50 protein-coding genes, 1 pseudogene and 1 riboswitch (1 of these 52 running past the window's edge) are annotated in these 55,862 nt (G+C 74.0%); of the genes and pseudogenes, 25 read left to right on the forward strand and 26 right to left on the reverse strand.

Annotated features, from left to right (window positions below):
• The first annotated feature begins 56 nt into the window (after positions 1-56).
• The 4 genes from ACIRPX_RS28185 to ACIRPX_RS28200 all read left to right on the forward strand — a co-directional run bounded on the left by ACIRPX_RS28185 (position 57) and on the right by ACIRPX_RS28200 (position 4,451).
• A complete protein-coding gene (locus ACIRPX_RS28185; RefSeq protein WP_404200227.1) occupies positions 57-1,262 on the forward strand; it encodes a cysteine desulfurase-like protein in 1,206 nt (401 codons plus the stop codon).
• Positions 1,263-1,315: 53 nt separating this feature from the next.
• Positions 1,316-2,290, forward strand: a complete 975-nt coding sequence (locus ACIRPX_RS28190) for a helix-turn-helix domain-containing protein (RefSeq protein WP_404200230.1) — start codon at positions 1,316-1,318, stop codon at positions 2,288-2,290.
• Positions 2,291-2,485: 195 nt separating this feature from the next.
• On the forward strand, positions 2,486-3,388 hold the full coding sequence (locus tag ACIRPX_RS28195) for a TIGR01777 family oxidoreductase (protein ID WP_404200233.1): 903 nt from the start codon (positions 2,486-2,488) through the stop codon (positions 3,386-3,388).
• A 109-nt stretch (positions 3,389-3,497) separates the two neighbouring features.
• Entirely contained in the window at positions 3,498-4,451 is a 954-nt protein-coding gene (locus ACIRPX_RS28200; RefSeq protein ID WP_404200236.1) for a trypsin-like serine peptidase, read from the forward strand.
• 43 nt (positions 4,452-4,494) lie between these two features.
• Here ACIRPX_RS28200 and ACIRPX_RS28205 read toward each other — a convergent pair.
• Positions 4,495-4,602, reverse strand: a pseudogene (locus tag ACIRPX_RS28205) (SDR family oxidoreductase); the annotation flags it as partial.
• Between the two features lie 264 nt (positions 4,603-4,866).
• Here ACIRPX_RS28205 and ACIRPX_RS28210 point away from each other — a divergent pair.
• Positions 4,867-5,973, forward strand: coding sequence for an NAD(P)/FAD-dependent oxidoreductase (locus ACIRPX_RS28210; RefSeq protein WP_404200451.1), 1,107 nt, complete (start codon positions 4,867-4,869; stop codon positions 5,971-5,973).
• Between the two features lie 40 nt (positions 5,974-6,013).
• Here ACIRPX_RS28210 and ACIRPX_RS28215 read toward each other — a convergent pair whose 3' ends face one another.
• Positions 6,014-6,655, reverse strand: a complete 642-nt coding sequence (locus ACIRPX_RS28215; protein WP_404200239.1) for a TetR family transcriptional regulator — start codon at positions 6,653-6,655, stop codon at positions 6,014-6,016.
• 58 nt (positions 6,656-6,713) lie between these two features.
• Between ACIRPX_RS28215 and ACIRPX_RS28220 the strand changes: the two genes are divergently transcribed.
• The 3 genes from ACIRPX_RS28220 to ACIRPX_RS28230 all read left to right on the forward strand — a co-directional run bounded on the left by ACIRPX_RS28220 (position 6,714) and on the right by ACIRPX_RS28230 (position 10,028).
• Positions 6,714-7,400 carry a class II aldolase/adducin family protein gene (locus tag ACIRPX_RS28220; protein WP_404200241.1) on the forward strand — a complete coding sequence of 229 codons (687 nt, stop codon included), beginning with the start codon at positions 6,714-6,716 and terminating at the stop codon, positions 7,398-7,400.
• Positions 7,397-8,335: a carbohydrate kinase family protein gene (locus tag ACIRPX_RS28225; RefSeq protein WP_404200244.1), complete on the forward strand. Its 939-nt coding sequence runs from the start codon at positions 7,397-7,399 to the stop codon at positions 8,333-8,335. Before ACIRPX_RS28220 ends, ACIRPX_RS28225 begins: the two co-directional genes overlap by 4 nt.
• A 133-nt stretch (positions 8,336-8,468) precedes the next feature.
• Complete coding sequence (locus ACIRPX_RS28230; RefSeq protein WP_404200246.1) at positions 8,469-10,028, forward strand: MFS transporter; 1,560 nt, start codon at positions 8,469-8,471, stop codon at positions 10,026-10,028.
• Positions 10,029-10,087: 59 nt separating this feature from the next.
• Here ACIRPX_RS28230 and ACIRPX_RS28235 read toward each other — a convergent pair whose 3' ends face one another.
• Positions 10,088-10,486: a VOC family protein gene (locus ACIRPX_RS28235; RefSeq protein ID WP_404200249.1), complete on the reverse strand. Its 399-nt coding sequence runs from the start codon at positions 10,484-10,486 to the stop codon at positions 10,088-10,090.
• Positions 10,487-10,599: 113 nt separating this feature from the next.
• On the opposite strand from ACIRPX_RS28235, the gene ACIRPX_RS28240 reads away from it, so the two are divergent.
• Positions 10,600-11,589: a helix-turn-helix transcriptional regulator gene (locus ACIRPX_RS28240; RefSeq protein ID WP_404200252.1), complete on the forward strand. Its 990-nt coding sequence runs from the start codon at positions 10,600-10,602 to the stop codon at positions 11,587-11,589.
• A gap of 5 nt (positions 11,590-11,594) precedes the next feature.
• Here the strand turns inward: ACIRPX_RS28240 and ACIRPX_RS28245 are convergent, their stop codons facing one another.
• The 4 genes from ACIRPX_RS28245 to ACIRPX_RS28260 all read right to left on the reverse strand — a co-directional run bounded on the left by ACIRPX_RS28245 (position 11,595) and on the right by ACIRPX_RS28260 (position 15,237).
• Positions 11,595-12,032, reverse strand: coding sequence for a VOC family protein (locus tag ACIRPX_RS28245; RefSeq protein ID WP_404200254.1), 438 nt, complete (start codon positions 12,030-12,032; stop codon positions 11,595-11,597).
• 92 nt (positions 12,033-12,124) lie between these two features.
• On the reverse strand, positions 12,125-12,874 hold the full coding sequence (locus tag ACIRPX_RS28250) for a LuxR C-terminal-related transcriptional regulator (RefSeq protein ID WP_404200454.1): 750 nt from the start codon (positions 12,872-12,874) through the stop codon (positions 12,125-12,127).
• A 182-nt stretch (positions 12,875-13,056) separates the two neighbouring features.
• The gene (locus ACIRPX_RS28255; RefSeq protein WP_404200257.1) at positions 13,057-14,394 is read right to left on the reverse strand and encodes a C40 family peptidase; all 1,338 of its coding nucleotides are present in this window, start codon (positions 14,392-14,394) and stop codon (positions 13,057-13,059) included.
• Between the two features lie 53 nt (positions 14,395-14,447).
• Positions 14,448-14,620, reverse strand: a riboswitch (cyclic di-AMP (ydaO/yuaA leader).
• A gap of 212 nt (positions 14,621-14,832) precedes the next feature.
• Positions 14,833-15,237: a DUF5997 family protein gene (locus tag ACIRPX_RS28260; RefSeq protein ID WP_404200260.1), complete on the reverse strand. Its 405-nt coding sequence runs from the start codon at positions 15,235-15,237 to the stop codon at positions 14,833-14,835.
• Positions 15,238-15,319: 82 nt separating this feature from the next.
• Between ACIRPX_RS28260 and ACIRPX_RS28265 the strand changes: the two genes are divergently transcribed.
• The 6 genes from ACIRPX_RS28265 (at position 15,320) to ACIRPX_RS28290 (ending at position 23,111) form a co-directional block, all read left to right on the forward strand.
• Positions 15,320-16,093 (forward strand): LysR family substrate-binding domain-containing protein, encoded by a 774-nt coding sequence (locus ACIRPX_RS28265; protein ID WP_404200262.1) that lies wholly within the window; start codon positions 15,320-15,322, stop codon positions 16,091-16,093.
• Between the two features lie 72 nt (positions 16,094-16,165).
• On the forward strand, positions 16,166-17,005 hold the full coding sequence (locus tag ACIRPX_RS28270; RefSeq protein WP_404200264.1) for a hypothetical protein: 840 nt from the start codon (positions 16,166-16,168) through the stop codon (positions 17,003-17,005).
• 47 nt (positions 17,006-17,052) lie between these two features.
• Entirely contained in the window at positions 17,053-18,087 is a 1,035-nt protein-coding gene (locus tag ACIRPX_RS28275) for a permease (protein WP_404200266.1), read from the forward strand.
• A complete protein-coding gene (locus ACIRPX_RS28280; RefSeq protein ID WP_404200269.1) occupies positions 18,084-18,812 on the forward strand; it encodes a TIGR03943 family putative permease subunit in 729 nt (242 codons plus the stop codon). Before ACIRPX_RS28275 ends, ACIRPX_RS28280 begins: the two co-directional genes overlap by 4 nt.
• Positions 18,813-19,016: 204 nt before the next feature.
• The gene (locus tag ACIRPX_RS28285; RefSeq protein ID WP_404200271.1) at positions 19,017-21,617 is read left to right on the forward strand and encodes an ATP-binding protein; all 2,601 of its coding nucleotides are present in this window, start codon (positions 19,017-19,019) and stop codon (positions 21,615-21,617) included.
• A gap of 105 nt (positions 21,618-21,722) precedes the next feature.
• Positions 21,723-23,111 carry an FAD-binding oxidoreductase gene (locus tag ACIRPX_RS28290; protein WP_404200274.1) on the forward strand — a complete coding sequence of 463 codons (1,389 nt, stop codon included), beginning with the start codon at positions 21,723-21,725 and terminating at the stop codon, positions 23,109-23,111.
• A gap of 52 nt (positions 23,112-23,163) precedes the next feature.
• Here ACIRPX_RS28290 and ACIRPX_RS28295 read toward each other — a convergent pair whose 3' ends face one another.
• Positions 23,164-26,250 carry a carboxyl transferase domain-containing protein gene (locus ACIRPX_RS28295; RefSeq protein ID WP_404200277.1) on the reverse strand — a complete coding sequence of 1,029 codons (3,087 nt, stop codon included), beginning with the start codon at positions 26,248-26,250 and terminating at the stop codon, positions 23,164-23,166.
• A 79-nt stretch (positions 26,251-26,329) separates the two neighbouring features.
• Between ACIRPX_RS28295 and ACIRPX_RS28300 the strand changes: the two genes are divergently transcribed.
• Positions 26,330-27,001 carry a TetR/AcrR family transcriptional regulator gene (locus tag ACIRPX_RS28300; protein WP_404200280.1) on the forward strand — a complete coding sequence of 224 codons (672 nt, stop codon included), beginning with the start codon at positions 26,330-26,332 and terminating at the stop codon, positions 26,999-27,001.
• A 109-nt stretch (positions 27,002-27,110) separates the two neighbouring features.
• On the opposite strand, the gene ACIRPX_RS28305 is transcribed toward ACIRPX_RS28300, so the two are convergent.
• Complete coding sequence (locus ACIRPX_RS28305) at positions 27,111-27,587, reverse strand: Lrp/AsnC family transcriptional regulator (protein ID WP_404200283.1); 477 nt, start codon at positions 27,585-27,587, stop codon at positions 27,111-27,113.
• 211 nt (positions 27,588-27,798) lie between these two features.
• On the opposite strand from ACIRPX_RS28305, the gene ACIRPX_RS28310 reads away from it, so the two are divergent.
• The gene (locus tag ACIRPX_RS28310) at positions 27,799-29,289 is read left to right on the forward strand and encodes an FUSC family protein (protein ID WP_404200286.1); all 1,491 of its coding nucleotides are present in this window, start codon (positions 27,799-27,801) and stop codon (positions 29,287-29,289) included.
• Positions 29,290-29,521: 232 nt separating this feature from the next.
• Positions 29,522-30,556 carry a lactonase family protein gene (locus tag ACIRPX_RS28315; RefSeq protein ID WP_404200289.1) on the forward strand — a complete coding sequence of 345 codons (1,035 nt, stop codon included), beginning with the start codon at positions 29,522-29,524 and terminating at the stop codon, positions 30,554-30,556.
• A gap of 91 nt (positions 30,557-30,647) precedes the next feature.
• Here the strand turns inward: ACIRPX_RS28315 and ACIRPX_RS28320 are convergent, their stop codons facing one another.
• The 4 genes from ACIRPX_RS28320 to ACIRPX_RS28335 form a co-directional block, all read right to left on the reverse strand.
• A complete protein-coding gene (locus ACIRPX_RS28320; RefSeq protein ID WP_404200292.1) occupies positions 30,648-31,571 on the reverse strand; it encodes a sirohydrochlorin chelatase in 924 nt (307 codons plus the stop codon).
• 119 nt (positions 31,572-31,690) lie between these two features.
• Positions 31,691-32,671, reverse strand: coding sequence for an N-acetylglucosamine kinase (locus ACIRPX_RS28325; protein ID WP_404200295.1), 981 nt, complete (start codon positions 32,669-32,671; stop codon positions 31,691-31,693).
• Positions 32,668-33,345: a uracil-DNA glycosylase gene (locus ACIRPX_RS28330; protein WP_404200298.1), complete on the reverse strand. Its 678-nt coding sequence runs from the start codon at positions 33,343-33,345 to the stop codon at positions 32,668-32,670. Before ACIRPX_RS28330 ends, ACIRPX_RS28325 begins: the two co-directional genes overlap by 4 nt.
• Before the next feature lie 73 nt (positions 33,346-33,418).
• Complete coding sequence (locus ACIRPX_RS28335) at positions 33,419-34,504, reverse strand: WD40/YVTN/BNR-like repeat-containing protein (protein WP_404200301.1); 1,086 nt, start codon at positions 34,502-34,504, stop codon at positions 33,419-33,421.
• Between the two features lie 271 nt (positions 34,505-34,775).
• Here ACIRPX_RS28335 and ACIRPX_RS28340 point away from each other — a divergent pair, with 271 nt between their 5' ends.
• Together ACIRPX_RS28340 and ACIRPX_RS28345 are read left to right on the forward strand one after the other, a co-directional pair.
• Positions 34,776-35,360: a hypothetical protein gene (locus ACIRPX_RS28340; RefSeq protein WP_404200304.1), complete on the forward strand. Its 585-nt coding sequence runs from the start codon at positions 34,776-34,778 to the stop codon at positions 35,358-35,360.
• 502 nt (positions 35,361-35,862) lie between these two features.
• On the forward strand, positions 35,863-36,696 hold the full coding sequence (locus ACIRPX_RS28345) for an MIP/aquaporin family protein (protein ID WP_404200307.1): 834 nt from the start codon (positions 35,863-35,865) through the stop codon (positions 36,694-36,696).
• A 70-nt stretch (positions 36,697-36,766) separates the two neighbouring features.
• On the opposite strand, the gene ACIRPX_RS28350 is transcribed toward ACIRPX_RS28345, so the two are convergent.
• The 4 genes from ACIRPX_RS28350 to ACIRPX_RS28365 all read right to left on the reverse strand — a co-directional run bounded on the left by ACIRPX_RS28350 (position 36,767) and on the right by ACIRPX_RS28365 (position 43,234).
• The gene (locus tag ACIRPX_RS28350; RefSeq protein ID WP_404200311.1) at positions 36,767-38,653 is read right to left on the reverse strand and encodes a phospholipase C; all 1,887 of its coding nucleotides are present in this window, start codon (positions 38,651-38,653) and stop codon (positions 36,767-36,769) included.
• A 185-nt stretch (positions 38,654-38,838) separates the two neighbouring features.
• On the reverse strand, positions 38,839-40,062 hold the full coding sequence (efeB, locus tag ACIRPX_RS28355; protein ID WP_404200457.1) for an iron uptake transporter deferrochelatase/peroxidase subunit: 1,224 nt from the start codon (positions 40,060-40,062) through the stop codon (positions 38,839-38,841).
• 5 nt (positions 40,063-40,067) lie between these two features.
• Positions 40,068-41,324, reverse strand: a complete 1,257-nt coding sequence (locus ACIRPX_RS28360; protein ID WP_404200313.1) for an EfeM/EfeO family lipoprotein — start codon at positions 41,322-41,324, stop codon at positions 40,068-40,070.
• A gap of 242 nt (positions 41,325-41,566) precedes the next feature.
• Complete coding sequence (locus ACIRPX_RS28365) at positions 41,567-43,234, reverse strand: DNA alkylation response protein (RefSeq protein WP_404200316.1); 1,668 nt, start codon at positions 43,232-43,234, stop codon at positions 41,567-41,569.
• Positions 43,235-43,305: 71 nt separating this feature from the next.
• Here ACIRPX_RS28365 and ACIRPX_RS28370 point away from each other — a divergent pair, with 71 nt between their 5' ends.
• Positions 43,306-44,043 carry a PaaX family transcriptional regulator C-terminal domain-containing protein gene (locus ACIRPX_RS28370; RefSeq protein ID WP_404200319.1) on the forward strand — a complete coding sequence of 246 codons (738 nt, stop codon included), beginning with the start codon at positions 43,306-43,308 and terminating at the stop codon, positions 44,041-44,043.
• Between the two features lie 39 nt (positions 44,044-44,082).
• On the opposite strand, the gene ACIRPX_RS28375 is transcribed toward ACIRPX_RS28370, so the two are convergent.
• Both ACIRPX_RS28375 and ACIRPX_RS28380 read right to left on the reverse strand, forming a co-directional pair.
• Positions 44,083-44,697, reverse strand: a complete 615-nt coding sequence (locus ACIRPX_RS28375) for a hypothetical protein (RefSeq protein WP_404200322.1) — start codon at positions 44,695-44,697, stop codon at positions 44,083-44,085.
• Between the two features lie 322 nt (positions 44,698-45,019).
• Positions 45,020-46,099: an NADH:flavin oxidoreductase/NADH oxidase gene (locus tag ACIRPX_RS28380; RefSeq protein WP_404200324.1), complete on the reverse strand. Its 1,080-nt coding sequence runs from the start codon at positions 46,097-46,099 to the stop codon at positions 45,020-45,022.
• 101 nt (positions 46,100-46,200) lie between these two features.
• Here ACIRPX_RS28380 and ACIRPX_RS28385 point away from each other — a divergent pair, with 101 nt between their 5' ends.
• Positions 46,201-46,554 (forward strand): ArsR/SmtB family transcription factor, encoded by a 354-nt coding sequence (locus tag ACIRPX_RS28385; RefSeq protein ID WP_404200326.1) that lies wholly within the window; start codon positions 46,201-46,203, stop codon positions 46,552-46,554.
• Here the strand turns inward: ACIRPX_RS28385 and ACIRPX_RS28390 are convergent.
• Positions 46,477-47,862, reverse strand: coding sequence for a nucleobase:cation symporter-2 family protein (locus ACIRPX_RS28390; protein ID WP_404200329.1), 1,386 nt, complete (start codon positions 47,860-47,862; stop codon positions 46,477-46,479). The genes ACIRPX_RS28385 and ACIRPX_RS28390 overlap by 78 nt on opposite strands.
• Before the next feature lie 127 nt (positions 47,863-47,989).
• Entirely contained in the window at positions 47,990-49,348 is a 1,359-nt protein-coding gene (locus ACIRPX_RS28395) for an FAD-dependent oxidoreductase (protein ID WP_404200332.1), read from the reverse strand.
• Positions 49,349-49,538: 190 nt separating this feature from the next.
• Here ACIRPX_RS28395 and ACIRPX_RS28400 point away from each other — a divergent pair, with 190 nt between their 5' ends.
• Complete coding sequence (locus tag ACIRPX_RS28400; protein ID WP_404200335.1) at positions 49,539-50,018, forward strand: DUF6214 family protein; 480 nt, start codon at positions 49,539-49,541, stop codon at positions 50,016-50,018.
• Between the two features lie 10 nt (positions 50,019-50,028).
• On the opposite strand, the gene ACIRPX_RS28405 is transcribed toward ACIRPX_RS28400, so the two are convergent.
• The gene (locus ACIRPX_RS28405) at positions 50,029-50,751 is read right to left on the reverse strand and encodes a TetR/AcrR family transcriptional regulator (RefSeq protein WP_404200338.1); all 723 of its coding nucleotides are present in this window, start codon (positions 50,749-50,751) and stop codon (positions 50,029-50,031) included.
• Positions 50,752-51,006: 255 nt separating this feature from the next.
• Here ACIRPX_RS28405 and ACIRPX_RS28410 point away from each other — a divergent pair, with 255 nt between their 5' ends.
• Complete coding sequence (locus ACIRPX_RS28410; protein WP_404200341.1) at positions 51,007-51,255, forward strand: DUF2630 family protein; 249 nt, start codon at positions 51,007-51,009, stop codon at positions 51,253-51,255.
• A gap of 125 nt (positions 51,256-51,380) precedes the next feature.
• Here ACIRPX_RS28410 and ACIRPX_RS28415 read toward each other — a convergent pair whose 3' ends face one another.
• The 4 genes from ACIRPX_RS28415 to ACIRPX_RS28430 form a co-directional block, all read right to left on the reverse strand.
• A complete protein-coding gene (locus tag ACIRPX_RS28415) occupies positions 51,381-52,070 on the reverse strand; it encodes an HAD family hydrolase (protein WP_404200460.1) in 690 nt (229 codons plus the stop codon).
• Positions 52,071-52,134: 64 nt separating this feature from the next.
• Positions 52,135-52,806: a phosphatase PAP2 family protein gene (locus ACIRPX_RS28420; RefSeq protein ID WP_404200344.1), complete on the reverse strand. Its 672-nt coding sequence runs from the start codon at positions 52,804-52,806 to the stop codon at positions 52,135-52,137.
• Positions 52,807-53,021: 215 nt separating this feature from the next.
• A complete protein-coding gene (locus ACIRPX_RS28425; RefSeq protein WP_404200347.1) occupies positions 53,022-53,957 on the reverse strand; it encodes a M56 family metallopeptidase in 936 nt (311 codons plus the stop codon).
• 161 nt (positions 53,958-54,118) lie between these two features.
• Complete coding sequence (locus ACIRPX_RS28430; RefSeq protein WP_404200350.1) at positions 54,119-54,661, reverse strand: DUF5134 domain-containing protein; 543 nt, start codon at positions 54,659-54,661, stop codon at positions 54,119-54,121.
• Between the two features lie 177 nt (positions 54,662-54,838).
• On the opposite strand from ACIRPX_RS28430, the gene ACIRPX_RS28435 reads away from it, so the two are divergent.
• A protein-coding gene (locus ACIRPX_RS28435) for an FUSC family protein (RefSeq protein ID WP_404200353.1) crosses the window boundary here: on the forward strand, positions 54,839-55,862 show its 5' portion. 629 nt of this gene lie beyond the right edge of the window; the window shows 1,024 of its 1,653 coding nt (coding positions 1-1,024); its start codon is at positions 54,839-54,841; its stop codon lies beyond the right edge, outside the window.

Raw genomic sequence — 55,862 nt, forward strand, 5'->3', positions numbered from 1 at the left:
CCGCCGCCGATCGCGCACGATCATTGCTCCGGCCCGGCACCCACAGGAGCTCTCTCGTGACGTACGACATCACCGCCATCCGCTCCCGTTTTCCCGCTCTCGCCGCCGGAACGGCGCACTTCGACGGCCCGGGCGGCACCCAGACCCCGGACCCCGTCATCCGCGCCGTCGCAGAGGCCATGTCCCGGCCCCTGTCGAACCGCGGCCAGATCGCGCCGGGGGAGCGCAACGCGGATGCCCTCGTCACCGGCGCCCGCCGGGCCATGGCCGACCTGCTGGCAGCGGACCCGGCAGGGATCGTGTTCGGGCGCAGCGCCACCCAGCTCACCTACGACTTCTCCCGCACCCTCGCCAGGACGTGGCGGCCCGGCGACGAGGTGGTCGTCACGCGCCTGGACCACGACGCCAACATCCGCCCCTGGGTGCAGGCCGCCGAACAGGCCGGTGCGACCGTGCGCCGGGCCGACTTCGACCCCGCGACCGGGGAGCTGACCGCCGACGACATCCGTGCCGTGCTGTCGGGGCGCACCCGGCTGGTCGCCGTCACTGCGGCCTCCAACCTGATCGGTACGCGCCCCGCCGTGGCGGAGATCGCCCGCCTGGCACACGAGGCGGGAGCGCTCTGCTACGTCGACGGCGTCCACCACACCGCCCACACGCTCGTCGACCTCGAAAGCCTCGGCGCCGACTTCTTCGTCTGCTCCGCCTACAAGTTCCTCGGCCCCCACCACGGAATCCTCGCCGCCCGGCCGGAGCTGCTGGAGACCCTGCGGCCGGACAAGCTCCTGCCGTCCACCGACGTGGTCCCCGAGCGCTTCGAACTGGGCACGCTGCCCTACGAGTTCCTCGCGGGCACCGCCGCGGCGGTCGACTTCCTCGCCGGTCTCGACCCGAGCGCCACCGGCACCCGGCGGGAGCGCCTGGCCGCGGCGTTCACGGCACTCGAAGGCCACGAGGACAGCCTGCGCACCCAGATCGACAAGGGGCTGTCCGCGCTCGACGGCATCACGATCCACTCCCGGGCGGCCGACCGCACCCCCACCCTCCTGCTCACGTTCGAGGACCGCTCCACGACGGACGCGTACGCCTTCCTCGCGCAGCGCGGCGTCCACGCCCCGTCGGGTTCCTTCTACGCCCTGGAGGCATCCCGCCGTCTGGGCCTCGGCGACACCGGCGGCCTGCGCGTCGGTCTCGCGCCCTACAACGACGCGGAGGACGTCGACCGGCTCCTGGCCGGACTGGCGGAGTTCCTCACCGGCTGAGCAACGGCCACCACGTTCCCCTTCCCTCTCCGTTCGTGTGATTGACTACCGCCGTGCTGGACGAATCGTTCCTGCGGACCGTGGACCTGCCGGTGGGCGACCGGTTCGAGGCCTGGACCGAGCGCATGGGCCGCACCCACGCGCCGATGCAGCTGGCCAGTGACCGCGCGGCGGACTACCACGGTGAACAGCGCGTCCTCGGTCTCGGGGACGTGGTCGTGTGGCCGGCGACCTTCGACCACCTGGTGTTCCGGCGGACCCCCAGACTCGTCCGGCAGTCCGACCCCGAGGCGTTCCACCTCTCCCTGCTGCGTCAGGGAGAGGGGGCGGCATGCTGGGGCAGACAGCAGATCGCGTACCGCACCGACGACTTCCACACCAACAGCTCCTCACGTTCGTACGAGATCTCCACCGGCCCCGACCCGGTCACCATGATCGGGATCGAACTGCCGCGTGCCCTGGTGGCGCTGCCCGCGCAGCGCGCGGACCGGGTGATCGGGAGCCGGGTGTCGGGCCGTGCGGGCGTCGGTGCGCTGCTCGCGCAGTTCCTGATCCAGCTGGTCTCGGACACCGCGTCCTACCAGCCCTCGGACGGGCCCCGCCTGGGCACCGTCGTCGCCGATCTGGTGACCGCCGTCTTCGCGCAGGCCCTGGACGCCGAGCGGCAGCTGCCGCCCGAGACGCGCGCCCGCACCCTGACCCTGCGCGTCAAGGCGTTCATCCGCCGCCACCTCGGCGACCCGGAGCTGACCCCCGCCCGGATCGCGGCCGCGCACCACATCTCCCGCAGCTACCTCTACCGCCTCTTCCAGGCCGAGGGCACCACCGTCGGCGCCTACGTCCGCGAGCAGCGGATGAAGAACGCCTGCCGCGACCTCGCCGACCCGGCCCTGCGCACGATGCCGATCCACGCCGTCGGCGCCCGGTGGGGCTTCCCGCGTGCCGCGGAGTTCACGCGTGCCTTCCGTACCGCACGGGGCGTCCCGCCGAGCGAGTACCGCGAACGGTGTGGACTCCTCGCCAAGTAACGGTGGACCGTACGCCAACGACACAAAGGTGACCTGCTGTGCATCCTGGTGATCGCCACGCGGGGAAGTAGGAGCGGACCGTGCGGGGCCAGGACCGCCGGGGAGTCCTGGCCCCGCCGCCGCGTCAGAGCCGGTCGTCGCGTGAACAGCCGTACGCATCGACCGCTTCCCGCGTCCGGATCGAGGCCGGTTGCCATGCACGTCGTGATCAGTGGTTCCTCAGGGTTGATCGGCGGCGCGCTCGCCGCGTCGCTGCTCGCCGACGGTCACCGGGTGACCCGGCTGGTGCGGCGGGCACCGCGGGCGCGGGCCGACGGAAGCGTCGAGTCGGTGTGGGACCCGCGCGCGGGCACGGCGGATCCGGATGTGCTCGACGGGGCGGACGCGGTGGTCGGCCTGGCCGGGGCGGGGGTCGGCGACCGCCGGTGGACCGCCGCGTACAAGCGGGAGATCCGGGAGAGCCGGGTGCACGGCACCAAAGCCCTCGCCGCGGCGATCGGGGCCTGCGAGAAGCCGCCGGCGGTGTTCGTGTCGGGGTCGGCCGTCGGGTACTACGGCGAGACCGGGACGGACGAGGTGGACGAGTCGGCCGGTGCCGGGGACGACTTCCTGGCCGGTGTCTGCCGGGAGTGGGAAGCCGCCGCCGAGGACGCGCGGGCGGCCGGCACACGCGTCGTCACGCCCCGCTTCGGGATCGTCGTCTCGGCCGAGGGCGGCGCTATGGGCCGCCTGCTGCCGCTCGCCCGCGCGGGGCTCGGCGCGCGCCTCGGCAGCGGCCAGCAGTACTGGAGCTACATCTCCCTCCCCGACACGGTCCGCGCCCTGCGCCACCTCATCGGCACCGAGTCCGTCGGCGGCCCGGTCAACCTGACCACCCCCCACCCGTCGACCAACCGTGACATCACCACCACCGTCGGTGAGATCCTGCACCGCCCCACGCTGCCCGCCGTCCCCGCCTTCGCCGTCCGGCTCGCGCTCGGCGAGTTCGCGGACGGCATCCTGATGAGCCAGCGCGTGCTGCCCACCCGCCTGCTGGAGTCCGGCTTCGGCTTCCGGCACCCGACCTTCGAGGCCGCGCTGCGGGCGGCGCTCGGCTGACCGGCGGCGTGGTGGTGTGCGGTGCAGGGGTGAAGCCGGCTCCGAAGGGGCAGCACCGAGGTAGCGGAATCTCGATCATGCCCATGTGTCCTTCCGAAGGGGATCGACAGTGCGAAGAAGCAGAGTCCTCCCGCACGCCGCCGTCCTCGCGGCCGCCCTCATGCTGGGAACGGGCCTCGCACCGGCCGCCCGCGCCCAGACACCGGCCGCCGGCCGTTCGGTCGCACCCGCGCTCGACACGTACTGGACGGCGGCCCGGATGACGGCCGCGCTGCCCTTCGACGCGGACCGGGAGGGCGAGGCACGGCCCACGGCGGACGGGCCCCGGCCCGGCGAGCACATCCCGCCGAGCCACGGCTTCGACGGCATCCCGCAGGCCGGCACGTTCTTCTGGACCGACGCCACCGGCACGGGTCGCACCTGCAGCGGCTCCGTGGTGCGCAGCCCCGGCCGCGACCTGGTGCTCAGCGCGGGGCACTGCCTCAAGGGGTACTCCGGCACCTCTCCCAGGCGCCACCTGGGCTTCGTGCCGCAGTATCACGACGGCCTGAAGCCGTTCGGCATCTTCCCGGTGAAGGACGACGGGGTCTACGTCGCGCAGGAGTACTACGACCTCGGTGAGCACGCGGGAGCGGCCTACGACGTCGGCTTCGCGGTCACCGGGCCCGACGAGGACGGCAGGCGACTGGAGGACAGGACGGGCGGGGTCCGCCTCCTCACCGACACCGGGTACGGCCACCTCCCGGTCCGGATGATCGGATATCCCGCCAACGCGGCGAAGCCGCTGGAGTGCTGGAGCCGGACCACCGAGTGGCCCAGCGACGACCCGGCCGATCCGGGCACCTTCCTGCGCATCGCCTGCGACGCCTTCGTGGGCGGCACGAGCGGCGGGCCCATGCTGGTGCCGCGGCCGGGCGGCTGGGCGGTGATCGGGATCATCGGCGGCTACCACACCGGCGGTGACACCCCCCAGGTGTCGTACAGCGCCTACTTCAGCACCGCCACCCGGGCCCTCTACCGTGCCGCGGTCACCGGCGCGCCGCCCGCGGGCCCCGCCGCCTGACACGCCCCGGACGACCGCGGGCCCGGCCGCCGCGTGCCGGCGCTCAGGCCCGGATACCGCCGTCCACGCCGAGCACCGTGCCGTGGACGAAGGAGGCGCGGTCCGAAAGGAGCCGGGTGGCGGCCTCCGCGATCTCCGACGGGCCGGCGGCGGTGGTCGGCACGCAGCGGATGGACGTGCCGGGCCGAACCGGCGGAGCCGAAGGCGCCGGCCGACACGGCGGAAAGCGGGGCGGCGGAGAGCGAGATCTCCGGCGTAGGGTCACCGAGCCACTCATTCACCGCGCAGGCGCGCCCCGGGCCGCAACCGTCCGGCTCCGGCGCCGGCCTTCGGAAGGGACGGCCTCTTGTCCTCCTCATCCACCTTCCGCTCCGTACCGGCGACCGCGGACGTCGTGGTCATCGGCGGTGGCGTGATGGGTGCCAGCGCCGCGTTCCACCTTGCCGAGGCGGGGGTGAGCGACGTCGTCGTGGTCGAGCGCGGCGAACTCGCCTGCGGCAGCTCGGGCAAGCCGATCGGCGGGGTCCGCGCGCAGTTCTCCGACCCGCTCAACATCGAGCTGGGCAGCCGCAGTCTGCGCGCCTACGCGAACTTCCCGCACCGCCCCGGCGCCGACATCCGCCTCGACACCGTCGGCTACCTCTTCCTGCTGACCACCGAGCGGCAGGTCACGGAGTTCGAGGCCGGCGTCAGGACCCAGAACGCACTGGGCGTCCCCACCCGCATGATCTCCCCGGAGGAGGCCCACCGGCTGTGCCCCTATGCCGGCACCGACGGCCTGGTGGCCGCCGCCTACTCGCCGGAGGACGGGCACGCCCGCCCACGCCTGGTCGTCCAGGGCTACGCCGACGCCGCCGCCCGGGCCGGGGTCACCTTCGCCACGCACACCACCGTCACCGGCCTCGACACCGCCGGTGACCGCGTCACCGCCGTGCACACCGACCGCGGCCGGATCGGCTGCGCCACCGTCGTCTGCACCGCGGGCGCCTGGTCGGCGCAGATCGGCGACATGGCCGACCTCCACCTCCCGGTCCGGCCGGTACGGCGCCAACTCGCCTTCACCGAACCGCTGGTGCCCCCGGCACCCCGCATCCCCTTCACCATCGACTTCGCCTCGACCGCCTACTTCCACAACAGCGACGACGGCCTGCTGTTCGGCCTCGCCGACCCCCGGGAGCCCGACGGCTTCGACACGACCTGGACCCCCGAGTGGCTGGAGCTGTTCCGGGACGCGGTACGTCAACGGGCCCCGCGACTGGCCGGGATGAGGACCGTCGACGGCTGGGCCGGCCTCTACGAGGTCACCCCCGACCACAACGCCCTCATCGGCCGCTCCGGCGAACTCGTCAACTTCCTCTACGCCACCGGGTTCTCCGGCCACGGCTTCCTCCAGGGCCCCGCCGTCGGCGAGATCCTGCGCGATCTGCACCTGGAGCGCGAGCCCTTCACCGACATCTCCCCACTCAGCGCCGACCGCTTCCGCTCCGGCGCCGGGACCCGCCCCGAGGCCCACGTGGTGTGAACCGGCCTCCCTCAGCCCCCGTCGAGGATCCAGAGCGGCCTCACGCGCGCTCCGCGATCGCCGTCAAGTACCCCCGCAGCATCACCTTCGCCTCGTCCAGGAGACCCGCGTCGCCCGCCGCGTCGCGCCGGAAGGCCTCCTGGGCGAGGGCGTCCGCGGCCAGGACCGCCGCGAGGCAGGAGCGGGCGAGCCGCTCGTCGTCGCGGGTGAGGCCGAGGGCGAGGAGGACGCGGCGAAGGCCGTCGGCCATGCGGCGCTTGTGCGCGCGGTCCGCGGCCCGGGTCCGCTCGGTCGGCCCGCTGCCGAACCACAGTGCGCGGAAGCCGTGTTCGGCGCGGTAGATCGCGGCGAACTCGTCCACCAGCACGCCGACCGGATCCGCCCGGAGCCCGGCGGACGCGGCGTCCGCGGACGCCACGTCCGCGAACGCGTCCATGGCGGCTTCGAGGCCCGCGAAGTATCCCGCCGCGAGCGCGTCGATGATCGCCTCGCGATCGGGCAGGTACTGGTACAGGGAGCCGACCGAGACCTTCGCCTCCGCGGCGACGCGGGTCGTGGTGAGCGCCTCGACGCCCTCCGCGACAAGGACCCGCTCGGCGGCCGTCAGGACTCGCGCCAACCGGGCCTTGCTGCGGGCCTGTTGAGGGGTGCGGCGCAGCGGTGCGGTGGTCGGCTCGCGCACGAAGCAACCTCCGAATCCGAACGTGACTTTGTTTCACCTTTGGGTTAGGTTCCCGCACATGACCGACTCAAGCGCGGTGCTGGGTCAGGAGCGGGCCGCCGTCGCCGACGCCTGCCGCCGACTGGGCGCCGAGGGCCTGCTCATCGGCACGGCCGGGAACGTCAGCGTGCGCGTGGGCGAGCGGGTCGCCGTCAGCGCGACCGGGGCGGTGCTCGCCCGGCTCACCCCGGACCAGGTCACCGTGGTCAACCTCGACGGCACGCTCGTGGACGGAAGCCTGGAGCCCACCTCCGAACTGGACCTCCACCTCGGCGTCTACCGGCGCTACGGCACCTGCGCGGTCGTCCACACCCACGCCCCGATGGCCACCGCGCTCTCCTGCGTCCTGGACGAACTGCCCTGCATCCACTACCAGTTGCTCGCCCTGGGCGGTACCGTCCGGGTCGCACCGTACGCCACCTTCGGCACCCCCGAACTGGCCGAGTCCGTGCTCGCCGCGCTGGAGGGACGCGCCGCGGCGCTGATGGCGAACCACGGAGCGGTCACCCACGCCCCGACCCTGGACCAGGCCGTCGAGCACGCCCTGCTCCTGGAGTGGGCCTGCGGCGTCCACCAGCGCGCCGCCGCCTTCGGCCCGCCCCGGGTCCTCGACGAGACCCGGCAACGCGCGGTCGTCGAGGCCGCGATCGCCCGCCACTACGGCACCACCCACCCCGTACCACCCGCGCAGGAGGGAACCCGATGAAGGCGCAGAAGGTCGTCACGATGGGCGTGCACGTACTGGACGTGCTGGTACGGCCGGTGGAGGAGATACCCGAGGGCCAGGGCGCCACCCTCGTGGACGACATCAGGATGACCGCCGCCGGAACGGCCGCCGGCACCGCGCTCACCCTCGCCAAACTCGGCGCCTCGGTGCGCACCGCGGGCGCGATCGGCACCGATCCGACCGGCGACCTGCTCCTCCAGCTCCTCGACCGGGCGGGCGTGGACACCGAGTTGGTCGTCCGCCGCGTCGGCACCTCCACCTCGGCGACCGTCCTGCCCGTCCGCCCCAACGGCGACCGCCCCACCCTCCACCTGCTGGGCGCCAACGTCACCTACGGCCTCGACGACGTGCCCTGGGACGCCGTCGCCGAGTCCACGCATCTCCACCTCGGCGGCCCCGAACTCATCGGCGCCGACGTCGCCGCGCGCATCCTGGCGCACGCCAAGGAGCACGACGTGGTCACCTCCGTCGACCTGCTCGCCCCCGGCGCACTCGGCACCTACGACCAGATCGAGCCGCTGCTGCCGTACGTCGACTTCCTGCTGCCCAACGACGACCAGGTCCACGGCTTCAGCGAGGAGGAGGACCTCGTCACCGGCGCCAGGAAGTTCCTGGCCGCGGGGGCCGGCCTCGTCGCCGTCACCCGGGGCGGCGACGGCGCGCTCCTGGTCACGGCGGACGGCACCGAGACCGTTCCCGCCTTCGACGTGGAGGTCGTCGACACCACCGGCTGCGGCGACGCCTTCTCGGCCGGCTTCCTGCGCGGTCTCAGCCTCGGCCGCACCCCGCGCGAGGCCGCGGTCCTGGGCTGCGCGGCGGCGGCGCTGGTGGCGCAGGGCCTCGGCAGCGACCACGGTGACTTCGACCTGCCCGAGGCCGACGAGTTCGCGATGACCCACAAGACGCGCACCTGACCGGGGCACGACCGTGGTCCGCCGCGCCGCCGCGCGCGGATTCCGCGGTCGAGCGGTGGCCGAGTGGTGACGGTCACGGGGGGAGCGTACGGTCGGACAGTGGACGTGACCGTTCACTGAGAGTTCACGCACCATGAGCAGCAGCCCCCGGCCCAGCCCCGCAGCACAGGCCGCCTCCCGTGAACCGGGCGGCGGCGGAAACGGCGTGGCGCTGCTGGTCATCGCCTCGTGCCAGCTGATGGTGGTCCTCGACATCACCATCGTGAACATCGCCCTGCCGCACATCCAGAGCGCCCTGGACTTCTCGACCACGAGCCTGTCCTGGGTGGTCAACGCCTACACCCTCACCTTCGGCGGCCTGCTGCTCCTCGGCGGACGCACCGGCGACATCCTGGGCCGGCGGCGGATGTTCGTCTTCGGCGTACTGCTCTTCGCCCTGGCCTCCCTGCTGGGCGGCTTCGCGCAGAGCTCCGGCCAACTCCTGGCCGCGCGGGCCCTGCAGGGGGTGGGCGGCGCCATCGCCTCCCCGACGTCACTCGCCCTGATCAGCACGACCTTCCGCGAAGGCCCGGAACGCAACCGGGCGTTCGGCGTCTTCGCCGCGGTCTCCTCCGGCGGCGGCGCCATCGGGCTGCTCGCCGGCGGAATGATCGTCGAGTGGCTGAACTGGCGCTGGGTGCTCTTCGTCAACGTGCCCATCGGCGTGCTGATCGCCCTGGCCGCGCCCCGCTTCATCAAGGAGTCCGAACGCCACGAGGGCCACTTCGACATCGCCGGCGCGCTGACCTCCACCGTGGGCATGGTGCTGCTGGTCTACGGGTTCATCAGAGCCGCGCAGGAGGGCTGGCGGGACGGCCTCACGCTCACCTCGTTCGCCGCGGCGGCCGTCGTGCTGGCCGGGTTCGTCCTGATCGAGCGGCGCTCCCGGCAGCCCATCACCCCGCTGCACATGTTCGCCGACCGCAACCGCGCGGGCACGTACGGGATCATGCTGAGCCTCGCCGCTGCGATCTTCGGCATGTTCTTCTTCCTCACACTCTTCGTGCAGGACGTGCTCGGCTTCAGCCCCCTGGCGGCGGGGCTGGCCTTCCTGCCGGTCAGCGCGGTGATCGCGGTCGGCGCCGCGCTCGCCTCGAAGTTCCTGCCCAGGTTCGGTCCCAAGCCCTTCATGGTGGTCGGCGCCGTCCTCGCCGCGGGGGGCCTGGCCTGGCTCACCCTGACCGACGTCGACTCCACCTACGCCGGCAGCATCCTCGGGCCGATCCTCGTCTTCGGCCTCGGCATGGGCATGCAGTTCGTCTCGCTCACGCTCATGGCGCTCTCCAACGTCTCCGTCCAGGAGACCGGCGCCGCCTCCGGACTCCTCAACGCCACGCAGCAGGTGGGTGGTTCGCTGGGCCTGTCCATCCTGGTCACCATGTTCGGCACGGCCAGCACGAACGAGGCGCACCAGCAGATCCCCCGCTTCCTGGCCCAGGCGACCCCGGCCGAGCGTCTCCGCTTCCGCCGCACCGGCCGGCTCCCCTCGCCCTACTCCGACCACGTCCTGACGGCCGGCGTCTCGGCCGCCTTCGTCACGGCCGCGATCTTCGCCGTGATCGCCGCCCTGATCGCGGTGGTGGCGATCCAGGTCCGGCCGTCGGACCTGGAGCGGCTGCAGGGCGGGACGGGGCCAGGGACCGGACAGGGCTGAGCCCCGCACTCTCCCGGCTCCCGTGCACGGCTCCCGTGCGGGCGGCCCGGGGCCCGGTGTCAGCGCGCGAACTTCTCCTTGGCCGCCGGAGTGACGGGGGTGAAGAAGTTGACGAGATGGCCGTCGGGGTCGCGGAACAGGAGCGACCGGTTGCCCCAGGGCATCGTGGTCGGCTCGGCGACGAAGTCCGTGACGAAACCGGTCAGGTCCCGGTGGACGCGGTCCACGTCGTCGACGAGGAACTCGGTGATCACGCTGTGGTTGTCCGCCGGGCGGGCGGAGTCCGGGGCGAACAGCGGGACGGTGCGGGTGCCGGCGATCGCCAGGGTGGCGGTCGCGGTCCTGAGCTCGGCGAAGTCCTCGGTGGCCCAGGCCGCCCGGGCACCCGTGGCGCGCTCGTAGAAGGCGACGAGGCGTGCCACGTCGCCGGTGATGATGCGGATCGAGACGAAGTCCATGGGAATCTCCTCGGCTGGGCCGGCCCGCGCCGGCCTGTACGGAAGGCGTGCACGTCGCAGGCTAGGGAAGATAGAGGACAGAATCGGTCCGGTATCGGGATTAGGCTGCGCGTATGCCCCGACCCACCGGCCGTGTACTGACACTCCTGGAACTGCTGCAGTCCGGCGGCACCCGGACGGTGGCCGAACTCGCCGACCGGCTCGGCGTCGAAGGGCGCACCGTGCGGCGGTACGTGAACCATCTGCTCGATCTGGACGTGCCGGTGGAATCGGTGCGCGGCCGCTACGGCGGATACCGGCTCGCCCCGGGTTACCGCCTGCCTCCGCTCATGCTCGGCGACGACGAGGCGCTCGCCGTGCTGCTCGGCCTGATCGCCGGCCGCCGGGCAGGCCTCACGACGGCGCAGCGCACGGCGAGCGAGACGGCATCGGCGAAGATCCGCCGGGTGCTGCCGCAGCACATCGCCCGCCGCCTGGACACGCTGACGGAGGCTCTCGCCTTCACGGATCAGCCCGGTGAGGCCGACACCCCGGACGCCGAGATCCTGCTCGCCGTCGCCGACGCGGTGCGCCACCGCCGGCCGGTCTCGATCCGCTACACCGACCGCGACGGGCGGCGCAGCGAACGCACCCTGCACGCCTACGGGGTCGTCGCCCACGGGGGTCGCTGGTACGTCACGGGCCTCGACGCGGGGATCGGCGAGGAGAGAACCCTCCGGCTCGATCGCATCGCCGACGCGCGGGCCCTGCCCGGCTCGTTCGAAACGCCCACCGGTCCCGATCCGGCACAGCGGGTGCTGACGGCCCTCGCCACGGCCGAGTACCGGCACGAGGTGACCTTGCGTATCCACGCGACGGCCGACCGGATCCGCGCCCACCTTCCCGCCGGCGTCGCGCGCCTGGAGGAGTGCGCGCCCGAGCCGGGTGCGGACCGGGCGAGCGAGCGCTGGCTGCGCGCCGAGCTCCGGGTGGAGCGGCTCGACTGGCTGCCCGGGGTCCTCGCCGCGCTCGACCGGCCGTTCGTCGTCGAGCGCCCCGACGCACTGCGCGACCTCGTCCTCGCGCTCGCCGACCGCCTCGCCACCCGCGCCCGCCGAACCTGACGGCGTCAGCCGCCCGGGACCGTCTGTCCGCCCCAGTCCTCCGGAGCGATGTCCCTGAGCGTCTCGGAGAACGTCCACCGGTGACCGGTCGGGTCCTCGGCCGTGTACTGGCGCTCCCCGTACTCGAAGTCCGTCGGCTCCATGACGATCCGCGCGCCGTGTGCCCGGGCCCGCGCGCAGTGGGCGCGCACGTCGGCCACCCGTACCGTCACCGAGTGCGTGACCTCGCCGGGGCGCGGGGGCCTGCGCTCCCCGTGCGTGTCCCCGACGATCACGGCGCCGTCCCCGAAGGCGAGTTGGGCGCGGTGCCCCTCACCGATCCGCACCTGTTCGACGAACCCGAAGGCCGCGTCGAGCCATGCGACCGCCGCGCGCACGTCCGGATAGACCAGGACGGGAATCACGGTCGACGCGGGGATGGAGCGGTTCGGCTTCAGGTTCATGACCGACTCCCCGGAGTCGCGGGTCGGCGGGCGGGTCGCCCGCCGGTCGTGCCAGGCTAGTGCTGTGGCCGGTCGGTGCGCACCGCCACCGCTCATGGCGTGGGGATCAGCCCCAGGCGCTGGGCGCGCAGCACCGTGCTGATGCGATCCCTGGTGCCGAGTTTGCGGTAGATCTTCTCGACGTGCTTGTGGACCGTACGGTCCGAGATGCCGAGCCGGCGGCCGATCGCGGCGGCTGTCAGCGCGTCCGCGAGCAGGAGCAGCACGGTCAGTTCGCGGGGCGTGAGCGGACAGTCCTCGGCCCGTTCCCGCGCGGGCTCCGGGACGGCCGACCGCTGCCAGCGTTCCAGGAGCCGCCGCTGCTCCTCGACCGCCGCCAGCAGGGGCTGCACCTGCTCGGCCGCGCGGACCTGGTCGTCGGTGAAGTCCGCACCGGAGCGGTAGACCATGCACCCGGTGATCGGCGTCGTCGTCCGGAGCAGCGGAATCGCCAGCACATGGTCCGCGTCCAGGACCTCGCCGAGCAGGCGCGCGGTCGGGCTCGCCGGCCAGGCGGACCCCGCGGTCCGGCGCGCGGTGCGGGGGGAGCGGTCGGGCCCGGCCGCGTAGTGGCGCGCGAACGGATAGCCCGCGCGCAGCAGGCCCAGCTCGTCCCGCGCGAGCCCGTCGAACGCGGCGGCGACGGCGGGCGGAACGCCCACCGTGCCCTCGGTCTCGTTCCAGTCGTCGAGCTTGTAGACCAGGGTCTCGCCGCCGCACACGGTGGGCAGGGCACTCGCCAGCAGCGGCCACAGCCGCCCGGGATCACGTTCGTTGAGCGCCGCGACGGCCACCGACAGCATGCGCTCGTGTGCCGAACCCCGCGCCAGTCCCACGTGCCTCTCCACTCGTCCGCCGCCTACGCAGTTGTACCCATACCGGCACCACCGTGCGCTGCCCGAGACTGCAACGGGCAACCGCGACGATCTCGGATGCTCCCACCGTGCGGGCCGCCGGAGCGGGGGGCCGGCGGCCCGCAGCACGGCTACGCGGGGCGCACGGCGATCCGCAGGGCCGCCTCGCCGGCGTTGTGGATCGACTCCTCGCGGATGACCGAACCGGGGCCGGGCGCATGGACCATCATGCCGTTGCCGGTGTACAGCCCGACATGGCTGAAGCTGTCGTGGAAGAAGACCAGATCTCCCGGGCGGCTCTCGGCGAGCGGGATCACCGTGCCGGTGCTCGCCTGCTCGGACGTGCTGCGCGGCAGCACCACCCCGGCGGCCTTCCACGCGGCCTGGGTGAGGCCGGCGTTGTCGTACGACTCCGGTCCGACCGCACCCCACAGGCACGGCCTGCCGATCTGCGCGCGGGCGAAGGCGACGGCCCGGTCGGCCTGGGTGCCGACGGGCGTCTCGACGGCGGGGATGCCGGTGTCGAGGACACTGGGCCGCGGTGTCCGCCACTCCTCGGCGGCGGGCACCCCGGTGTCCAGCACGCTGGGCTGCCGCAGCCGTATCCGCCACTCCTCCTCGGCCGTGGCCGCGCCCATGTCGGGCACGGTCGGCTGCCGCGTCCACCACTCCTCGGCGGCGGGCACCCCCGTGTCCAGCACGCTGGGCTGCTGCAGTCGCCACGCCTCCTCGGCCGCACGGCGGGACTGCTCCGCCGGGTCCTGCCATGCGGTGAGGGCCTGGGGCTGGGCGGCGGCGAGCGGAGCCACGGACGTCTGCCGGGCCGTGTAGCGGTACAGCAGGTCGCTGGCCGTCGCGATCTTGCGCTGGTTCGCCTGCTTGGAGCGGCGCAGCACCGTCTGCCTCGGCTCCGGCGGGGCCGCGGGCGGGGCCGAGCTCTCCTGGCGCTGGGCCGGCACGGCGGGCAGCGCGGCCGCCGGACCGGCCGTCAGCTCCGCGGCGGCACGTCCGCGGGACTCCGCGGCGGGCAGTTCGAGCACGGGCCGGGCGGGCGCCTCCAGCTCCCGGGCGGCACCGGCGGCCCGCGGCACGGGCGGGCGCTCGGGCTCCCTCGGGCGGGCCGGCGCACCGGGCCGGGCGGGCATCCGGTCGGCCGGCAGGGTCGCCGGCACCGTCGGGCCCAGGGACGAACGCGCCCCCTGGAACCACTGCCGGGCGATGGTGTCCAGCTCGGGATCCGAGGTCCGCCCACCGCCCGCGGGGGCGCCGCGGCCCCGGGACGCCGACTGCGCCCGGGTGATGTTGTGCAGGCCGGTGTCGCTCTCGGCCCGGTCGTACAGGCTGCTCACCCGTTGCCGGACGTCCTCGCGACTGGGGCCCTCGTCCCCCGTGACCGGTGCGGCGTCGGCGGTCTGCGAGAACAGGGCCACCGAGGTCAGGGCAGCGGTGGCGAGAGCGGAATTGCGCATGCCGGGGCCGGGGCCTCCGGGGCGCGACGATCGTTCCGGCGCCATGGGAGCCGTACTCCTTCCATCTCCGCCTACCGAGTTAGCTGTCGGGTTCGGGCGGTAGATCCGGAAGGTATGCCCTACGGCCCCTGCCCTGGTGGGCGGTCGGGCCGATTCACCCCATCGTTCGGTTGGGTCCCCGGCTCCGGCTGCCGCGCGGGCGCACCGGATTCGGCGGAGGCCGCACGTCCCGGCGGGGCGCCGGAGGAACTCGTGCGGCCTGCCGCCAAACTAGCCAACTTGTGCGGCTCGTGTGAAGGTTGAGGGGCGGAATGTCCGATACGCTTTTGTGACCTTCGTCGTGACGCTCCGTCAGATACGTGGTTCGTGCACACGGCGGGTGCGGAAGGCGACATTCCGTCGCGGACGGCCGGGGTTCGGCACGCGGACGGCGAGGGTTCAGGACCGGCCGGACTCGCTTCGGGCCGCACGCTCGGCGTCGCGCTTCTTGATCCGCGCGCCCTCCTTGCGGACCTCCGCCTGGGTCGCGCGCTCCTTCTGCAGCCACTCGGGCAGCTCCTGCTTCAGCGCCTCGATCTGCTCGGTGGTGAGCGCCTCGGTGACACCGCCGCGCGCGAGGCCCGCGATGGAGACGCCCAGCTTCGCCGCGACCACCGGACGGGGGTGCGGACCGTTGGCCCGCAGCTCGCGCAGCCACGCGGGCGGATCGGCCTGCAGCCGGTCGAGCTCGGCCCGCGAGACGGCACCCTCCCGGAACTCGGCGGGGGTGGCCTCGAGGTACACGCCCAGCTTCTTCGCCGCGGTCGCGGGCTTCATCGTCTGGGGGCTCTGGTGCGACTTCATGGGGCCAAGGGTATCGAGCGGGGGCGACGGCCCCGACCGCGGCCGGTGATCCGGCACCGGGCGCGGCCGGTAGCCTTGCAGCGTGACAGGCTCGGATGAATCCCCCACGTTCCGGCTCGCGTACGTCCCGGGGGCGACGCCCGCGAAGTGGGTGCGGATCTGGAACGAGCGCCTGCCCGAGATCCCGCTGGCCCTCGTCGCCGTACCGGCCGCCGAGGCGTCCGGCGTGCTGCGCGCCGGTGACGCCGACGCCGGGCTCGTCCGGCTGCCGGTCGACCGTGCGTACTTCAGCGCCATCCCCCTCTACACCGAGACGACGGTCGTCGTGGTCCCCAAGGACCACCTGATCACGGCCGTGGACGAGGTGACCCTGGACGACCTCGCGGACGAGGTCCTCCTCAACCCGCTGGACGACGTCTTCGCATGGGACCGGCCGCCGGGCGAGGCGGCCTTCGAGCGTCCCGCCACCACGGAGGACGCGGTCGAGCTCGTCGCCGCCGGCATCGGCCTCCTGATCGTCCCCCAGTCGCTGGCCCGCCTGCACCACCGCAGGGACCTCGTCCACCGGCCGGTCGTGGACGCTCCCCGCTCCGACGTCGCCCTGGCCTGGCCGGAGGAGGCCACCACCGACATGGTCGAGGACTTCATCGGCATCGTCCGCGGCCGCACGGTCAACAGCTCCCGGGGACGCAAGGCGGCCGCGCCCGAGCCGGCCGGGAAGTCCGGTGCGAAGTCCGGCGCGAAGGCCGGTGACCGGCGCACTTCCACCGGCGCAAAAACGGCGGGACGCAACCCCGGGGGCAAATCCGGCGTCTCCAAGGGCGCCAAGCGCAGGAAGCCCCGCCGCCGGGCATAGCCCTCGGGTGGAGTGGCGTGGCCCTGTGTCGCACGGGTCACCTGCACCCTCTCAGGGGGAGTCTTGCTTCGCATGGGGGAGCGCTGCGAGGACAGCGCTGTGGACGCGCTGCGTACCGACGAGGTGCGCGTCGGCCGGCCGCTCGCCGGCGCACCGGTGGCCGCCCCGGCTGGCCGCCGCGTGCGCGCGCGGCTGCGGGCCGCGGGGTGGCGCTCGGCGTCCTTCGCGGGACGCACGCTGCGCGGCGAGTGGTACGGCATCGTGGTCGATCCGGTACGGCAGCTCGTGCGGCGTGGGCTGTCCGCGCTGACGCTGGCCTTCGTGGCCGCCTTCGGCGTGATCTTCTTCCACGCGCTGGCGCAGCATCCCGCGGGCGCGGTGGCGGTGCGCATCCTCGGCGGCGTCAACGCCGACCTGCCGCTGTGGCTGGCCCTGCTGCGCACGCCGGTGTCCTTGTACGTGCCGGCCCTCGACCTGCCCGTGTGGGCCGGCATCACGCAGCTGTTCCTCGCCTTCGCGCTGGCCGAGCTCGTCCTCGGCCGGACCAGGACGCTCGTCGTCTCGTACGCGACCACTCTGGCCGGCACCCTCATGGTGCGCGTGATGATCGCGCTCGGAGCCGGGTGGGGCGGGCTGGGGCTGCCGCCCGGGGCCGGGCGGGTGCTGGACACCGGGCCGTCCGCCGCGGTCGTGGGCCTGTTCACCTACGTCGCCGTCGTGCGGCGCGCTCCCGTCCTCTTCGCGCTCACCAGCGGGTCCATGGTGTGGGAGTCGATCGCCGTGCCCAACCTGGCCGGCCGTGAGCACCTGATAGCGATAGGCGTCGCCATCGTGCTGGCACTGCACGGCCAATCCCGTTCCCGTTCCCGTTCATCGATCGGTCTCGGGCGGCGTGTGCGCTCCGTGAAGTAGGGAGATCTGGCTTATCTTCGCCACGAAATTCGACATCCGGAGTATCCATGCCCAAAACGGATGAACTGGTCGATGTGGCGGAGAAGGCGCCGATCGTCGCGCCTGCCCGCCCTCCGCGGCGCCGCCCCACCGTACGGCCCGTGCGTCTCGCCGTCGCCGCGGCGGTGATCCTCGCCGCAGTCCTCGCGCTCACCGGCATCGGCCGGCCGAACCCGCCCGCCGTCGCGGCCTGGCAGACCGTCTGCCTGGCCATCACCGTCCAGGCGCTGCCCTTCCTGCTCCTCGGCACGGTCCTGTCGGGGGCGATCAACGCCTTCGTGCCGGCCGACCTGTTCACCCGGATCCTGCCCCGGCGCCCCGCGCTCGCCGTCCCGGTGGCCGGCGTCGCGGGGGCCGTCCTGCCGGGCTGCGAGTGCGCCTCGGTGCCGGTCGCGAACAGCCTGATCCGGCGCGGCGTCACCCCGGCCGCGGCCTTCGCCTTCCTGCTGTCCGCCCCCGCGATCAACCCGATCGTGCTCGCCGCCACGGCGGTCGCCTTCCCGGGCGACCCCGCCATGGTCGCCGCCCGCCTGCTCGCGTCCCTCGGCACGTCCGCCGCGATGGGCTGGCTGTGGCTCTGGCTGGGGCGCGAGGAGTGGCTGCGGCGGAGCGTCCGGCACACGGGCCACCAGCCGGGGCACAGCCGCTGGACGGAGTTCCGCCTCGGCTTCGGCCACGACTTCCTGCAGGCCGGCGGGTTCCTGGTGCTGGGTGCCATGGCGGCCGCCACGTTCAACGTCGCCGTACCGCGCCCCGTCCTCGACGCCTTCTCCGGCTGGCCCTGGCTGTCCGTGCTCTTCCTGGCCGGGCTCGCCGTCCTGCTCGCGGTCTGCTCGGAGGCCGACGCCTTCGTCGCCGCCTCCTTCACCGGCTTCTCGCCGACCGCACGGCTGGCGTTCATGGTGGTCGGCCCGATGGTCGACCTGAAGCTGATCGCCCTTCAGGCGGGCACGTTCGGGCGCGGCTTCGCGCTCCGCTTCTCCACCGCGACCGCTCTCGTGGCCGTGGCCGCGAGCGTCCTGATCGGAGGCGCACTGCTGTGAGACGGCACCTCCAGGCCGCCCTGCTGGTCCTCACCGGCCTCGGCCTGCTGCACGCCTCGCTCTTCACCGACCTCTGCCTGCGCTACGTCAAGGAGGACCATCGTCCCCTCCTGATCGCCTCCGGCGCGCTGCTCGTGCTGCTGGGTGCGGCGGGAGCGGTCCTGGCCCGTACGGCCTCCGGGGGCGACGGGCACGCACACGGCCACGACCACGGCGCCGTCCCCCGCGTCGCCTGGCTGCTCCTCCTGCCCGTCCTGGGCCTGCTCCTGCACCCCCCGCCCGCCCTCGGCGCCTACACGGCCGCACGCACGCACGACCGGGCCGTCGAGCGGCAGCGGCACTTCGACCCGCTGCCCGCGACCGGCCCCCTGCCGATGACCCTCACGGATTTCACCGCCCGGGTCCAGCAGGACCCGACACAGGCGATCAGAAGCCGCGGCATCCGCATGAGCGGCTTCGTCACCCCGGCCGGCCGGGCCGGCGGCTGGTACCTGACCCGGATCGTGTTCACCTGCTGCGCCGCCGACTCCCAGTCGGTCAAGATCCGCATGTACGGCAGCCCCGCCCCACCCGCCGACACCTGGCTGGCCGTCGACGGAACCTGGCATCCCGCCGGCACCCTCGGCACGAAGACCGCCGTGGCGGCCCTGGACGTCCACCACACCGACCGCATCGCCCCACCGGTCAACGCCTCCACGGACGACCTCCCGCTCACGCCGTCCTGACGCGGCCCGCCGGGGGCCAACGCCCGCGAACCGCACGTCCTGGTCCGCGCCCAACGCCCCGGCCCCCTCGGCGCTCCGGGACCGTCCGGATCACCCTCCACGAGGCGGGGCGCCGAGCCGTGGCGTGCTCCGCGGGCGCGGGCCTGCGGCGGCGCGAGCGCGCTGCCACGGACAGGGCGGGCGGCCGGTGGCAGAATCGGCCACGTGGACCGGGGGATCCTCGAGCGCGAGCCCGAGCTGGCATTGCTGGCCACGGCCGCACGGGAGGCGGCGGCCGGGGCCGGGTCGGTGGTGCTCGTCTTCGGCGAGGCCGGAATCGGCAAGTCGAGCCTGGTGCGGGCCATGCCCGTCCGGCTTCCCGCGCAGGCGCGCGTCCTCGTCGGACAGTGCGACGACCTCGCCACCCGGCGGCCGCTCGGCCCCTTCCGCGACCTCGTCGGCAGCGTCGGCGCCGAACTGGCCGGGGCCGTCACCGGCGGCGGCGACCGGCAGCGCGTCTACGAGGCCCTGCGCGGCGAACTGGCCGTGACCCCGCACCCCGCGGTGCTCGTCGTCGAGGACGTGCACTGGGCCGACGAGGCGTCCCTGGACGCCCTGCGCTTCCTGGTGCGGCGCATGGAGCGGCTGCCCGCCCTGCTCGTGCTCACCTACCGCGACGACGAGCTCAGCCGCGGACACCCCCTGCGCCACCTGCTCGGCCAGGTCTCCCGCGCGCCCCGCGTGCACCGCCTGCCCCTGGCCCGGCTCTCCCTCGACGCGGTCCGCACCCTCAGCGGCGCCGACGGGCTCGACGCGGCCCAGGTGTACGCGGTGACGTCGGGGAACCCCTTCTTCGTCGCCGAGGTCGTCGCGGCCGGCGGCACCGGGGGAGTGCCCCCGACCGTCGTCGAGGCCGTCCTCGCCCGGCTGCGCGGCCTGGACCCGGCCACCGTGGACGCGCTGGAGCAGCTGGCCGTGGTCCCCTCATCGGTGGAACGTCCACTGGTCGATGCCCTGCTCCCGGCGGGAGTGGCCGTTCTCGCCCCGGCCGAGCAGCGCGGCCTGCTGGCCGTGACACCGGGGCGGGTGGCGTTCCGGCACGAGCTGATCCGGCGCGCGGTCGTCGACCCGGTGCCCACCGCCCGGCGCATCGAGCTCAACCGCACCGTCCTCGCGGCCCTCGTCGCCCGCCCCGGCTCCGACGCCGCGCGCATCGTCCACCACGCGGCGCAGGCCGGCGACCAGGACGCCATCGCCCGCTACGGGCCCGACGCGGCCCGCGACGCCGCCTCGGCCGGCGCCCACCGCGAGGCCGCCGCCCAGCTCGGCCTCGTCCTGCAGCAGCGCTACCGCTACGCCCCGCCCGACCTCGCCGACCTGCTCGAACGCTATGCCGTGGAGAGCTACACCATCGCCGACTCGGCCGCCGCCGTCGCCGCCCAGCGCGAGGCCGTCGCCCTGCGCCGCTCACTCGGCGACATCCCCGCCCTCGGCGCGGACCTGCGCTGGCTCTCGCGCATCCACTGGTGGGCCGGCCACGCGGACGAGGCCCAGTACGCCGCCCGCGAGGCCGTGACCGTCCTGGAGCACGCCGGCGACGACCGGCTGCTGGCGCTCGCGGTCAGCAACATCGCCCAGCTGCGGATGCTCTCCGACCGCTACCCCGAGGCCGTCGCACACGCCGAGCGCGCGATCACCCTGGCGCGCAAGACCGAGGACACGGCGATTCTCTCGCACGCCCTCAACAACGTCGGCACCGCCCGCTGGCGCGCCGGCGACCCCGGCGGGCGCAAACAGCTGGAGGAGAGCCTCGACGTGGCCCTGGCCGCCGGCGAGGTCGAGCACGCCTGCCGCGCCTACGCCAACCTCATCTGGACCCTGCTCGACCACCTCCAGTACACCGAGGCCGACCGCTATCTGCCCCCGGCCATGGACCTCGCCGAGCGGGCCGAGCACCTCGGTTTCCTGACCTACCTCCACGTCGAACTGGCCATACGCCGGCTCGCCGCCGCCGACTGGGAAGGCGCCGAACGGCACGCCGAGTTCGGCATCCACGACTTCCTGCCCGCACGCTCCCCGGCCCTGACCGTCCTGGCCCGGGTGCGCGTCCGCACCGGCCGCCCGGGCGCCGGTGATCTCCTCGCCGAGGCCCAGGAGATCGCCGTGCGCACCCGGGAGCTCCAGCGGACCGGCCCCGTCGCGGCCGCGCTCGCGGAGGCCGCCTGGCTGCGCGGCGACCACGCCGCCGTCGCCGGGGCCGTCGCCCCCGTGCACGCCCAGGCCCGCCACCTGACCGGCGTCCCCTACCGCGCCGAGCTCGGCTACTGGCTCACCCGGGCCGGCCACCCGGTCCCGCTCGAGGACTGCGACCATCCGTACGCGCTCCAGGCCCGCGGCCACTGGCGCGAGGCGGCGGCGCTGTGGCAGGCGGCCGGCTGCCCCTACGAGCACGCCGCCGCGGTCGCGGAGAGCCCGCATCCCGCCGACAAGATCGAGGCGCTCGCCGCGCTCGACGCCCTCGGCGCCGAACCGCTGGCCCGGCTGATCCGCGCCGACCTGCGCCGGCTGGGCGTCAAGCGCATCCCGCGCGGCCCCGTCGCCGCGACCCGCGGCAACCCGGCCGGTCTCACCGAACGCCAGCTCCAGGTCATGCGGCTGCTCGCGCGGGGCCTGACCAACGCCGAGATCGCCGCCCGGCTCGTGGTGTCCGTGCGGACCGTCGACAACCACGTCCGCGCGGTGCTGGACAAGCTGGACGCGCCCACCCGCCGCCACGTCGCCGACCGCGCGGCGGAGCTGGGGCTCCTTCCCGACCGCGAAACGTAGGTAACCGGCGGGCCCGAGCTAGGTGACGGCCACGGATGCCGGTACCGGCGCAACACGAGTAGAACGTGCAGATCGGCCCGTCTCCTACCAAACGGGGGATATCGCATGTCCAGCACACCCGCACAGGCCGCCCGCAGTGAGCTCTCCGGACTCAACGGGGAGCTGATCGGACCCGAGGACGCAGGCTACGACAAGGCCCGCGCCGTCTACAACGCCATGATCGACCGGCGCCCCGCGCTCGTCGTACGCTGCGGCGACGCCGATGCCGTCGCCCGTGTGATCGGCTTCGCCCGCGCCCACGACCTGCCGCTCGCCGTCCGCGGAGGCGGTCACCACGGTGCCGGGATGGGTACCGTGGACGACGGAGTGGTCGCCGACCTCTCCCCTCTCAAGGACGTCCAGGTCGACCCGGCGGCCCGCACCGTCCGCGTCGGCGGAGGCTGCGTGTGGGGCGAGGTGGACCGCGCCACCAACCCGCACGGCCTCGCCACACCCAGCGGCATCGTCTCCACCACCGGCGTCGGCGGTATCGCGACCGGCGGCGGACTCGGCCACCTCACCCGCAAGTGCGGCCTGACCATCGACAACATGCTCTCCGCCGACGTCGTCCTCGCCGACGGCCGCCAGGTGCGCGCGAGCGCCGACGAGAACACCGACCTGTTCTGGGCGATCCGCGGCGGCGGCGGCAACTTCGGCGTCGCCACCTCCTTCGAGTTCCGGCTGCACGAGGTCGGCACGGTCGTCGCCGGGCCCACCTTCTGGCCCGTCGAGATCAGCGCCGAAGTCCTCACCGCCTACCGGGACTTCCTGCCGAACGCGCCCCGCGAGCTCAACGCCTTCTTCCTCCACGGCACCGTCCCGCCCGCCCCGCCGTTCCCCGAGGAGATCCAGCTGCGCAAGACGGCCGGCGTCGTCTGGTGCTACACGGGCAGCGACCCCGAGGCCGCCGCCCGCGAGATGGCCCCGCTGCTCGACGCGCTGCCGGAGCCCATGCTGCACTTCACCGCCCCGATGCCGCACCCGGACCTGCAGTCCATGTTCGACGGGCTCTACCCGCCAGGTCACCAGTGGTACTGGCGTGCCGACTTCGTCGACGAGATCCCCGACGAGGCCGTCGACCTCCACGCCAAGTTCGGCGCCGAGGTCCCCACCGTCCAGTCGACCATGCACCTCTACCCGATCGACGGAGCCGCCCACGACGTCGGCCCCGAGGAGACCCCCTGGGGCTACCGCGGCGCCCGCTGGTCGGCCGTCTACGCAGGCGTCGACCCCGACCCGGCCAACGCCGAGCTGATCAAGCGGTGGGCGGTCGACTACTCCGAGGCCCTGCACCCGTACACGGCGGGCGGCGCCTACGTGAACATGATGATGGACGAGGGCCAGGAACGCGTCCGCGCCAGCTACGGCCCCAACTACCAGCGGCTGGCCCGGATCAAGGCCGAACTCGACCCGGACAACGTCTTCCGCCTCAACCAGAACATCCGGCCCAGCTGACGGGCCCGCGCGGGCCGCGGCCGTCGACCGGCCGCCGGAGAAGGCGCCTTGCTCACCAGGTGTCGATGAACGGGCGGTGCCCCGGGCGGGGCAGGGGGCACCGCTCCAGAGCCGCGACCACCCAGTCCCGCGACCCGGCCGGGTCGATGACCGCGTCGATCTCCAGCGCGGCCGCCGCGTTGACCGCCTTCCCGTGTTCGTACAACTCGGCGACCCGCTCCTCGAAGACACGGGCACGCTCGGCCGGGTCCGCGACCGCCTCCAACTCCTTGCGGTGGCCGAGCCGGACCGCGCCCTCCAGGCCCATTCCGCCGAACTCGCCGCTCGGCCAGGCGGCCGTGGCCAGCGGAGCCCGCGTCGAGCCGCCCATCATGGCCATCGCCCCCAGCCCGTACGCCTTGCGCAGCACCAGACTCACCAGCGGCACCCGCAGGTTGGCGCCGGTCACGAAGAGCCGGGCGAAGTGCCTTACGGTGGCGGTCCGTTCGGCCTCCGGGCCGACCATGAACCCAGGGGTGTCGCACAGCGAGACCACCGGCAGCCCGAAGGCGTCGCACAGCTGCAGGAAGCGGGCCGCCTTGTCGGCCGCGTCCCGGTCGATCGCCCCGCCCAGATGCGCCGGATTGCTCGCGAGCAGCCCCAGCGGCCGCCCCTCGACGCGCACCAGACACGTCAGGACGCCGGCCCCGAACCCGGGCCGCAGCTCCAGCACCGACCCCGCGTCCGCGAACCCCGCGACGGCCGTCCGCATGTCGTACGCCCGCCGCCGGTTCTCCGGCACCACCTGCCGCAGCAGCCGCCGGTCCGGCGCCTCCCAACTGCCCCGCGCACCCTGGAAGTAGGACAGGTACCGCCGCGCGGCCCGCACCGCCTCCGCCTCGTCGGCGACGGCGATGTCCACCACCCCGTTGGGCACCTGCACCGACAGCGGCCCCACCTCCTCGGGCCGGTACACCCCGAGCCCGCCGCCCTCGATCATCGCGGGCCCGCCCATCCCGATCGTCGCCTCCGGCGTGGCGATCACCACGTCGCAGCAGCCGAGCAGCGCCGCATTGCCCGCGAAGCACCGCCCGGAGGCGATGCCGACCAGGGGGACGAGCCCGCTGAGCCGCCCCATCCGCTGAAAGGTCGTCACGTCGAGCCCCGCCACCGACGTGGTGTCGGTGTCGCCGGGCCGCCCGCCGCCGCCCTCCGCGAACAGCACGACGGGCAGCCGCCGTTCCTCCGCGATCTCCAGCATCCGGTCGGTCTTGCGGTGACTCTGCAGCCCCTGGGTGCCGGCCAGGACGGTGTAGTCGTACGACATCGCCACACACGGCTCGCCGCCGATCCGCCCGGTGCCGCAGACCAGGCCGTCCGCCGGTGTCGAGCGGATCAGGTCGTCCAGCGGGCGGCGCCGGCGCTGGGCGGCGATCGCCAGGGCGCCGAACTCGGTGAAGGAGTCCGCGTCGCACAGGTCCCCGATGTTCTCGCGGGCGGTGCGCCGGCCGAGCGCGTGCCGCCTGGCGACCACCTCCGGCCGGTGCTCGTCCAGCCCGAAGGAGTGGCGGCGCACGGCCTCGGCGAGGTCCGGGCGCACGGCGTCCGGGTCGGCCGGTTCCGCCTCGGGCCGGTCCTCGTGCGCGCCGGTCACGCCGTCCAGGACGGCCAACGCCGCGTCCTCGCGCACTGTTTGACCCACGCGTGCGTGCAGCAGCCGCACCACTCCGGCGCCGGGTGCCCGCACCACGTGCTCCATCTTCATGGCCTCCAGCACCAGCAACTGCTGCCCCGCGCGCACCGGTTCACCGGGGGAGACGTCCACGGAGACGACGGTGCCGCCGAGCGGCGCGAGGACCGTGCCGTCCGCCCCCGCGGCCTCGGGTGCGCCGGCCTGCTCGATCGCCTCGGCACGCGCCCAGAACCCCGGCCGTCCGAGAACGTCCCGCAGCAGGGGAATTCCGGTCCGCACCCCTTCCACGCCGAACTCCTCCAGCGCCCGCCGCACCCGTGTGACCGCCGCCTCCACCCCGCCGTGCGGGACGTGCGCGATCACCTTCGCGAGCAGCGGGTCGTACCGCGCCCCGACGTCAATGCCCGCCCGCACGGCCGTGTCGACCCGCACCCCGGGCCCGGTCGGCAGGTCGAAGCGGGTGATCCGCCCGGTGGAAACGGCGTTGACCCGCGCCTGCACCGCGAACCCGCGCGGCGGCGCGGGCGGTCCCGACAGCCCGAGCTCCGCCAGCGTGGCCCCCGCGGCAAGCCGCAGCTGCACGGCGACCAGGTCCAGGCCCGTCACCTCCTCGGTGACCGTGTGCTCCACCTGGAGGCGGGGGTTGGCCTCGATGAAGTGGAACCGGTCGTCCAGGACCAGGAACTCGAAGGTGACCAGGCTCGAACAGCGCGCGGCCCGCGCCAGCCGCAGCGCACTGCCGAGGAGCTCCTCCCGCACGGCGTCCGGGAGTCCGGGCGCGGGCGCGATCTCGATCAGCTTCTGATGGCGCCGCTGGGCACTGCAGTCCCGGTCCCACAGATGCGTGACGGCTCCCGTGCCGTCCCCGACGACCTGCACCTCCACGTGCCGGGCACCCTCCAGCAGCCGTTCCGCGTACAACTCACCCCGGCCGAAGCCCTGTTCGGCCTCCGAGGCGCACCGCTCCCACGCCTCGTCCAGCTCCTCCGCCCGCCGCACGACCCGCATGCCCCGCCCGCCGCCCCCGCCGACGGCCTTGACCATCATCGGGCCCCCGGCGAGGAACGCCCGCGCCTCCTCCCGCCCGCCGTGCGCCCCCGGCAGCACCGGAACGCCCGTGGCCAGGGCGAGTTCACGGGCCCGCACCTTGTCCCCGAAGACGTCCAGCACCTCCGGTGCCGGCCCGACGAAGGTGACACCGGCGGCCAGGCACCGCCGCGCGAAGTCCGCGTCCTCGCTCAGGAAGCCGTAACCGGGATGCAGGAAGGCACAGCCGGCCGCGGACGCGGCGTCGATCAGGGCGTCCGCGTCGAGGTAGCCGGCCAGCGGAACGGCCTCGTCGGCCATGCGGACATGCGCGTCGTCGTCGCCGGCGTACACCGCGACCGACCGCAGCCCGGCCTCGGACACGGCCCGCAGAAGGCGTACGGCGATCTCTCCGCGGTTGGCGACGAGTACGGCAGTCATGCGTGGACCTCTCCAGGACGACGGCGACCGGCCCCGCCATGCTCATTGACATTGACGTCAACGTCAATACGCTGCCCGTATGGCACGCACGCACAAGGGCTGGGCGGTGCGCACCGCCCGCGACCGCACCGAGGCCCCGGCCCGCGCCCGGCTCCTGGACGCGGCCGAGGCGGTGTTCGCGCGGCGCGGACTCGGCCCGGCCACCGTCGCCGACATCACCGCCCGCGCCGAGGTCTCCCGGGCGGGCTTCTACGTGTACTTCGCCTCCAAGGAGGAGATCTTCCGCGTCCTCGCGGTGCGCGTACGGGACGCGTTCCTCGCCGCTCAGGAGGTGCCGGGCGTGGACGGCGACGACACGCGCGCCGTCGCCGAGGCGTCCGTCGGCGCCTTCATCGCCGCCTGCGCCCGCCACCAGCCGCTGCTCGTCCTGCTGGAGCAGCAGGCCCGCACCGACCCGGACGTACGGCGGCTGTGGGAGGAGATCCGCGAACGGCCCGTCCGCCGCCACGCCCGCTACATCCGCCGCCTCGCCGACCGCGGAGAGGCGTCCCCGGTCGTGGCACCGCTCGCCGTGGCGCGCGCGGTGGGCGGCATGTGCGCCGAGTTCGCCCGCAAGGTCGCGGCGCGGCCCGACACGTACGACGCCGCCGTACGCGACGTGACCACCATGTACCTGCACCTGCTCGGCACCGGCACGCCCCGGACGGCGGGGGATCGGGCGGAGCGGGCCGAGCGCACGGGCCGGTCGTAGGCGCCGCGCGCCGTGAACTCCTTCCGCCGGCCGCGCAGCAGCAGGTCCGGGGCGGCGGACCCGGGAGCGCCGGCCGGTTCGGGCACGGCGCCCTCAGGCCGCGCGGAGGTCATGCGCGGGCCGTGCGGCCGATCGACTCGACCAGCGGGAGCAGCCGGTGCGGGACGCGCTCGCGCAGGGCCACCTCGGAGCGGGTGCGCACGACGCCGGGCAGGCTGATCAGCTTCTGGATCACGTCCTCCAGGTGCTCGTTGTCGCGGGCCACGACCCGGGTCAGCAGATCGCCGCCGCCCGTGATCGAGAACGCCTCGACGATCTCCGGCACCGCGGCCAGCGCGTCCCCCACGTCGTCCAGATGCCCCTGGGTGACCTCGATGTGCACGAACGCGAGCACCGGGTGTCCCAGCGCGGCGGGCGAGAGCGTCGGGCCCGTTCCCGTGATCACGCCCTCGCGCTCCAGCCGGTCGAGCCGGGCCTGCAGGGTGCCGCGGGCGACGCCCAGGATGCGGGCGTACTCGCGCACGCTGGTACGCGGCCGCCGCATCAGCAGCCGCAGGATGCGGGTGTCGAGCTCGTCGACGGCCATGGCGTCGGGCCTCCTCCTGTGCGCCCCCGTCCGGGTGTGGGCCGATGGCACGTCCGTGGACCCTCCCGGGCCGACCTCACTGTGCCATTGGCCCAGCATAGGTCAGCCCGCTTGAGCCAGCGGCAGCCGAGATGCTGCAATGGAGCAGTCGATGGCGCTGCGGATCTCCGCGGCGCCTTTTCCATGTCGTGGTCCGAGAGGCGGGGAGCAGTTGCTGAAGAGGGTGTTCGTGGCTCCGGACCCGGGGCGGACACGGCTGCGTTTCGCCGGCCGTGCCGTGCTCGGCATCGGCCTCGCGGCCGTCGTCTGCGGCCTGGCCGGCCTCGCCCTCGTCGGCACCGTCATCGGCGGTCTGGCCGCCCTGCTCGCCCTGTTCACCGTCACCGACACCACGGTCCGCGGACAGGCCGTCACCACGGCGCTGCTGCCCGCCGTCGGTCTGCCGGTGCTCGCCGCCGCGGCCGTCCTGCACGACGTCCCGGTGGTCCGCGACCTCACCTTCCTCGCGCTCACCGGGGCCGGCGTGTACGCCCGCCGCTGGGGCCCGCGCGGCCACAGCCTCGGCGTGTTCGCGTTCATGACCTTCTTCATGGCGCAGTTCCTGCGCGCGACCCCCGACCGGCTGCCCGAGCTGTACGCCGCCGTCGTGCTGTCCCTGCTCACCACCTCGGCCGTGCGCTTCGGCCTGTGGTGCTACGAGGCCCAGCTGCCTCCGGCGCCCGTGCCCGCACCGCCGGCCGGCGGCGGCCTCGCCCGGATCACCACGCGCCAGGCCGTCCAGGTCACCGCCGGCGCGGGCTTCGCCCTGGTCGTGGGCCAGCTGGTGTCCGGACAGCGCTGGTACTGGGCCGTCGGCGCCACCTGGTGGGTGTTCGTGAACACCACCTCGCGCGGCGAGACGCTGGTCCGCGGCTTCCGCCGGGTCCTCGGCACGGTGATCGGCATCGGGCTGGGCGTGCTGATCGCCGTCCCCCTGCACGCGGCGGCACTCCCCTCGGCCGCCCTCCTCGCCGCCTGCGTCTTCGGCATCTTCTACTCGGCCGCCGTGTCCTACACCTGGATGATGCTCTGCGTCACGCTGCTCGCCGAGCTCCTCTACGGCCTGCTGGGTGTGCTCAGCCCGGGGCTGCTGGCCCTGCGCCTGGCGGAGACCGGCGTCGGCGCGCTCGGCGCCGCGCTGGCGGTCCTCTTCGTCCTGCCCGTCACCACGCACGCCGTCACGCACGACTGGATCCGGCGGGCGCTGCGCTGCGTCCACGCGTGCACGGCGGAGGCGGCCGCCCGGCTGGCCGGCTCCGCCGACGCGGACCCCGCGCGCCGGATCGCCGAACTGGAGCTGCTGCTCGGCCGCGTCCGGATGTCGGTCGCGCCCCTGGTCCACCCGCTCAACCCGATGCTCGGCCGCAAGCGGCGCGCCCGCCAGGTCCTTGCCCTGCTGGACGACTGCGCCCGCGAGACCCGCGGCCTGGTCGCCGTGGCCGCCGACCCGGAGGCTTCCCACGACGCCCGCCTGGCCACCGCCTGCTGGCGCGTGGAGGCGGCGGTCGAGGCCCTGACCGGCGGCGGCGACCACGTCACGTCCACCTCCCAGGCTCCCGAGACGGAGCCCGCCCTGGCCCACCTGCACGGTCTGGAACGCGCCCTCGCGCAATTGGCGACACCGCTGCGCACACCGCCGGGCTCACCGCTCGTCGGCGCGTGACGCCGTCCGGCGGCCCACGGCCGTGCTGCGCGGGCCGGGGGCGCCCTCGCGGGCCGGGCTGACGCCCCTGTGCCCGCCGTCGCGCCCGCCTGCCGCCGGCGCGTGATGCCGTCCGGCGGGCCGCGGTCGGGCCCCAGGGGCTTAGGCCCCGGCCGATCCTGGGGCGTGGTCTAGACCGCGAATGATCGACTGCTAACGTCGCCCGGAGGCACAGGAGCGAGAGGGGACAGCGGTGACAGACGGCGGTGGGCGGCGACAGCGGGCCTTCATCGGATCGTTCACGGCGGCCGGCGGCCCGGGGATCGTGACGGCGGCCGTGTCCGCCGGCAGCGGCGCGCTGACCGCCCTGAGCCGGGTGGACTCCGTACCGGACCCGTCCTACCTGGCGCTGGCGCCCGGCGGGCGGATCCTCTACGCGGTCAGCGAGACCGCCGAGGGCGCGGTGGCCGCGTTCCGGGTGACGGGGGAGCGCCCGGTCAAGGCCGGGACGCCCGTGCCCGTCGGCGGCGACAGCCCCACGCATCTGAGCGTCCACGACGGTCACGTCCTGACCGCCAACTACGGCTCCGGCAGTGTCACCGCCGTGCCCGTCCGCGCCGACGGCACCCTCACGGGCGCCGGGTCCGACGTCCTGCGGCACAAGGGCTCGGGCCCGCACACCCTGCGCCAGCAGGGGCCGCACGCCCACCAGGTGCAGCCGGACCCCAGCGGCCGCTGGATCGTCAGCGTCGACCTCGGCACGGACTCGGTCCGGGTCTGCACCCTGGCCGGGGGCCGCCTCGAGGTCCGCCGGGAGGTCGCCCTGCGCGCCGGTTCCGGCCCACGCCACCTGGCCTTCCACCCGGACGGCACCCGCGCGTACGTCCTCGGCGAACTGGCGCCGACCGTCACCGTCTGCCGCTGGGACGCCGCCGCCGGCCTCCTGGAACCGCTCTCCGTCGGGCACGTGCTGCCCGGCGCCCCGTCCGGCGACGCCTACCCCTCCGGCATCGTCGTCTCCCCCGACGGCCGCTTCGTGTGGACCGCCACCCGCGGCGAGGACGTCCTGTCCACCTTCGCCGTCGAGGGCGAGGAACTGCGGCTGGTGGGCACGGTGCCCTGCGGCGGTCACTGGCCCCGCGCGCTCGCCGAGTCCGGCGGATTCCTCTACGTCGCCAACGAGCGCTCGGGCGAGGTGGCCTGGTTCGCCGTCGACCCGGACACGGGCCTGCCGCGCTACGAGGGCGCGCTCGGCGTACCCGCCGCGTCCTGCGTGGTCTTCGGCTGACCTCCGCGGCGACAGGCGGCGCGCACGCGCGAGGGCCCGCTCCTGGACGGGGAGCGGGCCCTCGCGCGTGCCTACGGTGCCGCGGCCGGCGTCAGCGGACCGGCGTGCCCTGCTGCTGCGGCGGGGTGATGCCCAGGGCCGACGCGTACTTGGCCAGGGCGAGCTTGCCGATCGCCGGGTAGGGACCGAGCGCCTCGGCGGCGGAACAGCCCGCCTCCTTGGCGGCCTCGTCGATCAGGCCCGGCTCGATCTCCGGCCCTATCAGGTACGGAGCGAGCGCCAGCTGCTGCGAGCCCGAGTTGCGCAGCTGCTCGGCGACGGCCGCGATCGAGCCGTCCTGGTCGAGCGCCGCCGCCATCACCGGCACCGCGAGGCGCGCGGCGAGCAGCATGCCGGTGATACCGGCCGCCTGCACGGCCTCGTCGCCGCCCACCGACGCCAGGATGATGCCGTCCGCCGCGGTCGCCACGGTGAACAGGCGGGCGCGGTCGGCGCGGGCCAGACCGGCCTCCGACAGCCGCACGTGCAGTGCCTCGGCGAGCAGCGGGTGCGGGCCCAGCACGTCCGTGAGGTCGGCGGCGATGCGGCTGTCCATCACGGCCTGGCGGATGCGGCGCAGCAGCGCACCGTCCGGGCCGGCCAGCAGCGGCACGACGACGGCCACCGGACCGTCGGGCTCCTTGACGTCCACACCGGCGGCCTTGGCCTGCTCGTAGCGGGCCGTGCGCTCCTCGGCGGCGTGCGTGAGCGTGGCCTGGAGCGTCGGGAACTCCGTGTCGTCCCCGTCCAGGTACGCGATCCGGGCGTCCAGGCCGGGCAGTTCGGAGCGCGCGATGCTCACGACCTCCTCGGCGAGGCTGCGCGTGGCGGCAGCGGGAGTGCCCGGCACCGCGAGAACGAGCGCGGGCGCGCCCTCGGGAGCCGCCAGCGGCTCGGGTCGGCGGTGCCGCCCGGGCTGGCGAGGTCGCGGCATTCGTACTGGCAGGCCGGACGCGGGTCCAGTGGCAGAGCTCATGGCGAGGCATGTTACTGGCTTCTTGGGCTCCCCTGTTCGGGGAGGGTGCAGGTGAGCGGTATCCGTCCGGTTTTGTCTGATGAGTTACGTACGGTGGGGAACCGACCGCCCTGCCGGGGTTAGTCGCCCGTCCCGGTCACCACGCTCAGCAGCGTCGCGTCGCCCGGGAGGGTGAGCGCCCCCGCGGCGAGATCGAGGGCGATCCGCACCGAGCCCGCGAGCGGGTCGCCCGCGGCGGGCACCAGCGGCGCGTGCGGCAGCCGCTCGGCGAGCTCCTCCCTCAGCGGGACGAGCAGCGGGTCCCCGATCTTCAGCAGGCCGCCGGTGACGGACACCCGGGGCTCTCCCGCGTCCGGGCAGACCGCGGCGGCGGACTCGGCCATGTGCCGGGCGGCGGAGCGCAGGATGCCCGCGGCGACCGGATCGACGCCGGCGAGGTCCGCCACCCGCGGTGCGAAGGAGGCGAGCACGGCGGGACGGTCCTGGCGGGGGTACAGCAGTCCCGGCAGCCCGGGCATCGGGCCGAACATCTCCCCGGCGCGGGCCAGCAGCCCGGCCGAACCGCCGGGCCTGCCGTCGTACGCGCGCAGCGCCGCCTCCAGCCCGGCCCGCCCGATCCAGGCGCCGCCGCCGCAGTCGCCGAGCAGATGCCCCCAGCCGTCCGCGCGGCGCCAGCGCGTCAGGTCGGTGCCGACGGCGATCAGACCGGTGCCGGCGGCGACCACGGCGCCGGGGTGCGGCCCCAGTGCCCCCACATAGCCGGTGACGGCGTCGGCGACGAGGGCGACCGAGCGGATGCCGAACTCCCGCGCCAGCGCACCGGGCAGCTCGGCCCGCAGCGCCTCGCCCAGGCTGGCGAGCCCGGCGGCGCCCACGGCGGCCGTGCGCAGCGCGTCGACCCCGGTCTCGGCTCTCAGCTCCCGCACCATCGGCGCCAGTTGGGCCACGAAGTGCCCGGGATCGATGCCCCGGGCCCCGGTGTGCACCGGCTCCCGCGACTCCCGCCGGCCCAGCGGGCCGCGCCCCGGGCCGGCGATGACGACCCGCAGTCCGGAGCCCCCCGAGTCGACGGCGAGGACCCCGTCCTCCGCGCCGCTCACGGCAGGCGCCAGTCCACGGGCTGTCCGCCCTGTCCGATCAGCAGGTCGTTGGCCCGGCTGAACGGGCGCGAGCCGAAGAAGCCGCGGTCGGCCGACATGGGGGAGGGATGGGCGGACTCGATCGAGGGGAGCGAACCGAGCAGTGGACGCAGATTGCGGGCGTCGCGTCCCCACAGGATGGACACCAGGGGCTTCCCCCGCCCTGCGAGGGCCCTGATGGCCTGCTCGGTCACCTCCTCCCAGCCCTTGCCGCGGTGCGCGGCGGGCTTGCGCGGGGCGGTGGTCAGCGCCCTGTTCAGCAACAGCACGCCCTGCTGCGTCCACGGCGTCAGGTCGCCGTCGGAGGGCTGCGGCAGCCCCAGGTCGGTGTTCAGCTCCCGGTAGATGTTGAGGAGACTGCCCGGCAGCGGACGCACCTCGGGCGCCACCGAGAACGACAGCCCCACCGCATGTCCCGGCGTCGGATAGGGGTCCTGACCGACGATCAGGACTCTTACGTCGTCGAAGGGTTGCTGGAAGGCCCGGAGAACGTTCGGTCCGGCCGGCAGGTAGGTGCGCCCCGCGGCGATCTCCGCGCGGAGGAAGTCGCCCATCTCGGCGATCCGCCCGGCGACGGGTTCCAGGGCCTTCGCCCAGCCTGCTTCGACGATTTCATGCAACGGTCGTGGTGCCACGGGCGTCACCCTACTGCCGTACGGGCAGCGGAGATCAACCGGTGGCCAAGACCGCTCGCTCCCCCCGCAGGACTCATCCCACCACCGCGGCCCGCACGCACAGCACGTCCGGCAGGTGCGAGGCCAGCTGCCGCCAGCTGTCGCCGTCGTCGGCCGACGCGAACACCTCGCCGTTGCGGTTGCCGAAGTACACGCCCGCCGGGTCGGCGCCGTCGGTGCACATCGCGTCCCGCAGCACCGTGCCGTAGTGGTCCTCCCGCGGCAGGCCCGCCGACAGCGGCTCCCAGCTCTTGCCCGCGTCGGCCGTGCGGAAGACCCGGCACCGGTGGTCGGCGGGCACCCGGTCCGAGTCCGCGTTGATCGGGAAGACGTAGGCGGTGTCGCCGCGGTGCGGGTGCGCGGCCGCGGCGAAGCCGAAGGTGGACGGCAGGCCCTCGCCGATGTCGGTCCAGTGGGCGCCCGCGTCGTCGCTTCTGTACACACCCCAGTGGTTCTGCAGATAGAGCCGGTCCGGGGTGGCCGCGTCCTGGGCGACCTTGTGCACGCACTGCCCGAACTCCGGGTTGGGATCCGGCAGGAACACCGCGGCCACACCGGAGTTGGAAGGGGCCCAGCTCGCGCCGCCGTCCGACGTCCTGAACACGCCGGCCGTCGACACCGCCACCGTCACCGCCCGCGGGTCCCGCCTGTCGGTGACCACGGTGTGCAGCCCCTCGCCGCCGCCTCCCGGCACCCACTTCGACCGCGTGGGGTGCTCCCACAGCGGACGCACCAGCTCGAAGGTCTCCCCGCGGTCCTGCGAGCGGTACAGCGCGGCGGGCTCCGTGCCCGCGTACACCACGTCGTCCTCCGCGGCCGCCGGGTGCAGCTGCCAGACCCGCTCCAGCGAAGCCCCTGTCTCCTTGGGGAACTTGACCGCGGGCCGGGCCGGCTCGGTCCAGGTGCGGCCCAGGTCGTCGGAGTGGAACACCGACGGTCCCCAGTGGGCGCTGTCGCCGCCGGCCAGCAGCCGCGGACGGTCGCCACGGGTGTCGATCGCCACCGAGTACATCGCCTGTGCGTTGAAATACGGACTCTCGTCGAACTCCCAGGTGCCTCCGCGCCGGCGCCCGATGAACAGGCCCTTGCGGGTGCCCACGGCGAGCAGTACCTCGGTCATGCCGATCACCTCCGTGACGTCTGCGTCCCAGACACCGGCCAGTCTGCACCCCGCCACTGACAGTGACCTCCGGAGTGACGATCCGTGCAGGTCAGGACCGCCGAGCCGGCCCGGGGCGGCGAGAACCGGCCCCGTTGACGGCAACGGCTGCGCGAGTGGGGGTACTCGTGCGACCGTCGAGTCGGGGGAGTCGGCCTGAGCATCCCATGGCCCTGATTCGTATGGGATGGCGGTTCGGGAAGGTCGTGCGCTCATGAGGAGGATGCCTTCGATGGCGTTCCGTGGTCCCAAGGCCTGGCTGTGGCGCTGGCGGCGCAACCCGCTCAGACGCCGGGTCGACGTGGTCGAGGCGTGGGTCGTGGTCGGCGCCTGGCTGGTCACCCTGGCGGCCGGGGTGATCGCCGGCCTGGCGGCCACCGCAGCCGTCGAGCACGGGCTGGCCCGCGAGCGCGTCGAGTGGCGGCAGGCCGTGGCCCTGCTGACGGAGAAGGCGCCCGGAAAGGCCGCCGGCCACCCGGTCACGTCGTCCGGAGAGCAGGTGTGGGGCAAGGTGCGCTGGACCGCGCCGGACGGCTCCCGGCACACCGGCCAGGTCCGGGTCGGACCGGGCAGCGCCGCCGGCACCGCGGTCACCGTCTGGACCGACCCGCACGGCGAGCTGGTCACGAAGCCGCCCACCCCCGCCCAGGCCCGTATGCGCTCCTCGCTGATCGGTGTCCTGGTGGGGCTGAGCGCCGCGGCCGTGCCCTTCGTCGGCGGCCGGGTGCTGTGCGGGCGCCTGGAACGCCGCCGCATGGCCCGGTGGGACGCGGAATGGGCCCGCTTCGGGCCGCGCTGGGGCCGCAACACGCTCTGACCCCCGCCGGGCCGCAGACCCTCGGACCCCTGCCGGGGCCGCACCACGCTCCGACGCCTGCCGGGGCCGCACCACGCTCCGACGCCTGCCGGGGCCGCAGCACCCTCTGCCCCCCCGCCGGGGCCACACCACCCTCTGACACCCGCCTGGGCCGCGACCGCTGACACCCGCCGGAGCCGCGGCACGCTGACACCCGCCAGGCCCGCACCGCGTTCCTGCATCCACCGGGAGGCGTCGCGGTCCGGCATCCGCCGGGAGGCGTCGCGCGCTCCCGCACCCGCCGGGAGGCGTCGCGCTGCGCCTGCCCGCCCCCTGTGCCATCGTCTTTGGTGAGACCTTGACCCGTCGCAGGCGAGGCCTTGAGCGGGCGTGTGCGGAATCGTGCGCGTCCGCCCGGGTGTAAGTGGTGGCGGTGACTCCAGTTGATGCTGGGCCTCTGGACGCCTCGCGCCGGACAACTACCCTCGCGAATACAAACATTTCTGGCGGAAGGCGGTGCCTCATGGCGGAGCAGGCTTCCAGAAGAAGACTGGTCGGCGAACTGTCGGCCGAATTCCTGGGCACCATGATCCTCATCCTGTTCGGGTGCGGTGTGGTGGCCCAGGTCGTGGCGGCAGGCATCGGCGACCACGACAGCATCGCCTGGGCCTGGGGCCTCGGCGTCACCCTCGGCGTCTACGTCGCCGCCCGCCTCAGCGGCGCCCACATCAATCCCGCGGTCACCGTGGCCCTGGCCTGCTTCGCGGGCTTCTCCTGGAGGAAGGTGGCGCCGTACTGCCTCGCCCAGACCGCGGGCGCGTTCGTCGCCGCGCTGCTGGTGCGCTGGAACTACACCGAGGTGCTGGCCAAGGCCGACCCGGGGCACACCATCAAGACCCAGGGCGTGTTCTCCACTCTGCCCGGCAACGGCACCCTGCCGGTGAGCGAACTCGGCGCCCTGCGCGACCAGATCATCGGCACCGCCATCCTGGTCCTGGTCATCTTCGCCATCACCGACCTGCTCAACACCCCGCCCGGCGCCAACCTCGCCCCGCTGATCATCGGCCTCCTGGTCGTGGCGATCGGCATGGCCTGGGGCACCGACGCGGGCTACGCCATCAACCCGGCCCGTGACTTCGGGCCACGGCTCGCCAGCTATCTCACCGGGTACGGCACCGCCTGGCGCGATCAGTACGGCAATCTCTACTTCTGGGTGCCGATCGTCGGGCCGCTGGTCGGCGGCGTGATCGGTGCCGCCGCGTACCGGCTGTTCATCTCCAAGTTCCTGCCGGTCGCGGAGGACGAACTCGAACCGGGCCGGGTCCCCGAGCCCGCGGCCGGGCCCGAGCAGCCCTGACCGGTCCGCACAGCGCGAAGGGGCCGCGGGCGGAGTGCCCGCGGCCCCTTCGCGTGCGCGAGTGCCGCTGCTACGCGCTCAGCTGCCCGGCCCGCTTGCGGCGGCGCAGGGCGAACGCGGTGCCGGTCGCACCGGCGGTGAGCAGACCGGCGGCGACGGCGATCGGCACGGCCGGGGAGGCGGGGCCGCTGTCCGCCACGTTCTGCGCCTTGAGGTCCTGCACGTAGGGCGCGTAGGCGCCCTTGGCGGTGGTCGAGGCGGCTGTCGAGCCGTGGCGCGGGATGCCCTTGACGGACTTGACCGAACCGTCCGCGTTCAGCAGCACCTGCTTGTTGTTGGGGTGCCGGAAGTCGAACATGCCGTTCAGACTGCCCGCCCGGCGGTCGAACGAGGCGTCACCGATGCGTCCGGTGCACCAGTTGTTCTCGATGAACTGGGTGATCGACGTCTGCTCGGTGGCGGTGTGGTCGATCGAGTTCACCTTGCTGTAGGGGGAGATGACCAGCAGCGGCTGACGGGTGCCGGGGCCGCAGCGGTCCGCGTAGCCGCCCGCGGCGGCCGGGCCGGACTGGCAGGCGGGGCTGTCCAGGGCCTTGCCGTTGGAGCCGACGGTCGTGTCCTTGGAGCCGTTGAGCACCTTCGAGGTGACGTGGTCGTACCAGCCGTCGGAGTCGTCGTAGGCGACCACGACCGCGGTGGACTTCCACTGCGGCGACTTCTGCAGCGCGTTGATCTCCTTCACCAGGAAGTGCTGCTCGTCGAGCGGGTCCGAGTAGCCGGCGTGGCCGTCCTGGTACTCGGCGGCCTTCAGGAAGCTGACCGCGGGCAGGTGGCCGGCCTTGAGGGCGGCGTCGAAGTCCGTCAGGTCGTAGTTGTGGTTGGCCCGGCCCGCGTGGCCGATCTCCGCCACGCTCTTCGGGGCCAGGTGGTGCGGGTTGGCCGTCGACTTGTAGTACTGGAACGGCGCGTGGTGCGGGCTGTAGTCCTCCGACGCGGCGCCGCCGACGTTGGCGTGGGTGCTGCCGGCGCACTTCGCGTAGCTGCCCTGCTTGCCGTCCCACGGCGTGCTGGGCCGGAAGCCGCCCTGGAACCAGCCCCAGCTCACGCCCTTGGCGTTGAGCAGGTCACCGATGTTCCTGCCCTGCATCGCCGCCAGTGCGTTGGCCGACGTGTGGTCCTTGTCCGAGCAGTCGTCGTAGGCCGGGTCCGGGTCGTTGATCACCGTGCCGACACCCTTGGCGTCGGGGGACACGACGGTGTACGAGTCCGGCTTCGAGGTCTGCTTCGGGTTCTCCGTACCGGTGGCCGGGTCGACCGAGATCACCCCGTGCGTGTTGCCGGAGATCAGGTTGAGCGCGCCGGGCGTGGAGGGCCCGTAGACCGAGCTGAACGACCGGTCGTTGAGCGCGTAGTGCTGGGCGTAGTTCCACAGGCCCGTGACGGTGTTGCCGTCGTAGTAGTCCATCACCAGGCCGGGCTCGCCGAAGAGCCCGCTGCACTTGTTGACCTCGGTGTTCTCGACGTACTTGTCGGCCTTGCCGCCGTCGGCCGCGTACTGCTCGGGGCCGTAGGAGTGGTTCTGGTCGCAGGTCATCGCCTGCGAACTGGCCAGCCGCTTGGGCTTGTAGAGGTTCGGGTTCTTCTTCAGCAGTCCGGCGTTGAGGAGGTTGTCCGCCTTCGGTGTGTGCCGGGACGCCTTGAACCTGGTGCCGTCGGTGTTGGCGGCCTGCGGGTAGGTGGCGAAGTAGTGGTCGAACGAGATGTTCTCGTCGTAGATCACCACGATGTGCTTGATCGGCGTCGCGGTGTGTGTGCCGTGGTGGCCGTGGCCGCCGTGCGCGGAGGACGCCGAGGCGGGGAGGGCACCACCCACGCTCGCCAGGGCGGCCGCGCCGAGCAGGGCGCCCGCCCGGGCCAGCCGGCGGCTCGCCCTTGATGTTCTACCTGTGCCGATCATGCTGTCTCGCCTTCCGGGAGAACCGAGTTCCACTGCCACGGCATTCGTGGCCATGACATCGATTGCCGATCCTGGGCAATGCTGGCGGCGGGGTGGGGGAGCGGCAATGACGCCGCAGCGAATCTTCGGTCAGGAAATCCTCATCGTATTTTGGTCATTTCTTGACCGGAATCTGTCAGAGGGGTTCAGGACAACAAGCCGCGTCCGAGCCAGTCGGAGGCGTCGCGGACACCGGGCAGGGCGAAGAAGTAGCCGCCGCCGAAGGGGGTGATGTAGTCGACCAGCGGCTCGCCGGCCAGCCGTTTCTGCACCGTCGCGAACTGCCGTGCCAGGTCCTGCTGGTAGCAGCAGAACAGCAGGCCCATGTCGAGATTGCCGTTGGTGTCCGTGCCGCGGTCGTAGTTGTAGGCGCGGCGCAGGATGCGCTGGTCGGCGGTGTCGGCGGTGCGCGGGTTGGCCTTCCTGATGTGGCTGTCCAGCGGGATCACGTCACCCTGCGGATCCTGCGGGTAGTTGGGCGCGTCCTTCTCATGCCGGCCGTCCAGGGGCGCGCCGGAGTCCCGGGCGCGGCCGAACATCCGCTCCTGCTCGCCGAGCGAGACCCGGTCCCAGAACTCCACCAGCATGCGGATGAGCCGTATGACCTGGTAGCTGCCGCCCGTGGCCCAGGCCGGCTCGCCCGCCCCGGCGCCCACCCACACCAGACGGTCCATCGAACGGGCGTCGCGCACGTCGGGGTTGGCGATGCCGTCCTTGAAGCCCATGTGGTTGCGGGGCGTGCCGGAGGGGCGTGAGGGGCTGACGAAGCCGTCCATGCGCCAGCGCACCTGCATGCCGCCACGGGTGTGCCGGGCGATGTCGCGCAGGGCGTGCAGCACCGTGTCCTGGTGGCCGGCGCAGAGCTGCACGCTCAGGTCGCCGTGGCACCAGTCCGGGTCCAGGTCGTCGTCGGGGAACGAGGGCATCGCGGTCAGCCGGTGCGGTCTGCGCGAGGCCAGGCCGTAACGGCCGTCGAAGAGGGAGGCGCCGACGCCGACCGTGACGGTCAGGCCGTCCGCGGGAACGTCGGGACCCAGCGTGCCGGAGTCGGCGGGCGGGGCGGTGATGCCCAGCTCCTCGGGGCTGCCGCCCGCGGTGAGGTACCGGGCCCGGTCGGTCACCGTGCGCAGCAGATCGGCCAGTTCGCCGCGGTTCCCGGCGGTGCTGTCGAACGACACGAACGCGGTGGCGCGCTGCGACGGGGTGAGGATGCCGGCCTGGTGCGGCCCGTGGAAGGCCACACGCGCACGGTCACCGGACTGCCCCGCGGCCGAGGCGGCACCGTGGTCGGCGGCCACCAGGCCCGTTCCGGCCACGGCCGCCGCGCCGGCCAGGAAGCCCCGGCGTCCGACGGGGTTCACCGGGTTCACCGGGTTCACGCGGTCCTCCGTACATCCGTCAGGGCGGCCACGTCGGCGAGCCGTTCGACCAGCTCGCCCAGGTCCGCGTCGATCTTCTCCCGCTGGGCGCGGGTCAGCCGGTCCAGCGGGGTCCAGCGGCCGTCGTGGTCGAAGCCGTCGAGGGTGCGCCGGGTGCGGGCCGTCCAGGTGTCGATCCCGGCCAGGTCGGCGGCGCGGGACTTCAGCAACGGCCGCAGACGGCCGAGCAGCTCGCCGGTGCCGTCGAGGTTGGCGCGGGCGGTGGCGAGGTTGCTGCCGCTGCCGTAGTCGGTACGGCCGGTCAGCTCGAACTGCAGGGTGTTCTCCAGGATCTCGTGCGCCCGCAGGCCTATGTCGGCCGGATCCATCCGCTCGTCGGGCCAGCGGTCGCGCAGGCCGTCCACGGCCTGGACGAGCTTGGCGGCCGGAGCGCGCAGGCCGCGCGCGGACTCGCCGTGCCACAGCCCGTACTCCACCCGGTGGAAGCCGGTGAAGCCTGCGTCGTGCACCCCGCCGGACAGGCCCGCCGTGGTCCCGTCGATCGCCTGGTCCGCGTCGCCGAAGGTGCCGTAGGCGGCCCCCATCCGCTCGTAGACCAGATGCGCGCCGAGCCAGTCCCTGCGGGCGGCCGCGAGGTCCCCGCGGTCGATCGCGGCGCGCAGCACGCCGGTCTTCCGCGCCAGTTCGACCGTACGGGCCTGGATCCACCGCTGGTACGCGAGCGTGGGCGGGATCAGGTCCTGCTGGGTGACCGGCACGGCGGCCGGGCCGCTTCCCACCGTGCCGCCGGTGACACGCACGGTGGGGCCGGTGACGGCGTCCGCGTCGTCGGCCACGCACTTGAAGGCGTAGCTGCCGTTGCCGAGGGTCACCCGCAGCGGGCGTTCGGTGCCCGGCGCGAGCCCCTCGACCTCGCCGTAGACCGCGCCCGTCCCCGGGTCGGTGAGGTAGACCTCCTCCGCGCTGCCGGAGGTGTTGTGCAGGTCGAAGACCTGGTGGCCGGCCACGGGGTGGGTCCAGCCGCGTCCGCAGCCCGCGGAGGTGATCTCGACGGCCGTGTGCCGCAGGCCGTCGGCCGACGAGGCCCGGTGCCGGCCACCGCCGGAGCCGCCGGCCGCCAGGGCCGTGGCCGCCACGGCGGCCGCCACGGCCAGCGCGCCGCCCGCGATCAGGACGGTACGCCGCCGGGCGGGACGGGGCGGGGGCGCCGCCGAGCCGGTCCCGGCTGCGGCGCCGACTGCGGCTTCGGGCATGCCCGGTCTCCTGGAGGTGTGCGAACGAGGCGGCGTCGGACGATCCTAAGCAGGCCCCGCGGCCGGGACCGCGCACCTGACCGGCTTCTGACCGGACGATGAGCCAGAATTCGCCCGCGGTTCATCCGCCGGTTCGGCCGGCGCCCACGTCGCTCACGTGCAGTGATCCCCCATGATCTGTCCGCAGCGGCCGGGCCGCGCCGTCCGGCCGCCTCGCGTCCGGCGACCTGAAACGCGCGGACTCAGCGCGCGTCCGGCAGCGCCCGCTCCAGGATCGCGTCCAGAGCGGCGCTGTCGGGCAGGGTGCCGAAGGCGTGCCCCCAGTCGCCTCCCAGCCGCGTCGCGCAGAAGGCGTCGGCGACGGCGGCCGGGGCGTGCCGGACCAGCAGGGAGGCCTGCAGGGTCAGGGCCATCTGCTCCACCAGCCGGCGCGCCCCGGTCTCTGACCCGGCCGCCAGCTGGTCCTTGAGCCGGCTCACGGCACCGTCGAGCCGCGCGTCCGCCCCCTGCGCCAGGGCGAGTTCACCGAACAGCGCCTGCGCGGTGGCGGGCTCGCGGCGCAGCGCCCGCAGCACGTCGAGGGCGTTGACGTTCCCGGAGCCCTCCCAGATGGACAGCAGCGGCGCCTCGCGGTAGTGGCGGGGCATGCCCGACTCCTCGACATAGCCGTTGCCGCCGAGACACTCCAGGGCCTCCGCGGTGAACGCCGGGCCCCGCTTGGTCACCCAGTACTTGCCGGCGGCGGTCGCGATCCGCCGGAAGGCCGCCTCGCCGGCGTCCCCGCGCACCGCACGGTCCGCGGCACCCGCCAGCCGCAGGGTGAGGGTGGTCGCGGCCTCCGACTCCAGCGCGAGGTCGGCCAGGACGTTGCGCATCAGCGGCTGGTCGATCAGCCGCGCGCCGAAGGCACTGCGGTGGCGCACATGGTGGCCGGCCTCCACGAGCGTCTTGCGCATCAGCGTGGCCGACATCATCACGCAGTCCAGCCGCGTGCAGTTGACCATCTCGATGATCGTCTTGACGCCCCGGCCCTCGGGCCCGACCAGCCACGCCACGGTGCCGTCGAACTCCGGCTCGGAGGAGGCGTTGGACCGGTTGCCGAGCTTGTCCTTGAGCCGCTGGATGCGGAAGGTGTTGCGCGTCCCGTCGGGCAGGATCCGCGGCACCAGGAAGCAGGACAGCCCCTCCGGGGCCTGCGCCAGCACCAGGAACACGTCGCACATCGGCGCCGACGTGAACCACTTGTGCCCGCGCAGCTGGTAGACGCCCGGCTCGGCGGTCGGCCACGCCGTGGTCGTGTTCGTGCGGACGTCGGAGCCGCCCTGCTTCTCGGTCATCCCCATGCCGGCGAGCAGCCCGGCCTTCTCGGTCGGTACGCGCAGCTCCGGCTCGTACTCCCGGCCGGTCAGCAGCGGCTCGTAGACCTTCGCGAGGTCGGGCTGGGCGCGCAGGGCGGGTACGGCCGCGTACGTCATCGAGGTCGGGCAGCCGTGGCCCGCGTCCGTGTGTCCCCACACCAGTCCGCCCGCGGTACGGGCGACATGGGCGCCGGGCCGCTCGTCCGCCCAGGGCGCTCCCGCCAGGCCCTCGGCGACCGCGGCCCGCATCAGGTGGTGCCAGCTCGGATGGAAGTCGACCTCGTCGACGCGGTTGCCGTACCGGTCGTGGGTGCGCAGCACGGGCTCGTGGACGTTGGCCAGCTCGGCCCACTCCTGCGCCTCCGCGCTGCCGGCCCGCAGCCCCAGCCGCCGGACGTCCTCCTCCGCCCAGCCGGCGCCCTCGCGGCGCAGCCCCTCCAGCAGGGCGGTGTCCGCGGAGGCGTCGTACGGGGCCAGGTCCGGCGGCTGGTTGGTGACGGTGTGGGTGGCGTACTGGTCCCGCGGCTGCGCGGGCGAGGGTGTCGAGGCCATACCGTCATGTTGCACCCTTTCTACAGCTGTAGCAATGACGCAACAGGACGGCGCACGTAAAGTACCGGCCCATGAACGTGTCACCGCAGGTGGGCAGGGCCGATCTGCCGCCGCTGTCCGCGCGGTCGGTCGTGCTGAGCCTGCTGCTGGGCACGCACCCGCCCGAGCTTCCGGTGAAGGAGCTCGTCCGCGCGGTGGAGCCCTTCGGCGTCGGCGGCTCCACGCTGCGCGCCGCCCTCAGCCGGATGGTCGCCGCCGGAGATCTCCGCCGCACCGACGCCGTCTACGGCCTCAGCGACCGGCTGCTGACCCGCCAGCGCCGGCAGGACGAGGCGGTGGAGGCGCGCACGCGCGCGTGGGACGGCGACTGGGAGATGGTGGTGATCACGACGACCGGCCGCGGTCCCGCCGAGCGCGCCGAGCTGCGCACCCGGCTGGCCACGCTACGGCTGGCCGAACTCCGCGAGGGGGTGTGGCTGCGCCCCGCCAACCTCCGGCGCACCCTGCCGAAGGACCTGGCGCAGGTGGCCCAGACGTACGCCGCCCGCCCTGCCCGGCCGGCCCGTGAACTGGCCGGTGAGCTCTGGCCGTTGGACAGCTGGGCCGGCACGGCCCGCGCCCTGCGCGCCCATGTCGCCGACGCGCGCCTGCCGGCCGACCGCTTCACCGCCTTCGCCGCGGTCGTCCGCCACCTGCTGGCCGATCCCGTGCTGCCGCCCGGTCTCCTGCCCGCCGGCTGGCCGGGCCCCGAACTGCGGGCCGCGTACGCGGACTTCCAGCGGGAGATCACCGGGGCGATCGGGCGCTGAACCGTCCGGGTCCACCGTGGGCGCGACCGCCCGGCTCGCTCAGCCGACCTGGGTCAGGCTGCCGTGGCTGATCCGGTACCGGTCCGGGTCGACGGTGTAGCTGCCGGTGTAGGTGGCGGTGCCGCCGTCGTAGCGCTCGGCGTCGACGCGCACGTACACGGTGTCGCCGGCCGTCGAGACGACCTGGGCCTGCGTGTACATCGTGTCGGCGTAACCGGAGACGAAGGCGTCGTAGGACGGGCTCATGTTCTGGCCGCCGAGGTCCCAGGCGGTCCGGTACTCCCGCGCGTTGACGGCGGCGTAGTACTGCTCGACCACGGTCTCGGCGGTCGTGCTGTCGGTGCCTTCGGCGGGCGCCGCGTACACCGTCTGCGTCCGGGTGGGCGCCCGCACCGTGGCGGTGGCGGTCACGGTCGGGACCGCGGAGGCCGCCGGCGGGGCGGGGGTGCCGGTGGCCGCGGCCGCGGTCTGCGCGGGGTGGTGACGGGTACCGAGGCCGAAGGACAGGCCGATCACACCGCCGACGAGGGCGGCCATGCCTGCCACCGTCCCCACGGTCCGCCACGGGAAGGGGCGTGGCGTCCGGTCCCGGACGACGGGGATGTTGTGGAGGGTGTCGCCGTTGTGGAACCTGAGCAGGTCGTCTTCGTTCATGGGGCCCCCTGGGTGTCGGTGCAGGCGTGCATGATGCGCAGATGTGGGCAGTTCGCGAAGGGCGTGTGCCCAAGTCGTGACATCGGCATGCCGGATCGGCCCGGCCGGCGTGCGGCCGGCCGTCCGGCCCGGGGCCGCCTGGCCGGCGCGGAGGACGCGGAGGGCCGCCGTCCGACGCGGACGGCGGCCCTCTCCGCCGTCCCCGACGACCGTGCTCCTCCCCGGAGTTGCGCCCCAGGGAGGCGGTGACGAGGCGGCCCGTTCGGCGCGCGGGGTGCCGCGGCCGGGCGCGCGGACGCCGGCGGGGCCGGCGCCGGCCTGCCTACACCGACCGGTGGTACTGGTGCGGCACGTGTACGTCCGCGCCGAGTTCGCGGGCCGCGTGCCGGGCCCACGACGGGTTGCGCAGCAGCTCGCGGCCGAGCAGCACCGCGTCCGCGTCGCCGTTGGCGAGGATCTTCTCCGCCTGCTCGGTCTCGGTGATCAGGCCGACGGCCGCGACCGGCAGCGACGTGCCGGCCTTGACCCGCGCCGCGAACGGCACCTGATAGCCCGGACCGGCCGGGATGCGGACGCCGGAGGCGTTGCCGCCGGTGGAGACGTCGAGCAGGTCGACGCCGTGCGTCTGGAGGTCGGCGGCGAAGCGGACCGTGTCCTCGGCCGTCCAGCCGTCCTCCTCCAGCCAGTCGGTCGCCGAGATGCGGAAGAACAGCGGCTTGTCCTGCGGCCACACCGCCCGGACGGCGTCCACGACGTCGCGCGCGAAGCGGGTGCGGTTCTCGTACGAGCCGCCGTAGACGTCGGTGCGGTGGTTGGAGTGCGGGGAGAGGAACTCGTTGATCAGGTAGCCGTGGGCGCCGTGGATCTCGGCGACCTCGAAACCGGCCGCGAGCGCCCGGCGGGCGGCGTCCGCGAACTGCCCCACGATCTCCTCGATCTGATCATGCGTCAGCTCGGTGGGCCGCACATGCCGCTCGTCGAACGCGAGCGCGCTCGGCGCGAGCGGCTGCCATCCGCGGGCGTCCGGCCCCAGCGGCCCTCCGCCCGCCCAGGTCCGGTCGGTCGAGGCCTTCCGGCCGGCGTGTGCCAGCTGGATGCCGGGCACCGTGCCCTGGGAGGCGAGGAAGCGGGTGATCCGGCGGAACGCCTCGACCTGCGCGTCGTTCCAGATGCCCAGGTCGTACGGGGAGATCCGGCCCTCCGGCGAGACGGCCGTGGCCTCGGTGAGGATCAGCCCGGTGCCGCCGGCCGCGCGCGCCGCGAGGTGAGTGAAGTGCCAGTCGTTCGGAGTGCCGGTCCCGGGACCCTCGGGCTCGGCCGAGTACTGGCACATCGGGGCCATCCAGACCCGGTTCGGGATGGTCACGCCACGCAGGGTCAAGGGCTGGAAGAGGGCGCTCATGAGGAGCTGCTCCGTTCTCGCGGGGACCGCAGGACCATTCGTACGATAGTCATCGTAGTACGTGAGATGTCAAACTACGACGCCTCTCGTACAATGACTCCGTGAGTACCGCTCCCGTCGCCAGCAGCCGTGCCCTGCCGCACCCCGCGAGTGGGGACATCCGGCTGGAAGCCGTGCTGCACGCGCTCTCCGACCCGATGCGGCTGCAGATCGTGCGAGAGCTCGCCGCCGACGGCGACGAGCTCACGTGTTCGCAGTTCGCCCTGCCGGTGACCAAGTCCACCTCCACGCACCACTTCCGGGTGCTGCGCGAGGCCGGGGTGATCCGGCAGTGCTACCGGGGCACGGCGAAGATGAACGGCCTGCGCCGGGACGAGCTAGACGACCTCTTCCCGGGACTCCTCGACGCCCTGCTCGCCGCCGCCGCCCGGCAGGCCGTCCGCCTCGGCGGCTGACGTCGCCTTCGTGGGAAGGTGGTTGAAGAGCAGGTTCAGCATGATCGCCGTCAGGCAGCCCGCGCTGATGCCGCTGTTCATCACCGTCTGGAACCAGTCGGGGAACTTCGCGTAGACCGTCGGCACCCCGACCGGCAGCATGCCCACGGCCACCGACACCGCCACGACCGTGAGGTTGTGGTTGTCCTTGAAGTCCACCCGCGCCAGGGTCCGCAGGCCGCTCGCGGCCACCGTCCCGAACATCACCAGACCCGCACCGCCCAGCACGGGCGCCGGTATCGCCGCGACCACCGCCCCCAGCTTGGGCAGCAGGCCGAGCAGCACGAGGATGCCGCCCGCGGTGGCCACGACCCAGCGGCTGCGCACCCGGGTCATGCCGACGAGGCCGACGTTCTGCGCGTACGCCGTGTACGGGAAGGTGTTGAAGACGCCGCCCAGAACGGTCGACAGGCCGTCGGCGCGCAGGCCGTCCGCGAGCGGGCGCGGCTCGACCGCGCGCCCGGTCATCTCGCCCACGGCGATCAGGTCACCGGTCGTCTCCGTCATCGTCACCAGTGCCACGACCAGCATCGACACGATCGCCGAGACATGGAAGGTGGGCGTGCCGAAGTGGAAGGGCGTGCTGATGCCCAGCCAGTCGGCGTCACCGACGCCGCCGAAGTCGGTGAACCCGAAGGGCACCGCCACGGCGAGACCCACCGCGATGCCGATCAGTACCGCGACACGGCTCAGGAACGCCGGCGCGAACCGCTGTACGCCCAGCACCACCGCCAGCACGAAGGCGGCCAGCGCCAGGTTCTTCGGCTCGCCGAAGTCCTTCGAACCGGCTCCGCCCGCCGCCCAGTTGCCCGCGACCGGCAGCAGCGAGACGCCGATGATCAGGATGACGGTGCCGGTGACCAGTGGCGGGAAGAAGCGCAGCAGCTTGCCGAAGACCGGTGCCAGCAGCATGATCGCGAGTCCCGCGACGATCACCGAGCCGTAGATCGCGGGCAGTCCGCCGCCCGTCGTGCCGATGAGCACCATGGGCGACACCGCCGCGAAGGTGCAGCCCTGCATGATCGGCAGCCGGACGCCGAACCGCCAGAGGCCCACGCACTGGATGAGCGTGGCGATCCCGCACACCAGCAGGTCGGCGGTGATCAGATACGCCAGGTCCGCGGGCGACAGCTTCATCGCACCGCCCACGATCAGCGGCACCGCCACCGCGCCCGCGTACATGGCGAGCACGTGCTGCAGACCGAAGGCGGCCAACTGCCGTACGGGTGGGACCTCGTCCACCGGATGGACGGGGGCGGTGGTGGTCATGGGCACTCCAGAGCGACGGGGGAGGGGACATCCGAACAGCACGAGACCGTAAGGGCCTTGAACAGTTTGTTGATTTCCGGACTGTTGCCGGTGTGTGTCCTGCCCGGCCGCCGGTCCCCGACTCCCCCTACGGCGCGGGCGGCGCGCCCACCGCCCGCGCCGCAGCCAGCAGCGACTCCCAGTCCGCCAGCTTGACGACGCCCCGGCCCAGCGAGGCCCCGAGGGCCGCCTCGGCCCGCTCGATCGCCTGCCATCCGGACCACTCGACCGGCTCGGTCCCCGCCGCGCGCAGCGCCGCGACCGGGTCCTGCGGCGGTCGCCCGCGCACGAGCGCGGAGGCGTCGTCCAGCAGTGACAGCACCGTCTCCTTGGCGCACGGGCGGTTGGTGCCGATCACGCCCGTCGGGCCGCGCTTGATCCAGCCGGCCACGTACTCGCCCGGCGCGACGGCGCCCGCCCGCACGACCCGTCCGGCGCGATGCGGCACGGTGCCGCTCGACGCGTCGAACGGCAGCCCCTCCAGCGGCAGTCCGCGATACCCCACCGACCGCAGCACCAACTGCGCCGCCACGTCCTCGTATTGCCCCGTGCCCCGCACACCGCCCCGCCCGTCGGGCTCCGTCCGCTCGAAGCGCACCGCCGCCACACGGCCGCCGTCGGCGAGCAGTTCGACCGGGCGCAGGAAGAAGCGCAGCCGGATGCGGCGCGGGGCGTCCTCGGGCGGCACCCGGGCCCAGCCGCGCAGCACCTCCACGTTGCGGCGCCGGGCCGCCGGGAGCGCGCAGGGGTCGGCGCACCCGGGATCGAGCGCCAACTCAGCGGGATCCACGAGGAGTCCGGCGCCCGGGAGGCCGCCCAGTTCGCGCAGCTCCTTGGTGGTGAAGCGGGCCTGGGACGGACCGCGCCGGCCCACCATGTGGATGTCGCCCACCCGGCTCGCGGCCAGCGCGCGAAGTGCCGCCTGCGGCATGTCGGTCGGGCTCAGTTCCGCCGGGCCCCGCGCCAGTATCCGGGTGACGTCCACCGCGACGTTGCCCACGCCGATCACCACGGCCGACCGGACGTCGCGCAGGAAACCGTCGTCGTCGGCGGCGTCCGGATGGGCGCTGTACCAGGACACGAACCGCGTCGCCGACCAACTGCCCGGCAGATCCTCGCCGGGGATGCCGAGAGGGCGGTCGGTGGCGGCGCCCACGCAGTACACGACCGCGTGGTACAGCTCCCTCAACCTCGCCGCGGGCAGGCCGCCGGGGCCCACCCGCACCGCGCCGAGGAAGCGCACCCGCTCGTGCTCCAGGACCATACGCAGGTTGTTCTGCAGTGACTTGATCTTCTCGTGGTCGGGCGCGACGCCGTAGCGCACCAGGCCGAAGGGGCACGGCAGCCGGTCGATGACGTCCACGCGCACGTCGGAATCGAGCTGGACGAGATTCTGCGCGGTGTAGACCCCGCTCGGCCCGGAGCCGACGACGGCGACACGCAACACGGCGGAACTCCTTACGAGAGGAGATCGCGGACGGCCCCAGCATCGCACCGCCGCTGCTCCGCTGACAGGGTGCTGACAGGGTGTGAACGTGCGTGTCCGTTCTTGCGGTATGTGATCGGGTGGTTACGTTCCGCCTGTGCGAGAAGCATCCTTTCTTAATCTTTCTGATCGTTGTCCGACGGATGGCACGGTGTCCGTATGGCCCGCGTGGGAAGTGCGGGAGGACGAGCGCGCCACGACGTGGTTCACCGTCCGGCTGGGCTTCGGCGACGGCGCCCGCATCGACGTGCTCGCCGTGGTCGGCGGCGGGTCGGTCTCCCTGGAGGAGGTCCGGGCCCAGCCGCCGCTGTCCCTGGACGACCTCGCGGAACTGGCCGACTGGATCGAGGAACCCCTCTTCCGGGCCTGCGCCCCCGCGCCCGAGCCGGCGGCGGGGCGCCTCGCCGCCGTGGGCTCCCGGCGGGCCCGGCCGCTGTGGCCCCGCGGCATCGAGGGCCGGCGCCGCGTCGCCCAGGAGTACCGCACCGCGCAGCAGCAGGGCACCGATCCCGTGCTCGCGGTGATGTGCGCGACCGGTCACAGCCGCCGCAAGACGCTCCGGCTGATCTCGCAGGCGCGCGACTCAGGCTTCCTGACGCCCCGTCATGCCCGCCGCAGAGCCGCCTCGTAGCGCCGGACGCCTACAACTGGCCCGACTGCTCCGGGGAGTTGGCCCGGCCCTCGCGGCCGGGCCGTTCCTGCGGGCCCTCGCCGGTCGCGAAGAACCGCGACAGGTCCGAGTCACCGGCCGCGCCGGCCACCGCCGCGCCGCTGCCCGGCGGTGTGCCCATCTCCCAGTCGAGCCGGTAGCGCTTGAACAGCTCCGCCCGCAGGGTGGTGAACGACATCGGGACGTTCGGCAGCACCATCGCGTAGACGGCGCCCATCAGCAGGGACCGCATCATCGGGTAGTCCACGTCGACGTCCCGTGAGCCGTGCCGGGCGACCACGTCCCGCAGCAGTTCGGCCAGGCGCTGCTGCTCCGGGCACTGCACGAAGCCCTCCGCCTGCAGCAGTCCGGCCATGTGCTGGCGCATCAGCACGGGCCGGTCCCGGCCCAGCCCCAGGATCGCGTCGATGGCCCGCGCCATCCGCTCCCGGCCGTCCTCGCTGCGCGGCTCCCGCTCCAGCGCCTCCTCCAGCGTGCGGTGCATCAGCCGGTGCACCGCGGACTGCACCAGCTGGCGTTTTCCCGGGAAGTAGTACGACACCAGGCCGCGTGCCGAGCCGGCCCTGTCGGCGATGTCGGCGAGCGTCGTCGCCTCGTAGCCGTGCTCGCCGACCAGTTCGACGGCCGCCTGCAGAAGCCGTTCCCGGGAACGCCGTCGCAACTCTTCATTGACCGAGGCGCTGCGCGGGGACATGCTTAACTCCTGCGTTGACTGGCTGCCAGCCAACTATACTCAGCAGCGTCCACGATCGATGCTCCGTAGGGGCTGGTCAGGGCTGCCGTCCGTCTGGGGCGACGCGGGGGATCGTCTCAGGCGGGCGGTCATATCGCCCAGATGGTGTCCTGAGGCTACTTCCCGGATCGTACCCGCACCCCGGCACTCCCGTCGCACAACGGCCCGCCCGTCCCTAAAGTGGGCACGACTGCCGAGCGGAGGAGGCCTGCGGAGATGGAACAGGACCAGCGGATCCTGGCCAGGATCACGGAGATGGTCGAGAACGAGCGCGAGCTCCGTACGTCCCTCTCGGCCGGCGAGATCGACAGCACGACGGAACGGCAGCGGCTCACAGAGCTGGAGCGCGAGCTCGACCAGTGCTGGGACCTGCTGCGCCAGCGGCGCGCCAAGACCGAGTACGGGGAGAACCCGGACGAGGCGGCGGTGCGTCCGTCGTCGCAGGTGGAGGGCTACCTGGAGTGAGAGGGCCGCGGCGGTGACCGGCCGGGCCCGAGCCCCGTCCGGCCACCGCCGCGTCCGGTCATGCGGCCCTACCTTCTTGAGTGCGTCCCGTCACGCGGCGTGCGGTCCGGCCCGTCCGGTCCCGCTCAGTCCACCAGGTCCAGCACGGCCCGCAGCGCGTCCGGCCGTTCGGCCGTGGGCAGGTGGTCCACCAGGTGCACCCGGCAGCCCAGGGCCGTGGCGCCGCCGTCCGCGCGCCGGTCGTCGCCGACCATCAGGACGTCCTTCGGCTCGGCCTCGAGCGCCTCGCAGGCCACCGCGAACAGCCGCGGGTCGGGCTTCTGGACGCCGTACTCGTAGGACAGGACGTACGTGTCCACGAACCGGTCCAGGTGGTGCTCGCGGAAGACGGGGCGCAGGTCCCAGCCGATGTTGCTGACCACGCCGATGCCGATGCCGCGCTCGCACAGCCCGTACAGCACCTCGGCGGCGTCGGGGTAGGGCGCCCACGCCGCCGGCGTCATGTGGCGGTCGTACAGCGTGTCGTGCAACGACGGGTCGGGCAGCGGTACTTGGCGGGACAGGCCGGTGTACGCGGCCCGGTGCAGCTCGGCGCTCCGGTCCCGGACCGACCACATCTCGGCGAAGCCGTCGGGGAGGTGTGCCGGCGGAGCACCGCCGGGCAGCGCGCCCGCCACCTGGAGCGCCTTGGCCGCCTGGTCCAACTCGGCCTCGGGGAGCGCGATCCCGGCCTGGTCGAGCGCGGCGCGCAGCCAGGCGTCGGTGGACTCGACGCGGAAGAGGGTGCCCGAGAAGTCGAACAGCACAGCCGTCATCATGTGCGGATCCTACGGGTGCGTTCCGCTGCGCTGAAAGATCGCCTGCCCGCAGGGGCCGGGCTCACGGCCGCCCGCGCCGGTGGACCGCCACCGCCAGCGCCGCGACCGTCGCGCCCAGGAGCCAGCCGCCCAGCACGTCGGACGTCCAGTGCACCCCCAGCCACACGCGCGTGAAACCCACCCCTGCCACGGACACGAGCGCCACCGCCGTCGCCGTACGCCACAGGGCGCGGCCGGGGCCGGAGCGGTGCAGGAGCCAGAGCAGCAGGCCGCAGACGAGCGTGGCCGTCATCGCGTGGCCCGAGGGGAAGGAGGCGTAGTGGGCCGAGTCGACGGGGTCGCGCCAGACCGGGCGCGGGCGGTCGACCGCCGCCTTGAGACCTTGCTGCAGCACGGCGCCCAGGACGACGGTGGCTGCCAGCCAGAGTGCCGTCCACCACGCCGAGCGGCGCCACGCCAGCCACACCACGGCGACCGCGCTCACCAGGCGCATCGTCAGCGGGTCCCAGACCCAGTCGGTCAGGACGCGCACCACGTGGGTGAGACCGGCTTCGCGGACGGCCCAGCGGTGCGTGGTGCGGGAGATGCCGCCGTCGACGCCGATCAGTGGATGCCAGCGGACCGCGACCAGGACGAGCAGCAGCGCGGAGCACACGGCGAGAACGGCTGCGGCACGGACGGCGGCGCGAGCGGCGGGCGAGCGGGCGGGGGAGCCGACGGGCGCACGGTGCATAAAGTGCTCCTCGCCGCCCGGCGAGGCGCGAAACCAGCACCTGGGACGATCGGGGTGCGGGGTGCGGGGTGCGGGGTGCGGGGTCGGAGGCCGGGCGAACTATGGCGGCGGGGTGTGAGGTCTTCGTCCGGGCGGACCGCGCGAGCGGGGTGTGCGGCCTGCGCCCCTGCGGACGAGGAGAGCAAGGTGTGACGTGGGCGCCCGGCGGACCGTGCCTATCCCAGCGCCCGCAGTCCCGGGACGAACGCCACCAGCACCGGTACCACGGGTACCAGCGCGGCGGTCGCCGTCAGTCCCAGGCGCCGGGACGCCGGCAGCCGGTCGGGCGCGCTGAGCAGCCGGCGCACCCGCTGCGGAACGTGCGCCTGCGGGGCCGGCGAGGGGCCGAACACGCCCCGGTCCTCGTTCAGTTCGACGAGCGCGAGCGCGGTGGTGAGGCGGCCGTGGCGGCGGGAGGCCATGTCGTCGGCGGCGAGCTCGACCAGGCGGTGCATCTCGGCGCGGAACGCCGCGAACACCGGCACCTGCGGGAACCCGCCCGCCAGCGCGTCCGAGCAGTGCAGCAGCCAGTCGTGCCGGGCCTGCGCGTGCCCCTGCTCGTGGGCGAGGACGGCGTCCAGCTGCCGGCCCTTCAGCCGGCGCAGCGCGGCTGTGGTGACGACGAGCCGGGGTGCGGCACCGGGCAGCCACCAGGCGTCGGGCCGCTCGCCCTCCAGCACGACCAGCCGGCCGCCCGCGGGTTCCTCACCGGGCAACAGCGGGGCGCGCAGCCGCAGTTCGTCCCGGTGCCGGCGGCGGTGGGCGCGCGCCCGCAGGACCTCCCGTACCAGCATGGTGCCGCTCCACAGGCCGGCGGAGGCGAGAATCACCGCGGTCGCCGCGGCCCAGGGGCCGGTGGCGCCGAGCGCGTAGGCGTCCACGACCCCGTGCGGCGCCCCGGCGAACAGATGGCCGCGTACCGCCTGCCAGGCGGCCGCGGCGCTGAGGGTCATCGACAGCGCACAGCACAGCAGGACGGCCGCCACCACGCACTGCCACACCCACAGTGCGACCACCGGTTCACGGTCCTGCCAGTCCGCCCGGGTGAGCAGCCGGGGGGCCACGACGGCGGTCAGCGCGCCGAGCAGCAGCAGAGCCGCGGGGACCATCATGGCGCTCACCCTAGGAGCGGACGCGGGTCCGGCATACGGTCTGTCGCGCAAAGTGACGCAATCAACGGTTGCCTGACCGGAAATCCCGCCCGGATCCGGGACCAGGACCCCGGCCCCGGGTGAGAACCGGGTCCCGGCTTCGACCGGGAACGGGTCCCCGCTCAGAGCGTGATCAGCATCGCCACCATCGCGATCCCCATCGCCAGCCGGCACGCGTTCGCCAGTTCCGGCCGGTCGCCCCACCCGACGGCCCCGCCGCCCGCCGCCACCGGTACGAGCCGTGCTCCCGCCAGCAGCACGTATCCGGTGAAGTAGAGCAGGAGGGCGCCGGTCAGCAGGGGGATCCCGGACGTCGTGCCGTGCCCGGCGTGGTGGCCCGGGGACGCGGCCATCACGACCGACATGTAGACCATGGCCGAGGCGCCCACCAGGTGGTGCAGGTGGTGCGGGCTCGACCGCGCCGACCACAGGGCGCGCAGCGCGGCGGCGCCGAAGACGGCCGCGTAGAGGGGCCAGGTCCAGGCCGGCGGGCTGAACACCGCCGCCGGCACGGCCATCGCGGCCATGCCGAAGCCCATCACCGCCTCGCCGCCCGCGGACCGGCGCTGCTCCTCGACCGTGCTGCGCATCCGCAGGAGGCAGTAGGCCCCGGTCGCCGCACACAGCGCGACCAGCAGCCAGCCGGGCGAAGCCGGTCCGTGCACGCGCACCTCCCCGCTCGACGACGTCGACAGTCAGTCGCTTCCCCCATCATGCGGCGCGCACGCGAGCGCAAGGGTGTACGCGGGGAGCATTCCCGGGAGCACGGCAGGTGAGCGGCGGACAGAGCTCCGGCCCCGACATGTCGTTTACAAGTAAAACACCTGCTAAGGTTATGTCGTATGACGCCAGTGCCCCCCGCCCCCGCCCCGCGCACCCGACGCCTCCCGCTCGCCGGTGTCCTGCGCCTCGGCCGGCCCGCGGACATCTGGTTCAAGCCCGCGCTGAGCGTGGTCGCCTCGGTCGCCCCGCCCAACCTGCTCCTGCTGGCCCTCGGCCGCCTCGACCTGGCGCTGTACACCATGGCCGGGTCGCTGTGCGCGCTGTACGCCCACAACCGCCCCTACGCCGCCCGGGCCCGCGTCCTGGCCCGGGTGGTGCTCGGCATGGTCGGCGGCCTCGCCGTCTCCCTGGCCGTCGCCTCGCTCACCTCCTCCGCCGTCGTCCTCGTCACGGTCGGTGCGCTGCTGGCCGCGCTGCAGAAGGCGCTGTGCGACGCGACCCGCCTCGGCCCGCCCGGCAACGTGGTGCTCACCTTCGTCACCTCCGCCTCCCTCTTCGCGCCGCAGACGCTCGGCCAGGTCCCCGGCCACCTCGCGCTGGCCGGCGCGGCGGGCGCGTGGTCCTGGCTCGTCGGCATGGCCCCCGGGCTGCTGCGTCCGCACGGACCCGAGCGCCGGGCCACCGCGGGGGCCCTGAAGGCCGCGGCCGGGCACGCCGCCACGCGCGGCGCCGCGGACGGCCACGCCCGCGCCGCGGCGGCCGCCGCGGTACAGGCCGCCTGGCAGTCGCTCCTGGCCGCCCGGGACACCCGCACCCGGCGCGGCCTGGAACGCCTCGTCGTCCGCGCCGAGGTCGCCCTCGCCGCCCCCGCGGACACCGATCCGGAACAACTGCGCACCTGGGCAGGCGAGTTGACCGGAACCGGTCCGGTCCCGCAGGTCCACGACCCGGCGGCGTCCGGTGAGATCCTCGGTGTGGAGGCCGAACTCGCCGCCCCGGCCCGCCCGTTGCGGGCGCGACTCGGCCCGCTCGCCCCCATCGCCGTCCGCACCGCCCTGGGCTGCGCCCTCGCCGGATACGCCTCCCTCGCCCTCGGTGTCGGCCGCCCCTACTGGGCGCTGGTCACCGCGGCCTCGCTCTACC

Origin of the sequence: Streptomyces sp. NPDC101225, from assembly GCF_044767585.1 — a bacterium.
Taxonomy (GTDB): Bacteria; Actinomycetota; Actinomycetes; order Streptomycetales; family Streptomycetaceae; genus Streptomyces.

Coding starts and splice junctions, on each gene's coding strand:
- ACIRPX_RS28195 (WP_404200233.1), top strand. CDS start 2,486: ATGCACGTCGTGATCAGTGGTTCCTCAGGGTTGATCGGCGGCGCGCTC.
- ACIRPX_RS28210 (WP_404200451.1), top strand. CDS start 4,867: ATGGGTGCCAGCGCCGCGTTCCACCTTGCCGAGGCGGGGGTGAGCGAC.
- ACIRPX_RS28220 (WP_404200241.1), top strand. CDS start 6,714: ATGACCGACTCAAGCGCGGTGCTGGGTCAGGAGCGGGCCGCCGTCGCC.
- ACIRPX_RS28225 (WP_404200244.1), top strand. CDS start 7,397: ATGAAGGCGCAGAAGGTCGTCACGATGGGCGTGCACGTACTGGACGTG.
- ACIRPX_RS28230 (WP_404200246.1), top strand. CDS start 8,469: ATGAGCAGCAGCCCCCGGCCCAGCCCCGCAGCACAGGCCGCCTCCCGT.
- ACIRPX_RS28235 (WP_404200249.1), bottom strand. CDS start 10,486: ATGGACTTCGTCTCGATCCGCATCATCACCGGCGACGTGGCACGCCTC.
- ACIRPX_RS28240 (WP_404200252.1), top strand. CDS start 10,600: ATGCCCCGACCCACCGGCCGTGTACTGACACTCCTGGAACTGCTGCAG.
- ACIRPX_RS28245 (WP_404200254.1), bottom strand. CDS start 12,032: ATGAACCTGAAGCCGAACCGCTCCATCCCCGCGTCGACCGTGATTCCC.
- ACIRPX_RS28250 (WP_404200454.1), bottom strand. CDS start 12,874: ATGCTGTCGGTGGCCGTCGCGGCGCTCAACGAACGTGATCCCGGGCGG.
- ACIRPX_RS28255 (WP_404200257.1), bottom strand. CDS start 14,394: ATGCGCAATTCCGCTCTCGCCACCGCTGCCCTGACCTCGGTGGCCCTG.
- ACIRPX_RS28260 (WP_404200260.1), bottom strand. CDS start 15,237: ATGAAGTCGCACCAGAGCCCCCAGACGATGAAGCCCGCGACCGCGGCG.
- ACIRPX_RS28270 (WP_404200264.1), top strand. CDS start 16,166: ATGGGGGAGCGCTGCGAGGACAGCGCTGTGGACGCGCTGCGTACCGAC.
- ACIRPX_RS28275 (WP_404200266.1), top strand. CDS start 17,053: ATGCCCAAAACGGATGAACTGGTCGATGTGGCGGAGAAGGCGCCGATC.
- ACIRPX_RS28290 (WP_404200274.1), top strand. CDS start 21,723: ATGTCCAGCACACCCGCACAGGCCGCCCGCAGTGAGCTCTCCGGACTC.
- ACIRPX_RS28295 (WP_404200277.1), bottom strand. CDS start 26,250: ATGACTGCCGTACTCGTCGCCAACCGCGGAGAGATCGCCGTACGCCTT.
- ACIRPX_RS28300 (WP_404200280.1), top strand. CDS start 26,330: ATGGCACGCACGCACAAGGGCTGGGCGGTGCGCACCGCCCGCGACCGC.
- ACIRPX_RS28305 (WP_404200283.1), bottom strand. CDS start 27,587: ATGGCCGTCGACGAGCTCGACACCCGCATCCTGCGGCTGCTGATGCGG.
- ACIRPX_RS28320 (WP_404200292.1), bottom strand. CDS start 31,571: ATGAGCTCTGCCACTGGACCCGCGTCCGGCCTGCCAGTACGAATGCCG.
- ACIRPX_RS28335 (WP_404200301.1), bottom strand. CDS start 34,504: ATGACCGAGGTACTGCTCGCCGTGGGCACCCGCAAGGGCCTGTTCATC.
- ACIRPX_RS28340 (WP_404200304.1), top strand. CDS start 34,776: ATGGCGTTCCGTGGTCCCAAGGCCTGGCTGTGGCGCTGGCGGCGCAAC.
- ACIRPX_RS28345 (WP_404200307.1), top strand. CDS start 35,863: ATGGCGGAGCAGGCTTCCAGAAGAAGACTGGTCGGCGAACTGTCGGCC.
- ACIRPX_RS28350 (WP_404200311.1), bottom strand. CDS start 38,653: ATGATCGGCACAGGTAGAACATCAAGGGCGAGCCGCCGGCTGGCCCGG.
- ACIRPX_RS28360 (WP_404200313.1), bottom strand. CDS start 41,324: ATGCCCGAAGCCGCAGTCGGCGCCGCAGCCGGGACCGGCTCGGCGGCG.
- ACIRPX_RS28365 (WP_404200316.1), bottom strand. CDS start 43,234: ATGGCCTCGACACCCTCGCCCGCGCAGCCGCGGGACCAGTACGCCACC.
- ACIRPX_RS28370 (WP_404200319.1), top strand. CDS start 43,306: ATGAACGTGTCACCGCAGGTGGGCAGGGCCGATCTGCCGCCGCTGTCC.
- ACIRPX_RS28375 (WP_404200322.1), bottom strand. CDS start 44,697: ATGAACGAAGACGACCTGCTCAGGTTCCACAACGGCGACACCCTCCAC.
- ACIRPX_RS28380 (WP_404200324.1), bottom strand. CDS start 46,099: ATGAGCGCCCTCTTCCAGCCCTTGACCCTGCGTGGCGTGACCATCCCG.
- ACIRPX_RS28390 (WP_404200329.1), bottom strand. CDS start 47,862: ATGACCACCACCGCCCCCGTCCATCCGGTGGACGAGGTCCCACCCGTA.
- ACIRPX_RS28405 (WP_404200338.1), bottom strand. CDS start 50,751: ATGTCCCCGCGCAGCGCCTCGGTCAATGAAGAGTTGCGACGGCGTTCC.
- ACIRPX_RS28410 (WP_404200341.1), top strand. CDS start 51,007: ATGGAACAGGACCAGCGGATCCTGGCCAGGATCACGGAGATGGTCGAG.
- ACIRPX_RS28415 (WP_404200460.1), bottom strand. CDS start 52,070: ATGACGGCTGTGCTGTTCGACTTCTCGGGCACCCTCTTCCGCGTCGAG.
- ACIRPX_RS28420 (WP_404200344.1), bottom strand. CDS start 52,806: ATGCACCGTGCGCCCGTCGGCTCCCCCGCCCGCTCGCCCGCCGCTCGC.
- ACIRPX_RS28425 (WP_404200347.1), bottom strand. CDS start 53,957: ATGATGGTCCCCGCGGCTCTGCTGCTGCTCGGCGCGCTGACCGCCGTC.